The 57,671-nt window shown below is 69.5% G+C and carries 51 protein-coding genes and 1 pseudogene (1 of these 52 running past the window's edge); 34 read left to right on the top strand and 18 right to left on the bottom strand.

The features are described from left to right. From VNJ48_RS02905 to VNJ48_RS02950, 10 genes are all read left to right on the top strand, one after another. The coding region (locus VNJ48_RS02905; protein ID WP_325598930.1) for an ABC transporter permease subunit at positions 1-804 on the top strand (804 nt) is incomplete at its 5' end. 192 nt (positions 805-996) lie between these two features. After that, positions 997-1,407, top strand: coding sequence for a DoxX family protein (locus VNJ48_RS02910; protein WP_325598932.1), 411 nt, complete (start codon positions 997-999; stop codon positions 1,405-1,407). Positions 1,408-1,997: 590 nt separating this feature from the next. Beyond that, on the top strand, positions 1,998-3,860 hold the full coding sequence (locus VNJ48_RS02915; protein ID WP_325598934.1) for a tetratricopeptide repeat-containing sensor histidine kinase: 1,863 nt from the start codon (positions 1,998-2,000) through the stop codon (positions 3,858-3,860). Positions 3,861-3,902: 42 nt separating this feature from the next. Then, positions 3,903-4,385 carry a hypothetical protein gene (locus VNJ48_RS02920; RefSeq protein WP_325598936.1) on the top strand — a complete coding sequence of 161 codons (483 nt, stop codon included), beginning with the start codon at positions 3,903-3,905 and terminating at the stop codon, positions 4,383-4,385. 74 nt (positions 4,386-4,459) lie between these two features. Then, complete coding sequence (locus tag VNJ48_RS02925; RefSeq protein ID WP_325598938.1) at positions 4,460-5,392, top strand: hypothetical protein; 933 nt, start codon at positions 4,460-4,462, stop codon at positions 5,390-5,392. 71 nt (positions 5,393-5,463) lie between these two features. Beyond that, positions 5,464-6,129, top strand: a complete 666-nt coding sequence (locus VNJ48_RS02930) for a hypothetical protein (protein ID WP_325598940.1) — start codon at positions 5,464-5,466, stop codon at positions 6,127-6,129. Beyond that, positions 6,126-7,694, top strand: a complete 1,569-nt coding sequence (locus tag VNJ48_RS02935) for a DNA polymerase Y family protein (RefSeq protein WP_325598942.1) — start codon at positions 6,126-6,128, stop codon at positions 7,692-7,694. The genes VNJ48_RS02930 and VNJ48_RS02935 overlap by 4 nt, the downstream gene beginning before the upstream one ends. A gap of 27 nt (positions 7,695-7,721) precedes the next feature. Next, positions 7,722-11,135 (top strand): error-prone DNA polymerase, encoded by a 3,414-nt coding sequence (locus VNJ48_RS02940; RefSeq protein WP_325598944.1) that lies wholly within the window; start codon positions 7,722-7,724, stop codon positions 11,133-11,135. Positions 11,136-11,217: 82 nt separating this feature from the next. Beyond that, positions 11,218-13,329 (top strand): glycosyltransferase, encoded by a 2,112-nt coding sequence (locus tag VNJ48_RS02945; RefSeq protein ID WP_325598946.1) that lies wholly within the window; start codon positions 11,218-11,220, stop codon positions 13,327-13,329. Positions 13,330-13,342: 13 nt separating this feature from the next. Further along, a complete protein-coding gene (locus VNJ48_RS02950; RefSeq protein ID WP_325598948.1) occupies positions 13,343-14,629 on the top strand; it encodes a glycosyltransferase in 1,287 nt (428 codons plus the stop codon). Positions 14,630-14,672: 43 nt separating this feature from the next. On the opposite strand, the gene VNJ48_RS02955 is transcribed toward VNJ48_RS02950, so the two are convergent. Further along, positions 14,673-15,077 (bottom strand): MmcQ/YjbR family DNA-binding protein, encoded by a 405-nt coding sequence (locus VNJ48_RS02955; protein ID WP_325598950.1) that lies wholly within the window; start codon positions 15,075-15,077, stop codon positions 14,673-14,675. 60 nt (positions 15,078-15,137) lie between these two features. Beyond that, positions 15,138-15,302 carry a hypothetical protein gene (locus VNJ48_RS02960; protein WP_325598952.1) on the bottom strand — a complete coding sequence of 55 codons (165 nt, stop codon included), beginning with the start codon at positions 15,300-15,302 and terminating at the stop codon, positions 15,138-15,140. Between the two features lie 195 nt (positions 15,303-15,497). On the opposite strand from VNJ48_RS02960, the gene VNJ48_RS02965 reads away from it, so the two are divergent. Continuing rightward, complete coding sequence (locus VNJ48_RS02965) at positions 15,498-15,926, top strand: hypothetical protein (protein ID WP_325598954.1); 429 nt, start codon at positions 15,498-15,500, stop codon at positions 15,924-15,926. Between the two features lie 18 nt (positions 15,927-15,944). Continuing rightward, complete coding sequence (locus tag VNJ48_RS02970; RefSeq protein ID WP_325598956.1) at positions 15,945-16,658, top strand: DUF72 domain-containing protein; 714 nt, start codon at positions 15,945-15,947, stop codon at positions 16,656-16,658. A gap of 11 nt (positions 16,659-16,669) precedes the next feature. Here the strand turns inward: VNJ48_RS02970 and VNJ48_RS02975 are convergent, their stop codons facing one another. Beyond that, positions 16,670-17,221, bottom strand: coding sequence for a hypothetical protein (locus VNJ48_RS02975; RefSeq protein WP_325598958.1), 552 nt, complete (start codon positions 17,219-17,221; stop codon positions 16,670-16,672). Positions 17,222-17,347: 126 nt separating this feature from the next. Between VNJ48_RS02975 and VNJ48_RS22725 the strand changes: the two genes are divergently transcribed. After that, positions 17,348-19,921: a hybrid sensor histidine kinase/response regulator gene (locus VNJ48_RS22725; protein ID WP_325598960.1), complete on the top strand. Its 2,574-nt coding sequence runs from the start codon at positions 17,348-17,350 to the stop codon at positions 19,919-19,921. Here VNJ48_RS22725 and VNJ48_RS02985 read toward each other — a convergent pair. From VNJ48_RS02985 to VNJ48_RS03005, 5 genes are read right to left on the bottom strand one after another with little or no spacing between them, the layout of a single operon-like run. Further along, a complete protein-coding gene (locus VNJ48_RS02985; protein ID WP_325598962.1) occupies positions 19,869-20,702 on the bottom strand; it encodes a PaaX family transcriptional regulator C-terminal domain-containing protein in 834 nt (277 codons plus the stop codon). The two genes, VNJ48_RS22725 and VNJ48_RS02985, sit on opposite strands and share 53 nt — an antisense overlap. Continuing rightward, on the bottom strand, positions 20,699-23,074 hold the full coding sequence (locus VNJ48_RS02990) for a bifunctional salicylyl-CoA 5-hydroxylase/oxidoreductase (RefSeq protein ID WP_325598964.1): 2,376 nt from the start codon (positions 23,072-23,074) through the stop codon (positions 20,699-20,701). Before VNJ48_RS02990 ends, VNJ48_RS02985 begins: the two co-directional genes overlap by 4 nt. After that, positions 23,071-24,762, bottom strand: a complete 1,692-nt coding sequence (locus VNJ48_RS02995; RefSeq protein ID WP_325598966.1) for an AMP-binding protein — start codon at positions 24,760-24,762, stop codon at positions 23,071-23,073. The genes VNJ48_RS02990 and VNJ48_RS02995 overlap by 4 nt, the downstream gene beginning before the upstream one ends. Next, a complete protein-coding gene (locus VNJ48_RS03000) occupies positions 24,762-25,667 on the bottom strand; it encodes an acyl-CoA thioesterase (RefSeq protein ID WP_325598968.1) in 906 nt (301 codons plus the stop codon). The genes VNJ48_RS02995 and VNJ48_RS03000 overlap by 1 nt, the downstream gene beginning before the upstream one ends. Then, on the bottom strand, positions 25,664-26,149 hold the full coding sequence (locus VNJ48_RS03005; RefSeq protein WP_325598970.1) for a cupin domain-containing protein: 486 nt from the start codon (positions 26,147-26,149) through the stop codon (positions 25,664-25,666). Before VNJ48_RS03005 ends, VNJ48_RS03000 begins: the two co-directional genes overlap by 4 nt. A 100-nt stretch (positions 26,150-26,249) precedes the next feature. Here VNJ48_RS03005 and VNJ48_RS03010 point away from each other — a divergent pair, with 100 nt between their 5' ends. The 6 genes from VNJ48_RS03010 (at position 26,250) to VNJ48_RS03030 (ending at position 30,977) form a co-directional block, all read left to right on the top strand. Beyond that, complete coding sequence (locus VNJ48_RS03010; RefSeq protein WP_325598972.1) at positions 26,250-26,675, top strand: RidA family protein; 426 nt, start codon at positions 26,250-26,252, stop codon at positions 26,673-26,675. A 131-nt stretch (positions 26,676-26,806) separates the two neighbouring features. Further along, positions 26,807-28,207: a pyridoxal phosphate-dependent decarboxylase family protein gene (locus VNJ48_RS03015; RefSeq protein WP_325598974.1), complete on the top strand. Its 1,401-nt coding sequence runs from the start codon at positions 26,807-26,809 to the stop codon at positions 28,205-28,207. Positions 28,208-28,221: 14 nt separating this feature from the next. Beyond that, positions 28,222-28,956: a Stf0 family sulfotransferase gene (locus VNJ48_RS03020; protein ID WP_325598976.1), complete on the top strand. Its 735-nt coding sequence runs from the start codon at positions 28,222-28,224 to the stop codon at positions 28,954-28,956. Positions 28,957-29,103: 147 nt separating this feature from the next. Beyond that, complete coding sequence (locus VNJ48_RS22625; RefSeq protein ID WP_414689904.1) at positions 29,104-29,457, top strand: DUF6153 family protein; 354 nt, start codon at positions 29,104-29,106, stop codon at positions 29,455-29,457. Positions 29,458-29,546: 89 nt separating this feature from the next. Further along, positions 29,547-30,248, top strand: a complete 702-nt coding sequence (locus tag VNJ48_RS03025) for a hypothetical protein (protein ID WP_325598978.1) — start codon at positions 29,547-29,549, stop codon at positions 30,246-30,248. A gap of 75 nt (positions 30,249-30,323) precedes the next feature. Further along, positions 30,324-30,977 (top strand): class I SAM-dependent methyltransferase, encoded by a 654-nt coding sequence (locus tag VNJ48_RS03030; RefSeq protein WP_325598980.1) that lies wholly within the window; start codon positions 30,324-30,326, stop codon positions 30,975-30,977. On the opposite strand, the gene VNJ48_RS03035 is transcribed toward VNJ48_RS03030, so the two are convergent. Continuing rightward, positions 30,978-31,994 carry a MerR family transcriptional regulator gene (locus VNJ48_RS03035; RefSeq protein WP_325598982.1) on the bottom strand — a complete coding sequence of 339 codons (1,017 nt, stop codon included), beginning with the start codon at positions 31,992-31,994 and terminating at the stop codon, positions 30,978-30,980. Positions 31,995-32,141: 147 nt separating this feature from the next. On the opposite strand from VNJ48_RS03035, the gene VNJ48_RS03040 reads away from it, so the two are divergent. Together VNJ48_RS03040 and VNJ48_RS03045 are read left to right on the top strand one after the other, a co-directional pair. Further along, a complete protein-coding gene (locus VNJ48_RS03040; protein ID WP_325598984.1) occupies positions 32,142-32,273 on the top strand; it encodes a hypothetical protein in 132 nt (43 codons plus the stop codon). Positions 32,274-32,451: 178 nt separating this feature from the next. After that, positions 32,452-33,771 (top strand): calcium-binding protein, encoded by a 1,320-nt coding sequence (locus VNJ48_RS03045; RefSeq protein ID WP_325598987.1) that lies wholly within the window; start codon positions 32,452-32,454, stop codon positions 33,769-33,771. A 65-nt stretch (positions 33,772-33,836) separates the two neighbouring features. On the opposite strand, the gene VNJ48_RS03050 is transcribed toward VNJ48_RS03045, so the two are convergent. Next, positions 33,837-34,313, bottom strand: coding sequence for a DinB family protein (locus VNJ48_RS03050; protein ID WP_325598989.1), 477 nt, complete (start codon positions 34,311-34,313; stop codon positions 33,837-33,839). A 293-nt stretch (positions 34,314-34,606) separates the two neighbouring features. On the opposite strand from VNJ48_RS03050, the gene VNJ48_RS03055 reads away from it, so the two are divergent. Together VNJ48_RS03055 and VNJ48_RS03060 are read left to right on the top strand one after the other, a co-directional pair. Next, positions 34,607-35,542 carry a DMT family transporter gene (locus tag VNJ48_RS03055; RefSeq protein ID WP_325598991.1) on the top strand — a complete coding sequence of 312 codons (936 nt, stop codon included), beginning with the start codon at positions 34,607-34,609 and terminating at the stop codon, positions 35,540-35,542. A gap of 90 nt (positions 35,543-35,632) precedes the next feature. After that, positions 35,633-36,130 carry a hypothetical protein gene (locus tag VNJ48_RS03060; RefSeq protein WP_325598993.1) on the top strand — a complete coding sequence of 166 codons (498 nt, stop codon included), beginning with the start codon at positions 35,633-35,635 and terminating at the stop codon, positions 36,128-36,130. A gap of 178 nt (positions 36,131-36,308) precedes the next feature. Here VNJ48_RS03060 and VNJ48_RS03065 read toward each other — a convergent pair whose 3' ends face one another. Together VNJ48_RS03065 and VNJ48_RS03070 are read right to left on the bottom strand one after the other, a co-directional pair. After that, positions 36,309-36,905: a hypothetical protein gene (locus tag VNJ48_RS03065; protein ID WP_325598995.1), complete on the bottom strand. Its 597-nt coding sequence runs from the start codon at positions 36,903-36,905 to the stop codon at positions 36,309-36,311. A 131-nt stretch (positions 36,906-37,036) separates the two neighbouring features. Beyond that, positions 37,037-37,485, bottom strand: a pseudogene (locus VNJ48_RS03070) (VOC family protein). Positions 37,486-37,584: 99 nt separating this feature from the next. Here VNJ48_RS03070 and VNJ48_RS03075 point away from each other — a divergent pair. Together VNJ48_RS03075 and VNJ48_RS03080 are read left to right on the top strand one after the other, a co-directional pair. Further along, complete coding sequence (locus VNJ48_RS03075) at positions 37,585-38,454, top strand: GNAT family N-acetyltransferase (RefSeq protein ID WP_325598998.1); 870 nt, start codon at positions 37,585-37,587, stop codon at positions 38,452-38,454. Positions 38,455-38,539: 85 nt separating this feature from the next. Beyond that, positions 38,540-38,662 carry a VOC family protein gene (locus VNJ48_RS03080; RefSeq protein ID WP_325599000.1) on the top strand — a complete coding sequence of 41 codons (123 nt, stop codon included), beginning with the start codon at positions 38,540-38,542 and terminating at the stop codon, positions 38,660-38,662. Positions 38,663-38,673: 11 nt separating this feature from the next. On the opposite strand, the gene VNJ48_RS03085 is transcribed toward VNJ48_RS03080, so the two are convergent. Next, the gene (locus tag VNJ48_RS03085) at positions 38,674-39,072 is read right to left on the bottom strand and encodes a hypothetical protein (RefSeq protein ID WP_325599002.1); all 399 of its coding nucleotides are present in this window, start codon (positions 39,070-39,072) and stop codon (positions 38,674-38,676) included. A 64-nt stretch (positions 39,073-39,136) separates the two neighbouring features. Next, on the bottom strand, positions 39,137-40,885 hold the full coding sequence (locus VNJ48_RS03090) for a HAMP domain-containing sensor histidine kinase (protein WP_325599004.1): 1,749 nt from the start codon (positions 40,883-40,885) through the stop codon (positions 39,137-39,139). A 311-nt stretch (positions 40,886-41,196) separates the two neighbouring features. On the opposite strand from VNJ48_RS03090, the gene VNJ48_RS03095 reads away from it, so the two are divergent. The 6 genes from VNJ48_RS03095 (at position 41,197) to VNJ48_RS03120 (ending at position 48,840) form a co-directional block, all read left to right on the top strand. Next, on the top strand, positions 41,197-42,414 hold the full coding sequence (locus tag VNJ48_RS03095; RefSeq protein ID WP_325599006.1) for a glycoside hydrolase family 16 protein: 1,218 nt from the start codon (positions 41,197-41,199) through the stop codon (positions 42,412-42,414). Between the two features lie 54 nt (positions 42,415-42,468). After that, positions 42,469-42,879 (top strand): STAS domain-containing protein, encoded by a 411-nt coding sequence (locus VNJ48_RS03100; RefSeq protein WP_325599008.1) that lies wholly within the window; start codon positions 42,469-42,471, stop codon positions 42,877-42,879. A gap of 34 nt (positions 42,880-42,913) precedes the next feature. After that, positions 42,914-43,801, top strand: coding sequence for an alpha/beta hydrolase (locus VNJ48_RS03105; protein ID WP_325599010.1), 888 nt, complete (start codon positions 42,914-42,916; stop codon positions 43,799-43,801). Positions 43,802-43,931: 130 nt separating this feature from the next. Further along, positions 43,932-46,106, top strand: a complete 2,175-nt coding sequence (locus VNJ48_RS03110; RefSeq protein ID WP_325599012.1) for a GAF domain-containing SpoIIE family protein phosphatase — start codon at positions 43,932-43,934, stop codon at positions 46,104-46,106. 123 nt (positions 46,107-46,229) lie between these two features. Continuing rightward, the gene (locus VNJ48_RS03115) at positions 46,230-47,648 is read left to right on the top strand and encodes an amidase family protein (protein ID WP_325599014.1); all 1,419 of its coding nucleotides are present in this window, start codon (positions 46,230-46,232) and stop codon (positions 47,646-47,648) included. A 118-nt stretch (positions 47,649-47,766) separates the two neighbouring features. Continuing rightward, the gene (locus VNJ48_RS03120) at positions 47,767-48,840 is read left to right on the top strand and encodes an NAD-dependent epimerase/dehydratase family protein (RefSeq protein ID WP_325599016.1); all 1,074 of its coding nucleotides are present in this window, start codon (positions 47,767-47,769) and stop codon (positions 48,838-48,840) included. A gap of 33 nt (positions 48,841-48,873) precedes the next feature. Here VNJ48_RS03120 and VNJ48_RS03125 read toward each other — a convergent pair whose 3' ends face one another. The 3 genes from VNJ48_RS03125 to VNJ48_RS03135 all read right to left on the bottom strand — a co-directional run bounded on the left by VNJ48_RS03125 (position 48,874) and on the right by VNJ48_RS03135 (position 54,391). Beyond that, positions 48,874-51,933 (bottom strand): response regulator, encoded by a 3,060-nt coding sequence (locus VNJ48_RS03125; protein ID WP_325599018.1) that lies wholly within the window; start codon positions 51,931-51,933, stop codon positions 48,874-48,876. Positions 51,934-52,082: 149 nt separating this feature from the next. Then, a complete protein-coding gene (locus tag VNJ48_RS03130; RefSeq protein WP_325599020.1) occupies positions 52,083-52,268 on the bottom strand; it encodes a YbdD/YjiX family protein in 186 nt (61 codons plus the stop codon). Beyond that, positions 52,265-54,391 carry a carbon starvation CstA family protein gene (locus VNJ48_RS03135; RefSeq protein ID WP_414689905.1) on the bottom strand — a complete coding sequence of 709 codons (2,127 nt, stop codon included), beginning with the start codon at positions 54,389-54,391 and terminating at the stop codon, positions 52,265-52,267. Before VNJ48_RS03135 ends, VNJ48_RS03130 begins: the two co-directional genes overlap by 4 nt. Positions 54,392-54,719: 328 nt before the next feature. Here VNJ48_RS03135 and VNJ48_RS03140 point away from each other — a divergent pair, with 328 nt between their 5' ends. Together VNJ48_RS03140 and VNJ48_RS03145 are read left to right on the top strand one after the other, a co-directional pair. After that, entirely contained in the window at positions 54,720-55,436 is a 717-nt protein-coding gene (locus VNJ48_RS03140; RefSeq protein ID WP_325599024.1) for a HAMP domain-containing sensor histidine kinase, read from the top strand. 12 nt (positions 55,437-55,448) lie between these two features. Continuing rightward, positions 55,449-56,480, top strand: a complete 1,032-nt coding sequence (locus VNJ48_RS03145) for a 5'-3' exonuclease (RefSeq protein ID WP_325599026.1) — start codon at positions 55,449-55,451, stop codon at positions 56,478-56,480. A 9-nt stretch (positions 56,481-56,489) separates the two neighbouring features. Here VNJ48_RS03145 and VNJ48_RS03150 read toward each other — a convergent pair whose 3' ends face one another. After that, the gene (locus VNJ48_RS03150) at positions 56,490-57,419 is read right to left on the bottom strand and encodes a LysR family transcriptional regulator (RefSeq protein WP_325599028.1); all 930 of its coding nucleotides are present in this window, start codon (positions 57,417-57,419) and stop codon (positions 56,490-56,492) included. 91 nt (positions 57,420-57,510) lie between these two features. Here VNJ48_RS03150 and VNJ48_RS03155 point away from each other — a divergent pair, with 91 nt between their 5' ends. Continuing rightward, positions 57,511-57,671: the 5' end (the start) of an FAD-dependent oxidoreductase gene (locus VNJ48_RS03155; RefSeq protein WP_325599030.1), read on the top strand. It continues 1,168 nt past the right edge of the window; 161 of the gene's 1,329 nt are visible here — the first part of the coding sequence; its start codon is at positions 57,511-57,513; the stop codon falls past the right edge of the window.

Below are 57,671 nucleotides of genomic sequence, written 5' to 3' on the forward strand. Positions count from 1 at the left end.
ATCGTCCCGCCGGCCTCCACTACTCAGAACCCACAGGTCCGCCGGACCGCCCGTCCCATCCCGACCACCCGGCTCGTCAAGATCGAGCTCCGCAAGATGTTCAACACCCGCTCGGGCTTCTGGATGCTCATCAGCATCGGCATCCTCTCGCCCATCTCAGCCGGGTCGCTCCTCGTCTTCGGCCCCGACAGCGACGTCACGTACCAGAACTTCGTCAGGGCGAGCGGGTTCCCGATGTCCGTGATCCTGCCGATGATCGCGATCCTGGCCGTCACGGGTGAGTGGAGCCAGCGCACCGGCCTCACGACGTTCACGTTGGTGCCGAGCCGCGGCCGCGTCATCGGCGCCAAGGCGATGGCGACCCTCCTGGTGGGCCTGGGTGCCGTCTCCGTCGCCTTCGCCGTCGGCGCCCTCGGCAACGTGGTCGGCTCCGCACTCGCCGGCGTCGACCCCGTGTGGGACATCCCGTTGTCCATGGCGCCCCAGATCGTGCTCTACAACTTGGTGGGCATGGCCTTCGGCTTCACCCTCGGTGTCGTGCTGCGCAACTCCGCGGCCGCGATCGTGGGCTACTTCGTCGTCTCGCTGGTCGTGCCGGGCATCCTCGCCCTCCTCGCCCAGGTGCGCTCGTGGTTCGAGGACCTGCAGCCCTGGATCGACTGGAACTACACCCAGGTGGCGCTCCTCGAGGGCGACACGAACACCAGTGAGGAGTGGGCGATGCTCGCCTCCACCACCGCCATCTGGATCGTCCTCCCCCTCGCGATCGGACTGTTCTCCCTGCGCCGCTCCGAGGTCAAGTAGCCAAGGCGCGAAGGGGCGCCGACGTCGTCGTGCCCAACCCGGCCCAGCTCCCGCGGTCATGACGTCGCCTGACGACGAGAGCGCCACCGGTCACGACCACCCGTGCGGCACGCGAGGGAGTCCGGGCGTCGGCGCCAGAAGATCCATCCTTTGGCCGATGGATCGGGCGTCCAGGATCGCGACTCTGGATCCATGACTACTTCTTCCATCACCCGCCCGTCCGCGCCACCCGCTGTGAAGCCTGGTCGTTCCTACTGGATCGTCACGGGTCTGTTCTGCGCAGTGTTCGTCTTTTCCGCCCTGCTGACCTTCGTCGACCCTGTCGCGGCTCGCGCGGAGATCCGGCACCTCGAGTTCCCGGCCTACTGGGCCTTTCCCTTGGCTTTTCTCAAGCTGGCCGGCGTCGCTGTCATCCTTGCTGGCCGCTGGCGTCGACTGACGACGTACGCCTTCGCGGGCTTCCTCTTCGACATGATGTTGGCGTTCGGCGCACACGTCGCTCACTCCGAGATGAAGGCCTTCCAAGCTGCAGCAGGACTGCTACTTTGGGCTGGTGCCGTCTGGGTGGACTACTGCCGGTTCGACCGCGAAGAAACCGCCTGAGCCTGAGTCGATGAAGCGCGATCGGGTGCTGGGCCTGACCCTGACGGCCACCACGTTCGTGGTGTCCTTTGTGTTCACGTTCGGGCCGGGCGCCTACCGGATGTCTCTACAGCCGACGCTACTCATTTCGGTCGCTGCGGCCAGCGCAGTGTGGCTCAGCGGACGCCGTCCGCGGCTGGCCCTGGCACTGACACTGGCGCTGACGGTGTCCATACCGGCGCTGGACTCTGCTTTCCCGGCGCTGGACATCGTGATCGTCTTCGTGGCCTACCGGGTCACGCGAGGCACCCAGCTTCCGGTCACATGGTTGGCGGCCTCCACCTTTGCCGCGCTGACTGTGACGGACGGCTGGCAACGCATCGTGTTCGACCGCACGTTCGCCACTCCGTCGGTTCTCTACCCGGCACTGCTGACAGCGTCCACCCACGTGGGTCCTGTCGCGCTCGGAGCCGCCCCGAGACGGGACACTCCATGCCCGAACGGCACCGACGTGGCCGTCCGCCGAGCCCTTGGCGCCGCACATGCAGAGGTATCATTCCTCGACACCCGAAACCCCTCCGGACGCCGTGCCGAGGACTACCGTGGATGGCATGACAGAACGGGCGGTCCCCTCCCTCGGTGGGCGCCCCGACAGCGAAGCGTTCCCGGACGCGGAAGGACCCATCGCAGACCTGGCCCGCAAGCTCGACGTGCTGGAGCTGAGCACGACACAGTTCGCGGTCGATTGCGACGACCCAGCAGAGCTCGCTGCTGAGCTGGAGCGCCAGGCGGAGCAGCTCGGCGCAGAACACCTGAGGCGGAGGGCCATGCTGGTCCAAGCTGACGTGCAATGCCGGCAAGGACAGCCCATCTCCGCCGGGCGCCTGCTCCGCTCGGTCAACCGGTGGGCCATCGAGCACGAGGACCAGTACCTCCTCGCCCGCAGCCACCGGCTGCTGGGGACATTCTTCGGCTCGCTCGGCGACGACGTGGCGTTCCTCGAGAACGCCATGGCAGGCGTCGAGCTGCTCTCCCCCGAGGCAGGGCCTGACCTGCGGTGCGACCACCTGAGGAGCCTCGGCGTGGCGCAAGGCCGCGTCGGGGCCTTCGACGAAGGGCGCCGTTCCTTTGCCGAGGCCGAAGAGCTGGCTGACAGGCTGGGCAACCGCGAGCGCCAGGTGTTCATCGTGAACAACCTCGCCTATCTCGAGTACCAGGCAGGCGAGCACCAACGAGGCCTTGAAACCGTGGACCGACTTCTCCAGCTGGCCGAGACGCACTCCGTCGCGCTTGCGTCCAGATATCTCGACACCATCGCCCGCGTCTACCTCGAGGTGGGTCGCTTCTCCGAGGCGGAGGACGTCCTGCAGGAGCTGTTGGACCGCATCGAGGTGAACGACTTCGCCAATATGGACGGCAAAGCCGAAGGCTTTCTCACTCTGGCCGAGGTCAAACGCCGCGGTGGCTCGCTCGACGAGGCGCACGCTGCCTTGGAGCGCTGCCGCGAGTGGTGCGACCGCCTCTCGCTGTACGGGGTCATGGTCCGTGTCCGCAAGGAGCAGGCGGAGCTCTATGCCGCCGAAGGTCGCATGGCCGAGGCCTTCACCGAGTTCAAGCGGTTCTACCGAGAATCCCAGCAACTCACGTCCGAGGCTCGTATGGCCCACTCGCGCACGCTGCAGACCGTCTACGACCTCGAACAGATCCAGCGGACCAGCCAGCTCGTCGAAGAAGTCGCTGCGGCCAAGGGCGACTTCATCGCCATGGTCTCCCACGAGCTGCGCACGCCCTTGACCTCGATCATCGGCTACCTCGACCTGCTCGACGACGTCAAGGACCCCATCCCGGAGGAGGCACTGCGATACCTGTCCGCTGTGACCCGCAACGCCGATCGGCTGCTGGTCCTCGTCACGGAGCTGCTCGCCGCGAGCGAGGTGGCGAACTCGCCGATGCGACTGACCCTCGCGCCGACCGACCTTTCGGCACTGGTCAACCATTGCATCGACGACTTGGGCCAACGCGCCATCGAGGCTGGCCTCACGGTGGTCCGGGACCTTCCTCCCGACGTCGTGATCAACGCAGATGCGGGGCGTCTCACCCAGGTGGTCGACAACCTGCTCTCCAACGCGATCAAGTTCACCCCTGCCGGAGGTCAGATCTCCGTCCGGGTGCTCTGCCAGGACCAGGGCGTGGATCTCATCGTCCGTGACACCGGGATCGGCATCGATGCCGCATCCCTGCCCCACCTCACCACGAAGTTCTTCCGCACGCCTCAGGCCAGCGCTGCAGCCATCCCCGGCGTCGGCCTGGGCCTGATGATCACGAACAGCGTCGTCGAGGCCCACCACGGCACCTTGAGCGTCACCAGTCGAGAGCACGAAGGAACGTCCGTACGCGTCCACCTCCCGAAGGGCTCCCTGCCGGGCACCCCGACGGTCCAACCCCTCGGACTGAACGGGCGAGCAGCGTTGTAGCGCCATCAGTGACGTCACGCGCCCGGGGGTAGCCTCGATCGGGTGAGGACACTCGTGGTGACGACCGTGGCAGTCGTCGTGGTTGCGCTCACCGGCGGCTGCGCCGGCGATGGCGGCTCGTTCGGATCAGACGACCGTCAGGGCACAGCGAGCACCGATGACCCCACACCCTCGGACCCGGAGACCCCGACTACCCCGTCGCCACGGTCAGGGGACACCGCGGTCGTCGACAGTGAGGCATGTGACGAAGTGCGAGCCGGCATCGACGCCTTCAACCTCGGGGAGTTCGACGAGACCATCGAGCACTTCCAGGTGGCACTCCCGCTGGCCGAGGAACAGGACGACGGCTCTGTGCCGGCGGGCGAGCTCATCGAGGCAGTGCGCTACTACGCCGAGCTCGACGCGGATCTCTACCCCGACGCGGCCCGGAGCTCTCCGGAGTTTGCGAAGTACAAGGCGATCACCCTCGGCCAGTGCGTGGCCGGGGACGACGTCGCGTCGGAGACGCCCGGGGAAGAGATCTAGGGTCTGAACGACAAGGGGCTGGACCACTAGCCGATGCTGCGGAACCGTCATCGCGAGAGTGCCGTCAGACGCACATGAGAGCCTTGCCGATCCTGCTCCTCTTGGCGCTCCTCACCGCCTGTGGCCAGCCGTCCGTGACGGCTCAGGAGTCCCCCACCGCAACGCCCAGCGAGCCCTCGTCCACCTCCACCAGCGGCGAGGAGGGTGGTCCCGGCGGCATCGAGCCGCCCCCGCCCTTCCGTGTCTGGCACGACGGCCGCGAGCTCGTACTGCACCCTCACACGTACTGCTACGGAGGCGGTTGCGTCGACGGGGTCAACCTCGATCCTCCCGATGTCGGCTCACCCGAGGAGATCCAGGTCCACGTGCCGGTGCAGGAGTTCGCTCTCTCTGTGTACGCACAGGAGCTGACCCGCGAGCCGCGGCCGGACGACCCGTCCTTCAACGCCACGTGCGGAGGACGCAGCTTCGAGGTGCCGGTCGAGGACCTGGGTGACGGGTGGTACGCCCTTCGACCCGCAGGGCCCACCGCTCTCTACGACATCCAGCTGTTCGCCCAGGGCGGCGGGGACATGATCGCGAGCCTGCACTGGCGGACCCCGTTCGACGGGCCTGCGCCGGAACCCTCGGCGCGGCTCGCGTTGATCGCTGAACACGACGGTGAGCCCGACAGCTACGGACTCGAGCTGGCCATCGACGACCTGGCGCAGACGCCGGAGCGCGTCACTGCGGAGATCACGGTGACGGCCGGCAACGGAAGGTCCATGACGTTCGCGGCTGAGCAGACCAGGGACCCTTGCCGTAGCGCAGGTGATCTCTACTTCAGCCGGCCCGACGAGCCCGCGAAGGCCGCTGCCGCCCTGGGTGACTTCCCGTTCACCACCACCGTGACGCTGACGCTGGACGGACGCATCCATGAGGCCACGGCCGTCTATCCCGACGACGAGATCGAGGGCAACGAGCCGAGCGTTGCTCTCGAGTTCACTCCCCAGCTCCCCGGACTCTGAGGTCCCCGTTCAGCTCGGGCAAGTGAACTCGATCGCTTGACTCGTTCGAACACCTGTTCGATGATAGGGAGATGTCCTCCAGCCGTTCGATCGCCTCCCTTGACCCGGGGCGTTCGGTCATCGAGCAGCTGCGCGAGCGGGTGGCAGCGATGGAGCACCGGCCGGCTGTCCAGCCGGTTGCGACAATACCCGGCCTGGTCGACCTCGTGCCCCTGCACGCGGGTGCGACCTACGCCGTCGACACCGCCTCGCTCGCCATGGCCCTGGCCGCTGGAGCCTCGCGAGCCGGGGAGTGGGTCGGGTTTGCGGGATGCGCCGACTTCGGGGCAGAGGCGGCCGCCGAGCTGGGGATGGAGCTGTCGCGCACGGTGCTGGTGCCCGACCCCGGGGAGCACTGGCTGGAGGTGACGGCGGCACTGGTCGACGTGCTCCGGGTCGTGGTCCTGCGACCGCCCGCTTCCGTCGACGAGCGGACGGCAGCGGTCCTCGACTCGCGCCTGCGCACGCGCTCCTCGGTCCTCGTCGTCCACGGCGACTGGCCGCGGGTCGAGGCCAGGCTGAGCATCGAGGAGTCCCGTTGGACCGGTCCGACCGCGGGAGCAGGGCAGCTGCAGGAGCGGCGGGCACGCGTCGCCGTACGCCGCGGGACGCGTCCGCCGCGGAGCGCAGACCTCGCCTGGCCGGGGGTGCACCTCGTTGACCAACCAGTGCGCGAGATCCGCCAAGCGTCCGGATGAGGGTGATGGTGGTGTGGTGCGCCGACTGGTCGGTGGTCGCAGCACTGGACGAGGCCGAGACGTCGCCGCGCTCCCCCGCGGCCGTCCTCTCCGCCAACCTCGTCGAGGTGTGCAACGGCCCCGCGCGCTCCCAGGGCGTACGCCGCGGCCAGCGTCGCCGCGACGCCCAGGCTCGTTGCCCCGAGCTGGTCCTGCTGCCGGCCAACCCCGACCGCGACGCGCGTGCCTTCGAGCCCCTGCTGGCCATCGTGGAGGACCTGCGTCCCGGGGTCGCGGCACTACGTCCCGGCCTGCTCGCCGTTCGGGCTCCCGGCAGCTGGTACGGCACCGAGACCGAAGCTGCAGCGACGGTGTGCCAGGCCTTGGTCGACTCATGCGTGTGGGACGTCCGGGTGGGCATCGCCGACGACCTGTTCACCGCCGAGCAGGCCGCCCGCACCGCCGAGGTGCAGTCGTGGGAAGTGGTCCCGGTCGGCAGGTCCGCCGCCTTCCTACGTGGTCTGCCGGTGCACGTGCTCAACGGGGACGGGCCGCAGGGACGCGACCTGGTCAGCCTGCTGCAGCGGCTCGGGCTCGGGACGCTCGGCGACCTCGCCGATCTGCCTGGCGAGGCTGTCGAGCACCGGCTCGGGGCCTACGGCGCTGGGGTATGGCGACGCGCCAGAGGCCAGGACCCCGCCCTGTTCGTCGCCCGCACGCCGCCGCCCGAGCTCGACACGGCGGTCACCTTCGAGCCTCCGCTCGACTCGGTCGAGGCCATCACCTTCAGCGTGCGGACCACGGCCGAGCGCTTCGTCTCCCAGCTGGCGCACCACCAGCTCGTGGCCACCGGGGTGCGGGTCGAGGCCGAGTCCGACGGCATCGTCTGCTCCTCGCGCACCTGGCTGCACCCACGTCACTTCGGTGCTCGCGACCTGGTGGACCGGGTGCACTGGCAGCTGCAGTCCTCGACCGTCGGTGGGTCGCTGCGGGCCCGCAAGGACGTCGGGTCGGTCCGCGCCCCCATCGACCGGGTCCGGTTCCTGCCCGAGGTGGTCGAGCCCGCTGCTGCCCACGGCGAGGCCCTGTGGGGCGCCGCGTCCGACGAGCTGGTCGAGCGGGGCGTGGCCAGGGTGCAAGGAATGGTCGGCTTCGACGCCGTACGCCGACCAGTGCTCCAAGGCGGTCGCAGCCCGTCTGCCCGGCAGGCGTTGGTGCCGTGGGGCGAGCGGGCGGTCGATCTGCGCCCGACCGACCGACCGTGGCCCGGCAGGGTGCCGGGGCCGGCGCCGGTGCGGGTGTTTGCGACTCCGCCAGCCGCCGAGGTGCTCGACGAGACCGGCCGGCACGTCGGCGTCACCGATCGCGGCGTCGTCACCGGCGAGCCCTGGCGCTTCCGGCTCGGCAGCGGGATGTTGCCGTGGCAGCCCGTCACCGCGTGGGCCGGCCCCTGGCCCACGGACGAGGGCTGGTGGTCGAGCGGGACCGGGCCGACCGCTCGCTTCCAGGTCGTCGGCGCCGACGGCCGTGCCTGGCTCCTGGTGTGCGCTCCCGACGGCTGGTCCCTCGAGGCCGGCTATGACTGAGCCCGAGGCGACCCGGAGGGCCGGCACGTGAACTGGAACAACCCCGCCATGAAGTGGAGCGAGCTCGAGCGCCGGCTCAGCGGGCTGCCGGGGGCCGACGACGCACCGGTCTCGCGACGCAAGCGCGCCGCCACCTCCGCCCGACCGATCGAGCGGCCCGCCAGCGTCATTCCCTACGCCGAGCTCCACTGCCACAGCCACTTCAGCTTCCTCGACGGTGCCAGCTCGCCGGCCGCGTTGGTCGAGGAGGCCGTGCGGCTCGGCCTGCACGCCCTCGCCATCACCGACCACGACGGGTTCTACGGTGCGCCGATGCTGGCCGAGGCGGCTTCGGCGTACGACCTGCCCACCGTCTTCGGCGCCGAGCTCTCCCTCGGTCTCACCGGCCCGCAGAACGGCGTGCCCGATCCCGAGGGCACCCACCTGCTCGTCTTGGCACGTGGGGTGGAGGGCTACCACCGGCTCGCGGCCGCGATGACTGACGCGCACCTGAGCGGTGACGAGAAGGGTCGCCCGGTCTATGACCTCGACGAGCTGGGCGAGCGCGGGCGCGGTCACTGGGCGGTGCTCACGGGCTGCCGCAAGGGTGCGGTCCAGCAGGCCCTCGGGCACGGCGGCGAGGCAGCGGCGACCGAGGAGCTCGACCGACTGACGTCGCTGTTCGGGCTCGAGCACGTCCTCGTCGAGCTCTCACCCCGCCCCGGTGCCGACGCGACCAATGCCTCGCTCGCCCGCCTGGCGGCGGTCCACAGCCTCGACGTCGTCGCGGCCGGCAACGTCCACCACGCCACCCCGCAGCAACGACGGCTGGCCTCGGCCATGGCCGCCGTGCGAGCCCGACGCAGCCTGGCCGAGCTCGACGGCTGGCTCGACCTCTCGGGCTCGGCCCATCTGCGCAGCGGCGCCGAGACGTCCACCGCGCTGGCCGCACACCCCACCGCCGTCGCCCGGAGCGTCTCGCTCGCCGACGAGCTCGCCTTCGACCTGCGCAAGGCATCGCCTGCACTGCCCAAGCGGCAGATCCCCGAGGGGCACACCGCCGACTCGTGGCTGCGAGTGCTCGCCGAGCGCGGGTTCGCCGAGCGCTACGCCGGCGTCCCGCACGAGCGCGAGGCACGCGAGCGCCTCGAGCACGAGCTGCGGATCATCGCCGAGAAGGACTTCGCCGGCTACTTCGTCATCGTGCACGACATCGTCGCCTTTGCCCGCGAGCGAGGGATCCTCTGCCAGGGCCGTGGCTCCGCGGCGAGCTCAGCGGTCTGCTACGCCCTCGGGATCACGGCCGTCGACGCCGTCTTCTACCGCCTTCCCTTCGAGCGGTTCATCTCCGCGCACCGCGACGAGGAGCCCGACATCGACGTCGACTTCGACTCCGACCGGCGCGAAGAGGTCATCCAGTGGGTCTACGACACCTATGGACGACGCAACGCTGCCCAGGTGGCCAACGTCATCACCTACCGGCCGCGCATGGCCGTGCGCGACGCCGCGAAGGCCCTGGGCTACTCCCCCGGGCAGCAGGACGCGTGGTCCAAGCAGATCGACGGCTGGAAGTCCCCATCAGAAGTAGGGGCTGGCGCCGGTACATATGGGGGTGATCCCGCGGCCCACGACGTCCCGGCGTCGGTGGTGGCGCTCGCCGAGGAGCTGGCTGGCGCCCCCCGGCACCTCGGCATCCACTCCGGCGGGATGGTCCTCACCGAGCGACCCATCGGCGAGGTCTGTCCCATCGAGCGGGCGCGGATGGACCGACGGACGGTGCTGCAGTGGGACAAGGACGCCTGCGAGTCGATGGGCCTGGTCAAGTTCGACCTGCTGGGCCTGGGCATGCTCGGGGCGCTGGACCACATGATGCGGCTGGTCGCCGATCACCTGGGCGAGCAGTGGGACCTCGCGACCATGCCCAAGGAGGAGCCCGCGGTCTACGACATGTTGTGTCGCGCCGACTCGATCGGGGTGTTCCAGGTGGAGAGCCGGGCCCAGATCGGCACGTTGCCGCGGTTGCGTCCGCGCGAGTTCTACGACCTCGCCATCGAGATCGCACTGATCCGCCCCGGTCCCATCCAGGGCGGCGCCGTCCACCCCTTCATCAGGCGGGCCACCGGGCAGGAGCCCGTCACCTACGACCATCCCGAGCTGGTGCCGGTGCTCGAGCGAACCAAGGGGGTGCCGCTGTTCCAGGAGCAGCTGATGGCGATGGCAGTCACCCTCGGCGACTGCAGCCGTGACGACGCCGATCTGCTGCGCAGGGCCATGGGGTCCAAGCGCGGGGTCGAGCGCATCGAGTCGGTCAAGCAGAAGCTCTACAGCGGTATGTCGCGCCGCGGGATCACCGGCGACCTTGCCGACTCGATCTACGTCAAGATCCTGTCCTTCGCCAACTTCGGCTTCGCCGAGTCGCACGCCCTGTCCTTCGCGCTGCTGGTCTACGCCTCGTCCTGGTTCAAGCTGCACTACCCGGCTGCGTTCCTGGCCGGTCTGCTGCGCAACCAGCCGATGGGCTTCTACTCGCCCCAGTCGCTGGTCGGCGATGCCAGGCGCCACGGCGTCGACGTACGCCGTCCCGACGTCACTCGGTCCGCGGCACGCGCCGAGCTCGAGGCTGTGGTCCTCGGGCCGGTCGCCGCCACCGGACTGGACGGGTGCTGCCAGCCGCGTTTCGTCCGCACGGAGTGGGTGCCCGGCACCCCGGACCCAGTCCCGGCGCACCGGCGCGACGGCGCGCTCGCCGTACGCCTCGGGCTCGACTCGGTGCGCGGTATCGGCGTCGACGTCGCCACGCGGATCGTCGCCGCCCGTGACGAGGCCGCATTCACCGGCGTGACCGACCTGTCCCGGCGCGCGGGCCTGAGTCCGACGCAGCTCGAAGCGCTGGCCACGGCGGGCGCGTTCGACGCGTGGGGAATGGATCGCCGGGAGGCGCTCTGGGCGGCCGGCTTCGCCGAGGGCGCCGACCACCTGCCCGGCACCACTCCGGCGCCGGCTGCGCCGACCCTGCCCGGCATGAGCGAACCCGAGATCACTCTCGCCGACCTCTGGGCCACTGGCGTCTCCCCCGAGCGCCACCCGATCGAGCACCTGCGCGACGAGCTGCGTCGGGCCGGCGTCCGCTCGGTCGCCGACCTCGCCACCACCGAGTCCGGTCGCCGCGTCCACGTCGGCGGCCTGGTCACGCACCGGCAGCGGCCCGGGACCGCCATGGGCGTCACCTTCCTCAACCTCGAGGACGAGACGGGCATGCTCAACGTCGTGTGCTCGGTCGGGCTGATGCGGGCGCAGCGCCAAGCCGCACGCAACAAGGTCGCCGTGGTCATTCGCGGGCGCCTCGAGCGCAACGAGGGCGTCACCAACCTCATCGCTGACCGCGTGGAAGGCATCGACGTGATCGTGCCCGGCGCAGGCGCCGTGCTTCAGGCGCGGGCGTCGTCGCGCGACTTCCGGTAGGGCATCAACGATCCCGTGCGCGATGGTCTAGACCAGTCTGGATCTGGACATCCGATGCGGTCCCCCGCGCCGAAGACGCCACGTGGCTCTCAACCTTCGACAAACCTTGGACGAGGTCCAGCAGGCACCCTTCGTGGTGGACGTGTTGCGCAGCGGGGACCTCCTCGCCGCGGCCGCCAGCCGCGAAGGTGGACCGGAATCGGTGCGGCTCCTCACCGCGGTGATCCACGAGGACGACGAGCTGACCGCGGTGGCCGCCGTACACGCACTTGCCCCCGTTTTCGACGACGGGGCCGACGCCGTCCTGTCCGACCTGCTGTCGCACCCCCGAGCGTTCCTGCGCGAGCACGCGAGCTGGGCACTCAAGGCCCGGCTGCCCCGCCTCGACGCGATCGGCAGGCTCGTCGGAGTGCTCGTGAGCGGTGGGTTCTCCGGCGTCCTCGCCCAGCGCACGCTGGCCCACTGGGCCAACTCCGCGCCGGCGCAGGTTGCGCTCGCCCTCGAAGGCGCTCTCGCCGGGGCGGCTGATCCGGCCGTCCGCAGCAGGCTGGTCGAGACCCTCGGACTGGTGCCCGGTCCGATCGCGGGTCGCGCCGTGCTCCAGGTCGTCGTCGACCCCGCCGAGCACCCGACCGTACGAGCGACCGCTGTTGCCGCCCTCGGTGACCGCCCGGGCGACGCCGCCGCCGAGGCCGCGGTCCGTGACCTCAGCACGGCCGACGGCGAGCTGGGAACTGTCGCCCGGCTTGCTGCGATCGACCTGGGCATCGGCGCTGCGGAGCGTGGCGCGTCTGGGTCCGGACTGAGCGTCGCCCAGCTCTTCCTGCACGCCGACATCGACCGTGACCTCAGTCGGGCGGGCGCCGGCGACAACGGCGGCGTCGCCACCCTGCTGGTCCGGCTGGGTGACGCGCTCGCGACCGAGCCCGGAGTCGGCCGCGTGCTGACCATCTCCCGCGGCACAGCCCGCGCCGCCCTGGACGCCCTGAACCCGGGCGAGGGGCACCTGCTGACGCCGGTGCCGCTGCTGGCCGAGGCCGCCTCCGCCGCGCAGGCCTGGCCGTCGCGGGTCGCAGCGGAACGCGGGATCCGTCGGGTGCTGCGGACGCACCGCGTCGACGTGCTGCACCTGCGGATGGCGGAGGTGGGCAGCCTGGCCGCTGCTGAAGTGGCTCGCGAGCTGGGCATCCCGGTGGTCTTCACCCTCGCCCCCGACCCGCACGCAGTCATCCATGCCCTGGACATGACCGGCGCCCTGCACCGGGGCAACTTCGGCACCGAGGACGAACGCGAGCACTACTGGTTCCGTGCCCGTCTGGTGCAACGCCTGGCCGAGGACTCGGCTCACATCGTGCTCTTTCCCCGCCCCGAGGTGCAGCACGACATGCGCGAGCTGCTCGGCCTCGACGTTGCCGCGCAGCCCAGCCGGTTCACCGTGGTGCCGGAGGGCATCGACCTGAGGGTCAGTGCCGTGGCCGCCGCTGAGCTCGGGCGTCCCGGAGCGCCCGGCAAGGCGTTGGCCGAGCTCGACGCGCTCGTTGCCGCGCTGCCCGCGCACCGCCGACGGTTGCCGCTGGTGGTCAGCGTGGGTCGCCTGCACCGGGTGAAGGGAATGGCGACCCTGGTCGAGGCGTGGGCAGGCGATCGTGAGCTGGCTGGGCGGTGCAACCTGCTGATCGTCGGCGGCGACCTCGCCGATCCCTCCCCGGACGAGCGCGAGCAGCTCGACCGGATCGCCGGGGTGCTGACGCGGTTCCCCGCGGCCACCTCCGGCCTGCTGATGCCTGGTCACCGGCCCAACGACGTGGTCGCCGTCTGGCTGGCGGCCGCGCGGGCGGGCCGGGAGGGCGGCATCGGCCCGGACGGGGTATACGTGTGCAGCAGCCTCAAGGAGGAGTTCGGCCTGGCGCTGTTGGAGGCCCTGGCCTCAGGGCTGGTGGTGGTGGGCCCGGCAACCGGCGGACCGGCGACCTACATCGACGGCGGCGTCACCGGCGTGCTCGTCGACACCCGCCGGCCGGACGAAGTGGCCCGGGCGATGCGGGCCGCGTTCGACCTCGCCACCGCCCCGGGTCAGGCCGACCGGATCAACCGGGCGCTGGAGCGGGTGAGCGCCGACTTCACCGTGCAGGCCATGGCCGACCGGCTGGCCGCGATCTACGCCCGCGCCGTCCGGACGGCGAACCGCTCGTGACACGGTCCCTCACATGACCCTGTTGGTGATCAGTCCGGACTACGCGTCGCACCTGCTGCCGCTGGCGACCCTCGCGACGGCCTGGAGCGACGCGGGCGAGCCTGTCGTGGTGGCAACCGGCCCGGCGACCGCCGGCATCGTCGCCGGGTTCGGCTTCGACCGTGCCGATCTGGTGCTGGGCCGGGGTTCGAATCCCGGCGTCATCCGCGCAGAACAGCAGCCACCCGGCGAGGACGCCGCGCTGCGTGGCTTCTTCGCTGCCACGCGGCACGGCATGGTGGAGACGTTGCGCTACCAGGCTGAGGCACGGCGCACCGATCTGCTGTGGGAGCCGGTGGACCGGGCCCGGGCCGTGCTGGACGTCGTCGACCGGGTGAAGCCCGACCAGGTGATCGTCGACCATCTGGCGTTCAGCGCCCGCCTCGCGCTGGCCGTGGCGGGTATCCCGTATGCCGATGTCGTGCTCGGCCACCCGTCGGCGCTGCCGGTCGGCGACGAGGTGTACGGCTACCCGCCCGCCTGGCCGGCCGCCTTCACCGCCTCGGAGTCCGACCTCACCGCCCTGCACCGGTTGTGCTGCGACGTACGGGACGACTTCACTGCGGAGTGGAACGCCGCCCTGCGCGTGCTGTCACCGGGTGCCACGCCGTCGGCGGACGCGTTCGCCGAGCACGGTGACCTGCTGATGCTGAACTACCCGGCGGCCCTGCACGACCCGGCACGCACGGCGTTGCTGCCCCCGCACGAGTTCCTCGGCTCGGCCGTCCGGGCAGAGCCGGCAGCCGACGACGTCCGGGACTGGCTCGCGGCCGACGACCGGCCGGTGGTCTACGTCAGCTTCGGCAGCTTCCTATCCGCGCGCGGGGACGTGCTGGCGACAGTGCTGGACGCCCTGCGCCCGCTCGGCCTCCGGGTCGCGGTGGCGACGGGCTCCGCCGCCGGCCTGCCGGACGTTCCGCCCGACTGGCTGATGCGTCCCTACCTGCCGCAGGTCGCGTTGCTGCAGCGGACGGCGCTGATGGTCACCCACGGCGGCAACAACAGCGTGACGGAGGCGCTCACCGCCGGGGTGCCGATGGTGGTACTGCCGTTCTCAACCGACCAGTTCGCAGGAGCGGCGGCGATCGAGGCCGCCGGGCTGGGGGCTGCGCTCGACCCCAACGTGGTCACGTCCGCGGACCTCGGGAGGGCTGTGTGCGGCGTACTCGACGGCTCTGCCCCGCGCCTGGCCAGATCGATCGGCGAGGGACTACGCCGCGCACCGGGCCGCGACGTGGCCCGCGCAGCCCTGCACGGCTGACATCCTCGGACGCATCGCGTTGCCGTCGTGGTCGCCCGGGGCCTCAGCTTGCGGGCGCCCGGGCATCGAGCACCGCGACGCTGCGTGGTCCGGCCGTACGCCGATAGCTGGCGTCGATCAGCTCAGCGACCTCGTCCCAGTCGGTGTCCTCACGCAGGTCCAGTCCGATCCACCCGGAGGAGCCCAAGTAGGCCGGGACGTAGCAGCGGTCGTCTCCGATCAGTGCCTCGCGCTCCCCGAGATCGACCAGCACCAGCACCGACTGCTCGTGCTGCAGGTAGCTCCCGTCGACCTTCACCGATCCCCCGTAGTAGGCGAAGATCTTGGTGGTGAAGAAGGCTGGACGGCCATGCGAGATCTTCTCGGCCGCGTCAGGCAGAGCCAGCGCGAGTGCCCGCACCCGGCGCAGGACCGGGTCTGCCTCGTCGAACATGATGGGATGCGCCATCCGGACAGGCAAGCACACACGAGGGACAGCCGTCGACACCGCGGGACCGTGGGCCCGAGGTCAGGCGAGTGCTCCCAAGCCCGTGGGATCGGGCGCCAACACGCCGGAGGGCGGGACTTCACCGTCCTTCGGCTCCGCCAGCGGTGGGTCCTGCTCGGAGCCCTCCAGCGCAGCGAGCACGTCAATGGCGGGCAACTGCAGTTCGATGTCGCCCTCGTCGTTCATACCGCTCCCTCTCCCCGGCCTCGCCTGACAGAACTGCCACGCACAGGCCCTCCCAAGCCCTCGGTTCAGGCAACCACGGCCTCGCGAGATGTCGTCACACCCGAAGGGACCGACACCGGGGATGCGTCCGGTCGTGGCGCATCACGACGTGCGAGCCTGCGGACTTGTTCACCGACCAGCGCTAGGGTCGGCGGCGTGGATACCGAGCCGAGACTGATCGCGGGCCAAGAGACCCCGACGAATGCCGCATCCCGCATGCTCGAGCTGGCTGCGGTCACTGCCGAGACGCTCGTCAACGATGCGGAGGAAGAAGCCAGGTCGCTGGTGAGCGCAGCGCAGGCCGAGGCTGATGCGATCCTGCGGGCCAGTCGCACCGAGGCCGATCGGGTCGCTGGTGCGTCGGCCCGCGCCAAGAAGGAACAGGCCGCCGAGCTGGAGAGTGAGCGGGCCACGACACTGTCCGAGCTCAGCGACAAGAAGTCGGCCATCGAGGCGCAGATCGCCGAGCTGCGCGAGATGGAGAGCCTTCACCGCGAACAGCTGCGCCGGCAGCTCACCGACCAGCTGTCCAGGCTGGATTCGTCGCTGCCGGGACCGCCCGACAGCGGCACCAGCCGACGCTAGGGGTCGGGACGGCCGCGCGTGGATGTTCGCGTAGGTCTGTGCGGGTGGACCATCTCGCAGTCGACGTATGTCCGTCGTTTCCCGCTGGTCGAGGTGCAGCACACGTTCTACGAACCACCGGCCGACGCCGTGCTGGCCCGCTGGCGGGCGCAGGTGCCGTCCCACTTCGAGTTCACGATCAAGGCGTGGCAGGTCGTCACCCACGAGTCCAACAGCCCCACCTACCGGCGGCTGAAGCGACCACTGCCGGACAGCGCGCGTGGACAGCTGGGTGCATTCCGTACGACTCCCCCGGTCCTGGCGGGTTGGCAGCGCACGCTGGAGTGCGCCCGCGTGCTGCGCGCCACGGCGGTGCTGCTCCAGTGCCCGCAGAGCTTTCGCCCGACGACGGACAACGTGGGACGGCTGCGCGCCTTCGTCTCGCAGGTGGAGCGGCCCGCCGGGCGGCTGCTCTGGGAGCCTCGCGGTGAGTGGCCCACGCAGCTGCTCACCGAGCTCTGCTCCGAGCTGGACCTCGTCCACGTGGTCGATCCGATGCAGACCGAGACCGTGACGCCGGAGCAGACCTACTACCGGCTGCACGGCACCACGGGCTCGCGACACGTCCACACCGACGACGAGCTCCACCGGCTGCGGGACCTCGTCGATGGGCGTCCGTCGCCATACGTCATGTTCAACAACCTCCCCCGCACCGGCGACGCAGAGCGGTTCCTCGCCCTGCTCTCGCGCTAGCTGGCCAGGACCTACTGCGCGACCCAGTCGGTGAAGCTCCGGGGTTCCTGAAGCCAGTCGACGACGCCCATGGACGTGCCGTTGGGTCGCGTGCCTGACACACGGACGGCGACGCGGACCTGGTCGGGTGACCCGATGGCTTCGCGCGCGATCCGTATCCGGGCCTGGTCCTTGATGTAGCGCAACCGGAGCTCGTAGGAGCCCTCCACCGGCTGGCCCCAACGACGGTGGCCGAATCCCTCCGTGGCGAGCAGCTGGTAGTCCGAGCCGGAGAAGAAGGCGCCCACGAAGACGTACTCCGGCCCCGCGTCCAGCTCGTCGGTGTCGAAGTAGATGGCGGCGGAGGACCCGGTGCGGAACGAGGGCCGCAGGTCCGTGTGGGTCGTGGTGACCACGACGTTGTCCGTCCTGTGGTCGAGGACGACCGAACGCAGGTCCACGCCGTGGTCGAGGTCGTTCGGGTCCTGGACGCCGATCGCGTCAGCACTGGCGGCAGCCTGAAGGGACAAGGTGAGAGCAGCGGCAACCGACAGGGCGGCCGCGCTGAGGCGGGTGGTGTGCATCTCTTCTTCCAGTTTCTTGAGGGGTGTAGCGACTAGTGAAGACGCATTCACTGCGCCGTGGGTTGCATTTCGTGGCGGATGTCCATTCTCCTACCGCGACCAGCCGTAGCGGAATACGCTGCCGACGTGACCATCCAGGCGCCCCCCGGGCTGGAACAGGGATCCGCGAGGCTGGCGACCACCACGCGGGACCCACGCCAGCCCCCGTGGTTGTTCCCCGCGGCAGTGGTCGCCTCGATCCTGGTCACTACAACCGTTGCCATCGGCATCGACCTCAGTTCGGTGAACAGCGCCTCGATGAACGCAGGCAACGTCTGCCAGATGGCCGCAGCGATGGTCGCGGCAGCGGCCTGCGTTCGGGCGGCGACCCGCGGCGGGAATGAGCGTCTGGCTTGGGCACTCCTGGCGTTCTCGATGCTGGTGTGGTCGACGGCCGCGGCTGTGTGGCTCTGGTACGGCGTCAGCCGCGACCACGACTACCCGTTCCCCTCCATTGCCGACCTCGGCTTCCTGGCCTACGTCTTTCCCGCCGCCGCAGCGCTCATCGCCTTCCCGCGGGAGCCCCAGCTGGCGGTGAGCTGGTTCCGCGCGCTCATGGACGCATTGGTGATCGCCTCCTCGGTGCTGTTCGTGAGCTTGGCGACGGTGCTGGGGCCGCTGTCCGACTCCGCCGGCACCGGGCTCACCCGAGTCACGACCCTCGCCTACCCCATCGTCGACGTGCTGATCGTCTCGCTGGTCCTGGTCCTCGGGCTGCGACGCCCGGCGCAGGATCGCCTGCCGTGGCTCCTGCTGGGCGGCGGCCTGCTCGTCCTGTCGGTGACCGACAGCATCTTCGTCTCGCGGCTCAGCGCCGGCGAACCGACCATCGGCACGCCGCTCCAGGCGGGCTGGGTCGCCTGCTTCCTGCTCATAGCCCTTGCGACGATCAGCCCGATCCGGGCGGAACACGGCCGGGTGCAGCACTTCACCGTGGGCCGCGAGCTGCTTCCCTACGCGCCGGTGGTCGCCGCGGTCATCGTGGTCGCCGAACGCAGCGACCCGTTGGACCTGCGCGGGGAGCCGTTCCTGTTCTGGAACGGGATCGTGGTGCTGGGCGTGGTGATCATTCACCAGGTGATGATCGCCCTCGAGAAGACTACGTTGGCGAGCGGTCTGGAGACCATCGTCGCGACTAGGACCGCGGAGCTGGTGCGGGCCCGCAACGAGGCGATGGCTGGGTCAGAGGCCAAGTCGAACTTCCTGGCGACGATGAGCCACGAGATCCGTACACCGATGAACGGTGTGATCGGCTTGACCGGTCTGCTGATGAACACCGACCTTGACGAGACCCAGCGCCGGTATGCCGCCGGCGTCAGGGGGGCCGGCGAGGCGTTGCTGGTGATCATCGACGACATCTTGGACTTCTCCAAGCTCGAGGCAGGCAAGGTCGAGCTGGAGCAGGTCGACTTCGATCCGCGAGAGCTTGTCGAGGAGGTCGGGGTCCTGCTGGCTGAGGCCGCCGCCGCCAAGGGTCTGGAGCTGGTCGCCTACTGCGACCCCTCTCTGCCGTCAGGGCTGTGTGGGGACCCGGGCCGGCTCCGGCAGGTCCTGATCAACCTGACGTCGAACGCGATCAAGTTCACCGATACGGGCGAGGTGACGCTGCACGCGCAGCTCGCCGACCGGGACGAGGAGCGTTCGTCGTCCGAGGTCGAGCTCGTCTTCGAGGTCCGCGACACCGGCATCGGGATCAGCAATGACCAGCAGGTCAGACTGTTCCAGCCCTTCACCCAGGCCGACGCCACGACGACGCGCCGCTTCGGTGGGACGGGCCTGGGACTGGCGATCTGCAAGCGACTGGTCGAGGCGATGGATGGCCAGCTGACCCTCGCCAGTGAGCCCGGGCGCGGCAGCGCGTTCACCGTGACCGTCCCGCTCCCGGCTGCGACCGGACGGGCGGCCGCGGTGCCCGACCTGCTCGCCGGGATGCGGGTCCTGGTCGTGGACGACAACGACACCAACCGGACGGTGCTGACCACCCACCCGGACGCCTGGGGCCTACGACCCGACGCGACCTCCGATGGACCCAGCGGTCTGGATCTGGCCCGCGGCGCGGCCGCGGACGGCAACCCGTACCAGCTGGCGATCCTGGACCTGTGCATGCCCGGCATGGACGGTCTGGAGCTCGCGAGTGCCTTGACGGCCGACCCGCTCCTTGTTGATACGCGCACCATGATTCTCACCTCGGCCGGGGCGGTGGCCCCCGAGGAGGCCGCCCGCGCCGGCGTCCAGGAGTGGGCTCGCAAGCCTGTCCGCTTCTCCGAGCTGCTCAACGCGCTGTTGCGCATGGTCTCCACGGACCAGGATGCCTCCGTCCTGCAGGCACCGGCCGCCGCGCCCACCCCGGCGGGAGGCTCACGTGGAACGGCGCTTCGTGCACGCCCACGGCGGGCCCAGTGGTTTCCTCACCCTGAGCATCGGCATCGCCGGGTTCAGACCCCAGCGCGAGGTCACCAGCGCGAAGCTGCTCGCCGAAGCCGACCAGGCGCTCTACGAGGCCAAGGCCGCCGGTCGCAACACGGTCGTCTGCGCGGGACCAGGACTCAGCTCTCCTGTGCACGGCTGACACGCGGCTCCCTGACGCCACCGGGCAGTCGGCACGACGTCAGGGCCAGTAGGTGGCGGCGTGCGCGAGTGCCCGGTCCTCCAGCTGCGTGACCCGGCGCTCGAAGAGAGCGAGCGCCTCACCCCCGGTCCAGTTCGCCGGCAGCAGGTCGGGTGGCAGCGCCGGGTCCCGGAACGGGAGCTGACGCCAGTGGTCGACCATCGTCACGTACGTCGCAAAGGCGTCCGCCGGGATCACGGCGCCCGGCTCCGGAGCAGCGTCGGCGAAGCGCGCCAGGAAGGTGCGGTAGCGCGCATCCATGGCAGGGAGGTCCCAGCTCCGCGCGACGAGCGCGGGCAGGTCGGGGCCCGCCACGTAGCTGCCGGTGAAGACGGCGCAGAAGCTCATGAGGTCGAGCTCTGCGATGGCCTGCTCAGCGGCGGCCTGCATGCGCGCCGGCGCGATCCAGGTCGCGGTGGACACGTTGCCGAAGCCGAGCGCTGACAGGTGGGACCGGAGCCGGTCTCGACGGCCGCGCGCCGTCTCGGGGATCGAGAAGGTGATCACGCACCACCCGTCCGCCAGGTCGGCAGGCTGGCGGGCGTGCCAGATCACCTGGTCGCCCGCGGCCAGCGACGCGAGCGCCTCGGTGGAGAGCCCGTAGCCGCGTACGCCCGCTCGCGTCTCCGAGAGCAGCCACCCCCGCTTCTTCAGCCTCGACACCGCGGTCCGCACGCTCGGTGTGTCCAGCCCTAGCCCCGAGGTGAGCTCGACCGTCCCTGCGATCGGCATCCAGCTGCCCAAGTGCCGCACGACCGAGCCGAGGAAGGTGACCAGGACGGTGCGGGAGCGAAGCGCTGCGACCGGGCGTGCCACCTGTCCGGCGGTCGTCACCCGCCGACCGGTGCGCGAGCGGGACGCCACCGCACGTGCACGTCCTTCGCCTCCCCCTCGCGCAGCACCGACAGGCGGGGCGGGATCTTGTCGGTCCGCGACGTCGGCGGCCGGCGCCGGCCGGCCTTCCACGGCTCTGGCCACTCGGCGGCGTCCCCCTGGTAGTCCTGCTCGGCCGCCGCGTGCAGGGTCCAGTTCGGGTCGTAGAGGTGGGGCCGTCCCAGGGCGCAGAAGTCCGCCCGTCCGGCGAGGAGGATCGTGTTGACGTCGTCGTACGACGAGATGGCACCCACGGCGATGACCTGGACTCCGGCGGGGCCGGCCACACGGTGGCGGATCTTGTCCGCGAACGGCGTCTGGTAGGACCGGCCGAAGGACGGCTTCTCGTCCTTTGTGACCTGACCGGATGAGACGTCGATCGCGGCCGCGCCGTGCTCGATAAAGGCAGCCGCCAGCTGCACGGCGTCCTCGTCGGTGTTGCCGTCAGGCGCCCAGTCGGTGGCCGAGATGCGCACGGTCACCGGGATGGCTGCCGGGACCGCCTGGCGCACGGCGTCAAAGACCTCCAGCGGGAACCGCAGCCGGCCCTCCATCGATCCGCCGTAGGCGTCCGTGCGCTGGTTGGAGATCGGGGAGAGGAACGACGACAACAGGTAGCCGTGCGCCGCGTGCACCTCGACGAGGTCGAAGCCAGCCTCCACGGCACGCTCGGCGGACACGACGAAGTCACGCACGATCGACCGCAGGTCGTCAGCGGTGGCTTCGCGTGGCACGTGGCACCCTGGCCCGTACGGCAGCGCGGAGGGTCCGACCACCTCCCAGTTGCCCGTCTCGAGCGGCTCGTCCATGCCCTCCCACATCAGCTTCGTGGACCCCTTCCGGCCGGAGTGGCCGAGCTGCACGCCGATCTTCGCGGTGCTGTGGGAGTGCACGAAGTCGGTGATCCTGCGCCAGGCCCGGGTCTGGTCGTCGTTCCAGAGGCCGGGGCACCCCAGCGTGATGCGTGCCTCGGGGGAGACACACGTCATCTCGGTCATCACCAGTCCCGCGCCGCCCATCGCCTTGGATCCCAGGTGCGCGAGGTGGAAGTCGCCGACGAGACCGTCCGTGGCGACGTACATGTCCATCGGCGAGACGATGACGCGGTTCTTCAGCTCCAGCTCGCCGATCCTCCCCGGCTGGAACATCGCGGGGACCACCTGTGGCGCCCCCTGGTGGCGGGCGAACTCCTGCTCCATCTGCGCCGCGAAGACGGTGTCGCGGTCCTTGAGGTTGTCGAAGGTGATGCGGCGAGAGCGCGTGATCAGGTTGAAGACGAACTGTGCTGGGTCCTGGTCGGCGTACATCCCGATGTTCTCGAACCACTCCAGCGAGGCCTGTGCCGCCCGCTGGGTCGACTCCACGACCGGCTTCCGCTCCCCCTCGTAGGCCGCGAGGGCCTGCCCCACGGACGGGTGCTCGTGCAGGCACGCCGCCAGGGCCAGCGCGTCCTCCATCGCCAGCTTGGTGCCGGAGCCGATGGAGAAGTGCGCCGTGTGGGCGGCGTCGCCGATGAGCACCACGTTGCCGTCGTACCACCGCTCGTTGCGGACGGTCTGGAAGCTGAGCCACTTCGAGTTGTTGGTGAGGACCTGATGACCCTGCAGCTCGGTGGCGAAGATCTCGCTGACCCGCTCGACGGCGTAGGTGTCCGAGGCCCCGGGAGGGAACACCTGGTCCTCGGTGCGGTCCAGGCCGGCGCGACGCCACACGTCCTCGTGCATCTCGACGATGAAGGTGGACCCCGTGTCGGAGTAGGGGTAGCCGTGGATCTGCATGACGCCCCACTGCGTCGTCAAGACGTTGAACTGGAACGCCTCGAAGACGAGGTCCGTGCCGAACCAGATGTACTTGTTGGCCCTGCGGTCCAGGGTGGGTCGGAACGCCTCCTGGCGTCGGGTGCGGACCTGCGAGTTGAGGCCGTCGGAGGCCACGACCAGGTCGTACGCCGCACTGAGCTCGTCGACGTCCGGCGCGTCCGTGCGGTAGTGCACCGTGACGTCCAGCTCGAGCGCCCGCTGCTGCAGGGCGCGTAGGAGGTCCTTGCGGCTCATCGCGGCGAAGCCCTGCCCGCCGACGGTGAAGCTGTGACCGTCGAGCTCGACGTCGATGTCGGTCCAGCGGGCGAAGAGCCGCTCCATCTCGTCATGGACGACTCTGTCGGCGCCGCCGATGCTGCCGAGCGTCTCGTCGGAGAACACCACCCCGAAGCCGAACGTGTCGTCGGGTGCGTTGCGCTCCCAGACGGTGATCTCGTGGGAGGGGTCCAGCGACTTCATCAGGGCGGCCAGGTAGAGCCCGCCGGGGCCACCGCCCGCGATGGCGATCCTCACGAGCCCTCCCCCTCGACCTGTCGGCGCAATCTGCTCTCCTCGACTTTCCGGCGGAGCCGGCCCTCCTCGACTTTCCGGCGGAGCCGGAAGTGTTGGAGCTTCCCGCTGGTGTTGCGTGGGAGCGACGGCTCGAACCGCACGTCGCGGGGGTACTTGTAGGGCGCCAGGACTGCCTTGACGTGGTCCTGGATCTCGGTGGCCTTCGCGGCGTCACCGCTGACGCCCTCACGCAGGACCACGAAGGCGCACACCACCGAGCCCCGCTCGGGATCGGGCTTGCCGACGACCGCAGACTCCACGACGTCGGGATGGGTGTCGATGGCGGCCTCGACCTCGGGGGGCGCGATGTTGTAGCCCGAGGAGACGATCATGTTGTCGGTGCGTGCGCGGTAGTAGAAGTAGCCGTCGTCGTCGCGGCTGAAGGTGTCGCCGGTGACGTTCCACCCGTCGACGACGTAGGACGACTGACGCTCGTCGTCGAAGTAGCGGCACCCGACCGGCCCGATCACCGCGAGACGCCCCTCCTCCCCCGGCGGGAGCTCCTGGCCGTCTGGACCGAGGACCGTGGCGCGGTAGCCCGGGATCGGCCGGCCGGTCGCCCCGACCCTGATGTCGTCCCCGGCTGCCGAGATGAAGATGTGGAGCATCTCGGTGGCGCCGATGCCGTCGATGACCTGCAGTCCGATCTCCTCGTGCAGCTGGCGCCACGTCTCCTCCGGCAGGTGCTCGCCCGCGCTGACCCCGGTGCGCAGGCCGGCCAGCTGCTGCACCTTCCCCGCAGCCAGGATCTGCTTGTAGGCCGTGGGCGCGGTCGCGAGGACGGTGACGCCGTGCTCCTCCACGAGGTCGGCGAGCTGCGCCGGCGTGGACGCCTCGGTGAGGAGGGAGGCGGCCCCGGCCCGCAGGGGGAAGACCACCAGCATGCCGAGGCCGAAGGTGAACGCGAACGGTGCCGTGCACGCGACCACGTCGTCGGGCTGCAGCTGCAGGACGTGGGTGCCGAAGGTGTTGTCGATCGAGAGGATGTCGCGATGGAAGTGTGTGGTGATCTTGGGGACGCCGGTGCTTCCGCTGGTGGGACCGAACAGGGCGACGTCGTCGGCAGCGGTGTCCGCGGCCGCGAACTCACCGGACTTGCCTTCGGCCACCGTGCAGAGGTCGTCCGCCCCTCCTCCCCCGAAGGTCATCACCGACAGGTCGACACCAGCACTTCGGCGTACGTCCTCGACATCGGCAGCGAACCGGTGGTCCACCAGGGCGATCCTCGGACGCGTCTTCTCCACCACCGGCGCCAGCTCGCCGGCGCGCAGCGCGGAGAACATCGTGACGACGACACCACCGGCCTTCAGCACCGCCAGCCAGCACGCGACGGTCCACGGGTTGTTGGGCGATCGAAGCAGGACCCGGTTGCCGGGCACCAGACCGAGGTCCTCGACCAGCACCTGGGCAACCTGGTTGGTGCGGCGCTGCAGATCGGCGTACGTCCAGCTGTCGCCGTCGGGGGTGAGCAGCGCGACCCGGTCGGGGCCGTGCCTGGACACGGCCACGTCGATGAGCTCGACGGCGGCGTTGAGGCGCTCCGGGTAGTGCAGCTCGTCGGTGGTGAACTCGAGGGTCGGCCACTGGTCCGCCGGGGGCAGGTGGTCGCGCGCGAAGGTGTCGGTGTGCCCGGTCGGTGAGAGCTCCATCAGCGGCCTCCTGAGTCCCGGATCATTCCTTCTTGGACGACGCTCGCGACGTGGGTCCCATCGGTGGTGAAGAACGCGCCGGACGCGGCGCCACGCCCGGAGTCGGCCGCCATGGCTCGCTGCACGTAGAGCAGCCACTCGTCGACCGGAGCGGGCCGGTGGAACCACATGGCGTGGTCCAGGCTGGCGGTGACCAGCCCGTCGTCCGCCCAGGCCTTGCCGAGCACCCGCAGCACGGGCTCGAGGATGGTGTAGTCGCACACGTAGGCGAGGGCTGCCTGGTTGCGCTGCTCGTCCGTCAACCCGTCCACCGGCCGCAGCGCGTCGAACGGCCGGACCCAGATGGCCTGGTGAGGGACAGGCTCCCCCTCCACCTCGAGATACACCGGCCCGGGTGCGTGACGCATGTCGAAGCTGCGACCTGTCGACCAGTAGTCCTTCGACTCCTCGGTCATCGTCCCGCCACTCCGCCCGGCGAGGTAGTCGGCCGAGGTGGGCATCTCGTCGGGTGGCGGCACGGTCAGGGGGACGGTGTCGTGCCAGGCCCCGCCTGCCTCGCCGGCCGCAAAGCTGGCCATGCAGACGTAGACGGGCTTGCCATTCTGGTAGCCCCGGACCTGACGCGTGCTGTAGCCCCGTCCGTCCCGAAGGATCTCCACCTCGTAGCGGATCTCCGCGCCGATGTCCGCAGGCCGCATGAAGTAGGAGTGCATCGAGTGGAGGCTCTTGCCGTCGGTGACCGACCGCACGGCCGCGGCGACAGCCTGCGCCACGAGGTCGCCGCCGTAGGCCTTGGGCCAGGGACAGGACTGGGTCCGGGCGGTGAAGGCGAGGTCGAAGTGCTCGGGCTCCGCGACCGTGAGGGTCACGGCATCCGTGAAGGTGGCCGAGGTGGGAGTCGTCACGGGCGGTCCGACCAGTCGCGGAGGTCACCGTCGCTGACCTGCGGAAGGTTGACAACGATGTTCTCCGGCGCCCTCGTCGTCATCCAGGTCAGCGGGTTGTTGCGGTCGAGGTTGCACTCGACGTGGGGCATGAACGGAGGGACGAAGACCCAGTCGCCCTCCTGCATGTCGAGGTAGTCGGCGAACCTCTCCCCGAAGTAGATGCGGGCCCGACCGGAGAGCACGTATCCCCCGGTCTCCGCCTCGCCGTGGTGGTGGGGTGCCGATCGATATCCCGCGTCGTTGTGGACCTTCCCGAACCAGATCCGGGTGGCCGGCGTGTGCTGGATGCTGACGCCCGAGATGCGGGTGGCGCCCTCGGACTGCCCAGTGGTGTCCGGTTCGTGACCGGCACGGGTGACGAACGGGACGACCAGTCCGCTGTCGTTGGCATACGCGCTGGCGTCGCCCTCCAGGACGTACTTGCTCAGATCGGGTTCCATGGGGCTCCTTCGCGACCGTGTTACACGATTCTCACGGTCGTGGCGGACATGTCAATAGGTTGCTAGCGTGCAGCAACACCACCCGTTCTTTGGAGGCCCGATGGCGACCGATCTCCAGCCCCGTGCGATCAACCCCGAGAGCCTCCCCACCCCCCGGGGCTACTCCCACGGCACCCTCAGCGGCAACACGTTGTACCTCGGCGGCCAGACGGCCCTGGACAAGGACATGCAGATCGTCGAGGGCGGGATCGTGGCCCAGTTCCGTCAGGCGTTCGGCAACGTCCTTGCCACGCTCGCCGAGGCCGGCGGCCAGCCGTCGGACCTCGTCAGCATCACCATCTACCTGACCGACATTCCCGACTACCAGGCACACGGCCGCGAGATAGGCGAGGTATGGCGCGAGCTGGCCGGCACCTCCTACCCAGCGATGGCCGGGATCGGGACCACGGCCCTGTGGCAGCCCGAAGCGCTGATCGAGATCGTTGGCATCGCGGTGATCCCGGACGAGCGGCTCCGCGTCCGGTGATCCCTCGGCGGGAGCCGCCCTCACCAGCCCCTGCGAAGTTCATTTACGCAAATGAACTTCGCAGGTTGGTCCGCGCTGCTGCACGCCCAGGCAGGTCGCGGCGGGCTTGCCTCAAGGGGCAGACTGCCGGAATGCCACCGGCCCCCCTCGACCTCTCCCCCGACGACTTCTCCGCTCTGGCCGCCCGGGTGAGCGAGGAGGCCGTCCGCCACCTCCGCGGGCTGGACTCGGCCCCGATCCAACCCGCCACCACGGGAGCGGAGAGCCTCGCCCTGTTCGCCGGCCCGGCCCCTGAGCACGGGATGGGACCGGCCGCGTTGGACGCACTCGCAGAGGTGGCACAGCACAGCCGGACGGGCAACGGCCGCTTCTTCGGTTACGTGATGGGCTCGGGTGAGCCGGTGGCGGCCCTGGGCGACTTCTTCGCCTCGGTCATCAACCAGAACGCGACTGCGTGGCGATCCGGTCCGGCGACGACGATCATCGAGCGCACCGTGGTCGGGTGGATCGCCGAGGCGTTGGGCTGCGCGGGCTTCTCGGGCACCCTGACCAGTGGCGGATCGATGGCCAACCTGATGGGCCTGGCCGTGGCCCGTGAGGCGAAAGCGCCCGCGAACGACGACGGCGTCACGGGCGGCGTCGTCTACGCCTCCACCGCGGTGCACATGTCGATGGGAAAGGCGGTCGGGCTCCTCGGCCTCGGTCGGAACAACCTTCGCCTCCTGCCCACCGACGCCGATCGGCGCCTGGATCTCGATGCACTGCGCCGGGCCATCGCCGAGGACCGTGCTGCCGGGCGGGTGCCGATCGCGGTGGTCGCCAGTGCCGGCACGATCGTCACCGGGTCGGTCGACCCGATAGCGGAGATCGTCGCCATCGCCAGGTCCGAGGACCTGTGGGTCCATGTCGACGGGGCGTACGGCGCCCCCGCGGCCATGGTCCGGCCGGAGCTCTTCCAGGGACTCGCCGACGTGGACTCCGTGTCCGTCGACGCGCACAAGTGGCTCTACCAACCGCTGGGCTGCAGCATCATTCTCTATCGTGACGCCGCTGCCGCGCGGCGGGCCTTCTTCCTGAGCGACGACTACGCCGTGTCCCTGAGCGATGACCCGGTCGAGGGACAGATGTTCTTCGAGGAGACCATCGAGCTCTCGCGGCGGGTGAGGGCGCTGAAGCTGTGGCTCTCCCTGCGCTATCACGGCCTGCAGGCCTTCCGTGAGTCCATCGCCGGGAACATCGCGCAGGCTCAGCGGCTGGCCTCCCTGGTCGACGCGGAGCCGGACCTGGAACGACTCGCCGAGGTCCCGTTGTCGACGGTCTGCTTTCGCTGGACCGGGGGTGACCCGGACACCTTCGACGAGGCCAACGCCGCGATCCTCGAGCGGGTCAACGCCCGAGGACGGGTGTATCTCTCCAACGCCACCCTGGACGACCACTTCGTGCTCCGCGCCTGCATCACCAACCACCGCACCACGGATGCCGACGTCGACGCTGTCGTCGAAGAGGTGCTCGCCGCCGCCTCTCTCGGATGACTGTGCGAGCCCACGTGGACGGGTCCACTGGCTACATCCTGTGCGCGACACCGCGGACCGGATCGACGTTCCTCTGCAGTCTGCTCGCCAGCACAGGGGTGCTCGGCCGGCCGGAGTCCTACTTCCGGGAGCCGGACGAGGTCGCATGGGCGACCCGCTTCGGTCTGGAGACGGCGGGAAACCAGGTGCGGAGCTACGAGGCGTTCGTGGACTCCGTGCGCGACGCAGCCACCACGGAGAACGGCGTGCTCGGCGCGCGCATCATGTGGGGGTCGCTCGACAGGCTCGTCGGAGGCATCGGCAGAGCACGCCGTCAGTCGGACTCCACGACCCTGCAGGCCGCGCTCGGTCCCTTGGCCTTCGTCCATCTCGTGCGTGAGGACGTGGTCGGCCAAGCGGTCTCGTGGGCTCGCGCCGAGCAGAGCGGATATTGGCACCAGGGTGACGTGATCAGGCGACCGGTGGCGCCGGACGTGGCGCGGATGGTTGCCCTCGTCAAGACCATCCAGGACCACAACGCCTCCTGGCAGGCGTGGTTCGCCACCAACGACCTCCGGCCCTGTGTGCTCACCTACGAGGCGCTCACGAGCGATCCCGGCGCCGCGGTCGGGGCGATCGCCGACCTCGTCGGCGCCACCATTCCCCCGGCCTGGCGACCCGGGATCGTCCATCGCAAGCAGGCCGACGAGGTCAATGCGGAATGGGCCGAGCTGCTGAGGTCCGCCCTGGGGAACGAGGACGTCGGCTGAGGCGACCACGCTGGGCCGCGGAGTCCAGAGACAGCCGACGCCGAACCCTCGCGGATTGGAGTTTGCCTGTCGCCACCGTCTAGCGTCGCGCCGGTGTCCAGACCGATCGCCCGAAGCGGAGCGCCGCGAGCACTGTTCGCCGCAGTGGTGTGGACCTTCCTCATCGTCGGCCTCATGGCCATGCACGGCGTCGGATCGCACGGCACGACGGCCCATGCCTCTGCCCCGGCCGACGTGCTCGCGTCGCCAACGGGCCACGCGGAGCAGCCGGGTATCGACGACTCCGGGGGTGGCGGGGAAGAGCCTGGACACAGCGCGGCGGAGATCTGTTTGGCGATCCTGTGTGCGCTGATCTCAGCGCTCGCTGCCTTCGTTGCACTGACGCGCCCCAGGCACCCCGTGTTCACGGCTCTGCGGGCGACGTCTCTCCCTCAGACGCCGCCCTGGCTACGACCGCCTGACCCTCCCTGCTTGATCCACCTCTCGATTCTGCGCTGCTGAGCTGCGCCGGAAGGGTCGCACCCCACCACGGGGTCGGCCTTGTTCCTGCCTGCCCGCACATCCCGGACTCGAAAGGCCAATCACACCTCATGCCCACCATCACTGCCGAGACTTCCACAAAGCGCACCCTCACCCGTGAGAACCCCAGCAGCCTCAAGCGGAGCGAACCCTCGCTGTACGCCCGCTATGTCGGGGCGATGCTCTACTTCGTCGGCGCCGCCCTGATCGCCGGAGCGGTCGTGCACTACCCCATCGACCCGCCTGTCTACTCGGTGATCTGCATCGTGGGGGCCATGGTCTTCCTGCTGGGGACCGTGGTCAACGAGTTCGTGTTCGCACCGGTTCGGCCCACTCTGCGCCGTGCGATTGCCCTCGTGACGTTTTCGCTACTCCTCTCGTTCGGCGTCGGACTGCTCGGGGGTGGGATCCAACACTTCGAGCAGTTCCCCGAGCGGTCCGCGGCCATGACTCCGATCGGCCTGCTGATGTCGTACGCCGCATTCGTGGCCAAGGATGCGCAGGGCCGGTGGCGCGACCTCTTCAGCCTGTTCGGTGCAGCCGTTGCTCTCGTAGCCCTCGTGACGTGGTTCGGGATGTCCGCGCTCGCTGACTCGATGGACTCGAGCAGCCACGACCACGGCCAAGGCACCCAGAACGCCCCGGTCGACAACGCACCAGCCGACGATGCCGCAGGCGACAAGGTTCCAGGTGACGATGCTCCGGCAGAGCAGAACGACGCTCCGGCTGGCGAGGCGCCCGAGCACAGTGACAGCGACTCCCACGACCATTGACAGCCGACTCGATCGGCTGAGGTGACAGCCACGGCAACGGCAGCGGAGGCCGCCGGCGCCGTACCCTGCTCTCTCGTGACATCTCCCGACGACCGGACGCAGACCCGCGACGGCTACGACGCCGTCGCCCAGGACTACGCGACGCTCCTCCCTGACGTGAGCGCGGAGACGGCGTTGGACGTCGCCATGATCGACGACTTCGCCCAGCGATGTCTGGCAGAGCGTCTCGGCCCGGTCGCGGACCTGGGGTGTGGCACGGGGCGGATCAGCGGCCACCTCGCTGCCCGCGGGGTCGACGTCTTCGGCGTCGACCTCTCCACCGGCATGGTCGAGGTCGCTCGTCGCGACCACCCAGGGATCCGCTTCGACGTGGGTTCGATGGAAGCACTGTCCCTTGACGACGACACCCTGGGTGGGGCGCTCGCGTGGTACTCGCTGATCCACACCCGGCCCGAGCTGTTGGGCACGATCGCCCAGGAGTTTGCCCGGGTGATGCGGACGGGTGCCTGGCTCCTGACGGCCTTCCAGGCCGGCGAAGGGGAGCGCCGGGAGCGTGCCGGTGCTTACGGTCACCCGGTGGCGATGACGAACTACCGGCACGCTCCGCAGCACGTCGTCGACGTGCTCGACGCAAGCGGCTTCGACGTCCACACGCGGTTGCAGCGCGCTCCGGAGGGATCCGAGACCACCCCGCAGGCCGTCCTGCTCGCGCGTCGGCGACTTGACTGATCAGGACAGGTCGACCACCACGACCGTGTGGTTGTCCGGCTCCCCTGCCAGGGCGACGGCTGTCGCGACTGCGTCGGCGACGTCCTGCGGGCCAGCGGTCGAGGTGAGGAGCGGACCGAGGTCATCGACGAAGGAGTGGACCCCGTCCGTGGTCAGCACCAGGCGGTCTCCTGCGCGCAGGTCGACCACGCACTCGTCGGCCACGACTCCCGGCGTGAGGGCCCGGTTGAGCAGGTTGCGGTGCTGGTGCGATCGCGCCTCGTCGGCGGTCAGCTGGCCAGTCTCCAGTAGTGCCGCCACGACCGTGTGGTCGTGGGTGACCTGCCGGAACTCGCGGTCGCGCACCAACCAGACGCGAGCATCACCGATGTGCGTGATCCGAGCCGCGGAGCCTTCGATCCTCACGGCGGTCAGGGTGGTGCCGAAGGACGGCTGGTCCGGCAGCGCCGTACTGACCTCTGGCGCGATCTCGCGGATTGCCCCATCGAGGCCTCCTGTGGCGAAGGCCGCCAGTGCCGCGGCTGCCACGTCGTCCCGGTCGCCGAAACCGTCAGCGACGGCGACGAGCTCCGGGGTGGCGACCAGGGCGTCCTGCTGCCGCTCACGGCCACCCTGGCGGTGGCTGACGCCGAACTCCGTGCGGAGTGTGTCGGTCGATGTAGTCATGATGTGTGCCTCGTTCCTCAACTGATGGACGAGGGTGGTGACGATGCCACGGCGGGTCGCCGTGTCAGCCTCGACCTGACACCAGAAGGTCTCGACCTCACGCGCCGCAGCCGCGGGCGAGTGGTCGAGGACCTGCTGGATCCGTGCCAGCGGCATTCCCAGCAGCCGCAGCGTCGCCACCAGACGGGCGCGCTCCAGCTGCGAGGGGTCGTAGCGTCGGTAGCCCGAGGACGGGTCCACCTCCGCGGGAGGCAGCAGTCCCAGGTCGTCGTACAACCTCAAGGCCTTCGGCGTCAGACCCGCAGCGCGGGCGAAGTCGCCGATCGTCAAGAGGGTGCGGGGCTCGGTCATCGTCTCCATCCTCCCCGGTGTCGGTCACCGGTGGGATGACAGTGGTGGTTGCCGTTGGGGCAAGGTCAATCCGGGCTCGCGGCCGCCCAGCAGGGCTAGGGTCAGAAGATGACCTCAGGAGATGACCGCCCGGTAGGGACGAAGCCCGTGCAGGACTACCGCAGCCTGCCGCCGCGAGTTCGTCTGGAAGAAACCATCGAGAGCGTCGAGCCTGACTCCGTCCCAGATCCGCACGCGGGGCGCAATGTCGACCAGCATCAAGCCCTCCGGGAGGACTGAGCTCAGCCACCTGAGGCTCCGGCCCACCTCAGCTGGTGGAGGAAGCCTCCGGACGCCAGCGTCGGTCACGGCTTCAGCGGGCCTTGCTCGGCTGGAGATCGACGCCGTCCGGCGGTGATGGAACCCACGAGGCGCGCGCTTCGTCATACGAACGATGCCGACTTCCGGGGGGACCCACGTGAGAAACACCATCGGACAGTTCTGTCTGCTGCCAGTTCTTGCAGGACTCGTCGTGGCCTGTGCCGCCCCGGCGGACCAGACGGATCCGGTCGACTTGAGCTGCGAGGGAAGGGTCGCCACGATCGTGGCCGACCAGAAGCCTGCGACTGAGCCGCAGAGCGTCATCGGGACGCCCGGAGACGACGTCATCCTCGGCAGCGACGGGGACGACCTGATCGACGGTGGCACGGGCAATGACGTTATCTGTGGTCTCGGTGGCGCCGATGCACTCACTGGCGGCGAAGGAGACGACCGGTTGTTCGGCGGGACCGACGACGGCCAGAGGTTGGTCGGCAAGACCGACGACGGCCAGAGGTTGGTCGGCGGGACCGACGACGGCCAGAGGTACCTCGATGGGACTAGCTTCGTCGTCGGCGACACGCTGATCCCCGGCCCCGGCAATGACCACCTCGACGCAGGGTGGGACCCGCGGCAGACGTTGTACGGTGGCTGGCAGGAGCTCGACACCGTCGACTTTTCCAGCGCCACCGTCGGAATCGACGCAGACCTGGCTGCCGGCGTTGTCACCGGGCAGGGCTCCGACACGGTCGTCGCTCATCCGCACCAACGGATCATCGCGACTGCCTACACCGACCGGATCACTGGTAGCGCAAGCGCCGAGACGATCTACGCAGGCGGTGGCGCGGACGTCGTCGACCCGGGTGCGGGCAGCGACCTCATCTTTTTGGACAGCGGAGGACCTGAAGCTTCCGAGCGCGACCATGCGACCGACACGGCGATCGGTGGCGATGGCAACGACGTAGTCTTCAGTGACGGCGGCAACGACACGATCAGCACCGGAGCCGGAAACGACAAGGTCCACACGGGGTCGGCCGGCGAGGTGAGGATCGATACCGGCGCGGGTAACGACAACGTGTTCGCCCGCAGCAGTGGTGCGCGGCTCGACGGTGGCGCCGGCAGGGACAGGTTCACCTTCGACGGCAGGAGGCTCCGCGGCCAGGTGACGCTCAACGCCCGAGCCGGGACACTCGTCGATGAAGGGCACTTCGCGCTCAGGCTGTCCGGCTGGGAATCTTATTCGTTCGACACGTCGAAAAGTCCGTTGCGTTTCTACGGTAGCGGTCGCGATGAGAGGTTCGAGGCGTACTTCGCCACGCGGGTCATCGCCTTCGGGCGCGGTGGCGATGACGTGCTCTATGGCCGCGACGGCCCTGACCGTCTCCTCGGCGGGACGGGGACGGACCGGGCGAGCGCGTATGACGGGCGTGATCTGTGCGTCGGCATCGAGGCAGCTCGCGGCTGCGAGATCGTGCGCTGATCACTCAAGCGCCGCGGAGACAACCTCCCGCTGCACCAGCCGCAACTTGATCGTCATCGACGACGTCAGGTCTTGCGCCGGGCGACGAGTTGCTCAACCAGGATGTCGCCATGCCCCGCGTGCCGGGCGAGTTCCTGCACGAGGTGGGCAAAGATGAACCGGAGGCTCACAACGCCGGAGTGCCAGGCGTAGTTCTGATCCAGGTCGCGCCCGGCGGCAATCTCGCGCGAGCGCGCGCAGGCGTCGACGTACGCCGCCAGGACCGTCTCCACCGTGTCTTCCTCAACGAGTTGAAAGCTGTCGTCGACCTCGTCGGGCAGTCCCAGCTCCGCCCGCGACACCCCGGCCACGCGATGGTGGAACCAGACCCGCTCCACGAATGTGGCGTGCTTGACCAGCCCCAGGGGCGTCGTCAGCGAAGGCACCAGCCGGGCCCGCGCCTCGTCCTCCGACAGAGGTTCGAGCAGGCTGGCGATCTCGTCGCGTTGGCGGTCGACCATCCCCGCCAGCAGGGTTCTCTCATCGGCGAGCAGTAGGTCCATGCCAGGAGCCTAGAGGGCAACCCAGTCGCGCCCAGCAGGGCTTTGCGGTGAGTCGCCGCACCTGACCTCACCGCGTGACGATCGGCTCGCGGAGCGCATGACGTAAGCGGATAGCGGCGGGTGAGTCCATCTGCGAAACTCGCCTCGTGACTCCTCGCGTCCCTTTCCACGGCATCCTTCCGCCTCCGGTCGACTGACCGGAGCGCTTCGGTGACCGGCCTGCGTCAGCAGGGCCGGAAGACAGGCGTGCTCCGGACGATCCGTTCGCCGGTTCTCACCCAGGAGCACACTTCATGACACTCGCATCTGTCCCGACCGCGCGCTCTGCGCGGATCGGTTTGTTCCAGATCTCGCTGGCCGGCGTCCTGTGGGGCACCGGAGGCTTGGTCGTCCAGTTGATTCGCGACATCACCCCCATGTCGGTCATCACGCTCAGCGTCTACCGCATGCTCATCGCGGCCGCTGTTCTCGGTGTCGCTGTCGTGGCGGTGCGCAGGGGCGGTCAGCTTCGTGCCCTGATCGCGCAGCACCCAGCCCACACTGTCGCCGTGGGCTGTGGCACCGCCGCATACCAGGCCCTCTACTTCGGCTCGGTCATCACCGCCGGTGTCACCGTAGCGACGGTGATCGCGCTCGGGCTCGCCCCAGTTCTCCTCACGGTCAGCGATGCCGTCAACGAGCGAAAGTTGATCGCGTTGCCCAGACTCGTGGTGCTCGTCACTGCTCTCACCGGTCTGGTTCTGGTGAGCGGGTTCGCCGGCGTCACAGGGCCACAGCCCGAGCTCGGCATCGTCTTGGCCATCGCGTCGGGCACGATCTACGCGGTGACCACTGCCCTGGGGCGGCCGCTGGCACAGCGTGTGGATCCGTTGATTCTGACGACGGCTACGACGGCGACCGGTGCATTCGTCCTCTTGCCTGTTGGTGTACTCGCCGGATCGACTGGACCGATGTACACCGCCGACTTGGTTGCCGTTGCCGGTCTGGTCTACCTGGGCGTCTTCACGATGGCGGTGGCCTACGGGCTGCTCTACGCGGGTCTGCGTACGACATCGGGCAGCGTCGCAGTCGTCGCTAGCCTCCTGGAGCCGGTGACGGCCGCGGTGTTGGCGGCCCTGATCCTGGGTGAACGCCTCGGCCCCGCCGGGATCGCCGGGACGATCCTGATCCTGGCGGCCGTGGCAGGACTCGGCCGGACGGGCGCCGAAGACGATCCCGAGCACATCTGATCAGGTGGGGAGCACGGCCATGTCGCGCTGGCATCGCCAGGACAGGTCGTCGCAATAGTCCGTCGGCCTACGGGACGTATGATTTGCGGCATGCCGACCAGTTTCGTGCTGGGCCTGATCACTGTGGTGGCCCTCGTCATGTGCTCCCGGCTTCTGCTCCGAGGACTGCCCCTACGTAGCCTCGCCAAGCGGCTGTCCGCCGGCGAGGCCGCGGTGTGCGGTCTGGGGCTTGTTGGGCTGGCTTTCCACTGCGGCTCGATGTTCTTCACCGGGTTGGTGCTGGCGATCCCTGGTGCGCGGGGCCCGACGGAGGCTGTCAACGCGCTGGGCACCGCGAGCATGGTCTCGTACGTCGTGCCCGCCGTGCTCGTGATCGTTGGTCTGCGGCGGCTGCACTGGTCCGGCGTCGTGTCAGTCTGCGTTGCTCTCATCGCCGTTGGCGTCACGATGTACAACGGTGGACCACTCGACGTTCACCTGGCAACGATCTTTGCCGCCGTCGTCGTGCTCTCAGTGGTTGTCGTGGCGCTCCTGCTGTCTCCGGTCGACGAATCCGGGAGATGGGTGTCCGCCCAGCCGTCACGGTGAGCCTCAGAATCCGTCCCGAAGCGGATTCCCGCGCGCTTCGAGTCCCTTCGGCGTGCTCGCGCGCCCGTGGACCAGACCGCCGCGTCGAACCGGCTGCACGTCTTCATCGTTGAAGTCGCCGACCCGACGAACAGGCCGGGTGAAAATCCTGCTGCGGGAGTGGCGCCCCGGTGAAGCTTCAACAGCGTCGCATCCGGGCGTTCAGGTTTTGGTTGGCGAGCCAACCGCTGGCGAGCCCGATCAGCACCATGCCCGCGACTCCGGTAGGCGCGAAGATGTGGTCGACGTGCACGAGTACTGCCCCGGGCACCAAGAGCAGGCCGGGCAGCGCCGCACGTCGAGCCCGCTGTAGAGCGTCGACAGCTACGGCCATGGCACAAGCGATGAGCGCCCACGAGCCCACCTCGCCGAGGCGTGACCCGATCGTGAAGAGGTAGCGCACTTCGTCAGGACGGGCGACGCCCTCGCCCAGCCGCCACGTGACGTAGCCCGCGCTGATCCCGCTGATCACGTCGAGCGCTGTGTACGCCGCGGCGTACACGAACGCGCCTACGCGTATCACCCAGGCCACGGGGTCACCGCGTCCGCGCACCAGACAGGCCAGCACGACGCCCACGAGAGGGAACACGAAAAGGGCAACGACGTGAAGCATGGTCCAGCGAGGAGCCGTCGCATAGGACAGGGAATGCGGGTGGAACAATCCCGCTGCGGCGAGCACGAGACCAGGTCCTGCTGCTGCGGCCGCGCCATACATGGCTCGCCCGGACTCTGTCATGCCTCGAACGTAGCCGCATCGGCCATGGGGTGTGGTGCCCTGGAGCGGAGCGCGGAACGCGGCTCTCCTGACGCTTGGACCGCGGCGGTGTCCCTTCGAGCGTGGGTCGGCGCTACTTGCGTAGGGCTACTTCATCCGACCTCGTCGATCAATGAGAGACAAAACGGATGGCCTGCAGGATCGCTGAACACCAGGCAATGAGCCGCGTTCGGCTGATGGTCGAAACGCGTGGCCCCGATCGTTCGACGCGGGTCGCGGCTTTCTCGAGGTCGTCGACGAGGAAATCGATGTGGAGCAACGCGGAATCATCTGGCCAACGAGGTGGGACGTAGTCAGCGACCCCCATGAACTCCAGGCGCACCCCCTCACAGCGCATGGACGCCCATTCCATGTGGTGGACGAACGTGACCTCGCCGCCCGTGACATCGGCGTAGAAGGACGCCAGTCCCGCTGGATCAGGGCAGGCCAACGTCACTGAGCTGAAGCGGATTGCGTTGGACATGTGCTCACGCTGTCTGGCTCGCGCGCCTCGCCTTCCGCCATGCGGGATCCCCCACCAGCACACGCTCCGCGGGCCCATCCCGCGGCGGCCCGCTGTTTTCGCAAACACGCTTGCGTGGCCGGTGCACGCACCAAAACCGATGGTGAACCAAGACCGCCGCGTGATGAGGTACACGACATGTCTATCTCAGCGAAGGAAGTCAGAGTCACGGGGCGCGATGCCGTGACGCTGGCGACGTCCCTGCTTCAACGTGCTCGTCTGGCTGATCCTGTGGCCGGCATGTGGGACGCCGCCGACGTGCAGTGGTGGTGGCGAAAACCGCAGCAGTCCGACGAGGTCGATCAGCTCTTCTGGCTCGATGACGACGGGCCTGTCGCCGGTGTCCTCTTGACCGGCGCGGCGGACGACTCGTGGCAGTGCGACCCCATCGTTGTCCCCGGCGCCTCGGGTTACGAGCCCGCCGACGTGTGGGATCGAGCGCTGGCACATGCTGCGGAGCACGCGTCGGCAGGTTTCGACGTTCCTGTCAGTGACAACGACGTCTTTGTCGAGATTGCTCGGCGATCCGACCTCACACCTGGCCACCGCGACAGCACGGGTTGGATGGACGCCGCCGATCGGCCGGCCGTCTCGGTGCCCGCAGAGGGATTCACTGTCGTAGATCGCACGCAGCGCCTCGACGCCCCCCATCACATGCGGCACCGGAGCGGACACATGGTGAAGGAACGCCTCGAGCAGTGCTCGCTCTACGACCCGGCCCTCGACCTCATGGTCGAGTCCGCTGACGGGCAGGTCGCCGGCTACTCGTTGTACTGGTTCGACCCAAAGACCAAAGTAGGACTCGTTGAGCCCGTCAGGGTGGAGGACGACTTCCAACGTCGCGGTCTGGCGAGCACCATGCTGACCGCTGGGATCGATCGCCTGGCCGCGAGAGGTGCCGAGCGAGTCAAGATCTCCTACGAGAGCGAAGCAGCCGCCGGGGCGTATCACGGTGTCGGCTTCCGACCCACATCCACCGCCACGTGGTACCAACAGTCGGCCGGGTGAGTGGGACGGGCGAGCCCCCGGACCGTGCCGGAGCTCGATTCGTCGCCACCGACCACTCGGGGACTTCACACCCCCGAGGAGCGACATGACAAGCAGGTTCACCGAACTGAGCATCGACTGCCACGACCCGGAACGGCTCGCCGCCTTCTGGAGCGAGGTCTTCGGTTTCACGGTTCTCGACCGCGGCGAGGACAGCCGCAACCGATGACGGCGGTTGAGTCAGGCAACGCTGACCAGCCATTCCTCAACCGCCGACATGCGCTGAACTGCAGGGTGGAAGTAGAAGACGCTCTCGTGGTGGATCGGGCCGAGGACGACGAGGTGCTCGAGCTCACCTCGACGGGCGCGCGTCAAGGCAACCCCGAGCTCGACGAACATCCCTCGTCCGTCGTGCTCCGACATGACCACCAGCACTGCGTCGGCATTGAGCACCGCCTCCAGATCGTCAGTGGCGATCTTGGCGGCGAGGTCGGGGGCTGAGGAATAACCCTCCCTGAGCACAGCGTCCGAACCTCGGGTCCAGTCCAGGGTGAGTTCGTGCCCCGCGGCCACCACTGCGACTTGGACTGCTCGGACCCTCTCGACATCGGCGAGAGGTCCGGCCACGTAGATCTTCACGGGCGCCACGATTCCACGTGATCACGAACGGCCGGGCAGAAGAGGCTCCCGAGGGGCACGCGCCTCAATGATGGGCGTCGTCCCGATGCGGTCGCGCCCGGGGCAGGGCGACGCGAAACGTGGTGCCGTGTCCCAGCTGGGTCTCGACCTCGGTCCGTCCCCCGTGCCGGCTCACGATCCGCGAGACGATGGCGAGACCGAGGCCGGTGCCCGGTCGTTGCAGCGCCTCGGGGTTGGTCGAGCGGAAGAACTCTGTGAAGAGGTGCTCCTGGTCCTGCTCGGAGATGCCGAGCCCGTTGTCAGCGCAGGTGAAGACGACCTCGTCGCCCTGCTCCTCCAGGCACAGGTTCACGGTTCCCCCGGCACGGGAGTACTTCACCGCATTGCTGACCAGGTTGGCGATCACCTGACGAAGCTCCTCGGGCTCTCCCGTCACCCTGGATGCATCGTCGCGGACCGATGTCTGCAGCGTCACGCCCTGGCGTTCTGCCCGGAGCGACTCGTCCTCGATCACCTGGGTGAGGACGGAGCCGAGGTCCACCGGCAGTCCCACGACGGGACTGTCCAGGTCGCTGATCCGGCCCAGGAGCAGCAGGTTGTCGACGAGCAAGGTCAACCGCGACGTGCCGCGGCCCAACGCATGGAGAGACGTGGCGGCGGCCGTCGGCAACCCCGGGACCGCCTCGAGCATCTCCACGTGGCCGACGATCACTCCCAGGGGATTCTTGAGCTCGTGGGAGACCGTTGCGATGAGCTGTTGGCGGTATTCGTCGAGCCGTTGCAACTGGTCGATGAGCTGCTGCTCACGCTCGTGCGCGCGGGTGCTGAGTAGGGCGCGACCCAGGTCGTGGCCGACCCCCAGCGCTGCTTGGCTCTCGCCCTCGGTCCAGCGGTCCTCCTGGCCGTCGCGAACGACCACCAGCACACCCGTCGGCTCGTGCCCGGCCCCCACTGGCACCAGGAGCAGCTCCCTGGCGTCGTGCGCGAGCAGGTGATCGGTCAGGTCCTGCAGATGTTCCTGCTCCAGTGCGTCATCGCCCCACACGCGTCCGGGCTCGGCGATGATCACCGTCCGGGACTGCCACGCCCGACGGGTCGCCGCCTCGACGGCGGGTCGGAGCAACACGGGGAGCCGGGCGGCGGTGGCGCGCGTCTCGCTCGGTTCGGCGGGCGCCTCGAAGAGCAGCACCGCCACCGACCGGGCGCGGAATCCGGCCACCAGCTCCGGGTGGACCTGCGCCAACAGCTCCTCACCCCCCAGCCGCTCGGAAGCCGCTCGCACCATGGCGCGCGCCGTCTCGTCCAGACGTGCTCGGCGCGTGAGCTCATCGCGATCGACGGTGGCCAGGACGGCCTGGAGGACGAGCTCGAGATGAGCCGAGATGTCGAGCAGCTGCTCGGGTCGGGGACGGTGGCCCGAGAGTGGCTCGTCGAGGTGGAGCAGGGCGCGGGTGCGACCGGATGCGTCCGTCAGCGGCGCCACCAGCATGTCCAACGGGCGCCAACGATCGGGGTCCGGCAGGTCGAGAGCCGGGGGGATGTACCCGTAGCTGGCGATCGCTTCCCGGAGGTGGGCGTCCATCTCCTCCTCGGCGAGAAAGACGAACTCGCCGTACCGCCCGCCTTGATTCAGGACCTGCCGCACGTCGTGGATGTGCGAGTGGCTGTCCCCCGGGACCGAAGCGGCATGAGGTGCACCCGTGAAGGCCACCAGCTCGAGGAGGCCGTCCCCGCGCAGCACCTCGATCGCACACACGCGGAACCCGGCCCGCCGCGCCGCATCGTCGGCGATCCGGCGCAGCTCTGCGCGCACTCCCGGGCCACCCCAGCTGCTACCGCGGGCGCGATCGGGTGCCGGCACTGCGCCGTGATCGCCGTTCATTCGTTCCCGTTCGTCCCAAGGGGTCCGAGTCCCTGTTCGTTGCTGTTGCGAGTGACCCGAGGCTGAACAGCGGGGCCCGTGACCAGCATCACACTGAAGGGCATGATACGGCCACGTTCGGGCGGTGCTGGGTGCATCACGTCAAGTCAGTGGCTGCTGATTGCCCCGTCCATCAGCCGCCGACAACCAAGGCAACGATTGCTGCGTCGTACCGGGAAAGGCCACGCAAAGAAAGTCGAGAGATGTTCGAACGTCGCGTACGTGCAGGCACGGCGGTTGCGCTGCTGCTGCCCGCCTCCCTGCTGCTGGCACCCGCGCCCGGCGCGGCCGCCGATGCCACCCGAGCGGCGGCCGAGAACAGCGCCCTCCGCGACGTCGAGGTTCAGCGGGTACGCCTGGAGGCGCTCCCGCAGATCGTCCATCAGGGCGGGCAGGTCGCGAGCCCCGACGAGGCGTTGGCAGCCCTGACCGCTGTCGTCGTGCCGGCCTCGCCCGGCCGTCAGATCGTCCTGCAGGTCCAGCGCGGACCCTCCTGGGAGTGGGTCGACACGATCCGGCAGAAGACCGAGACACGCGTCCAGTTCGCTGCCCCGGCCACGACCGACGGGCAACCGCTGACGTATCGCGTCACGGCGGTGCACCATCGGGGGCTCGGCTCGGTGACCAGCGACCCGGTCAGCACCGCGCCCTGGCTCGCCCCCACCTGGACCGACGAGTTCGACGGCATCGAGCTCTCCCCCCAGTGGCACCACCGCGGGACCAACTTCGAGCCGCAGAGCCTCCGCAGCTGCTCCCAGGGCGACCCGTCCGCGGTCCAGGTCGCCGGGGGCGCGGTGCGTCTGAGCGTCCTGCGAGACCCCACCAGGACCGACACGTGCAAGGCCTACGTCCGAGGGGACTACATCGGCAAGTTCGCCTACCGGCTCAACGGCCACATCGGCACCGAGGGCGCCTTCTCCTTCACGTACGGCTTCGCCGCGGCTCGCGTCAGGTTCCATCGCCAGCGCGGACAGCACGGCAGCTTCTGGATGCAGCCGGTCGGCGGCATGTTCCCCGGCGGCAGCGGTCACGAGATCGACGTCATCGAGTACTTCGGCGACCGCCATCCCCTCGGCGGGCTGGCGACGTTCATCCATCGCTACGAGGGCAGCCGCATGGTCAAGACCGGCGAGCGGGTCGCGAACGGCCGTTCCTTCCTGAAGAACAGGCGCGACGGCTGGTCGAAGAACTACCACGTCTTCTCGGTGCAGTGGACGCCGCAACGGCTCATCTTCCGCATCGACGGCAAGGAGAGCCACCGCATCAATGGTGGCATCTCGAACGCTCCGCAGTACCCGATCCTGAGCCTGCTGTCCTCGGACTACGAGTTCGTCGAGATGACCGACAGGCAGCTTCCCCAGCACATGTACGTCGACTGGGTGCGCGTGTGGGAGACCGGGGACCAGCTCGCCGATCAGTGAGGACTGAGCATCCCTGACGGGCGGGAAGGCGAGAATGCTGACACATTGGACCTTGTGAGCTACCTCCACAGCCGACTCGGCGGCCAAGAGGAGCCCGACCGCGCCCGGGACGTCCAGCCGCGGACTGCAGCGCGGACGACCCAGGAGGAACCAGCAGACGGCAGGTTCCGCAAGATCCGGTGCCGGTCCGAGGTCACCGGCCTCCACGCCGTCAATCTCGTTGCCGACATCTCCGACGCAGCGGCGCTCGCGCCGATCGTCATCGTGGACCTGTCGCTGACAGCACGCATCGACGCGGTCGCTCTGGGCGCGTTGGTCTCGGGGGCACGGACCTGCCGCGACGCTGGCAGCGAGCTGCGCATCGTCGGAGCGAACGGCATGGTCGCCCAGGCGCTGCGGTTCACGGGCCTCTCACGCGCCCTGTCCACGCACGCGACGGTCGAGGACGCGCTCCGCGGGAGGTGAGGGTCATCACGACCGGGCCGCGTAGCGTCGCGGCATGAGCGAACGCTTGGAGGTCCCCACCGTCGACGGCCGCACCATCGAGGTGCTCGTGGGCGGTGACCCCGGTCGCACCTGCCTGCTGTTCCACGGCGGGTCGCCCTCCGCCGTCGCCGAGTCGCAGTGGTTCGACGACACCGTCGCGGCTGCGGGGCTACGGATGGTCACCTACTCGCGGCCCGGGTACGGCGCCTCCACCCCTCGCGCCGAGGCCGGTGCGTACGCCGACGACGTGGCCGACTCGGTTGCGGTGCTCGACCACCTCGGGATCGACCAGTTCGTCACCGCGGGCTGGTCGGGCGGTGGACCGCGAGCGCTCGCGTGCGCGGCGCTGCTGCCCGAACGGTGCCGAGCCGCGGCGACGATCGCCGGCGTGGCGCCGTACGACGCCCCAGGGTTGGACTGGTTCGGTGGCATGGCCCCGGAGAACCACGCCGAGTATCGCGCCGCCGAGCAGGGCCGCGACGTCTACGGCGCCTATCTCCAGCAGCACGCCCTCCCGATCCTGCAGGCGACGGCCGAGGAGGTCGCGGACGCCATGGGCGGTCTGGTGACGCCGGTGGACCTCGCTGCCCTGGACGCTGACTTCTGCGACTGGATGAGCCGCACCTTCAACCACGCCGGCGCCCAGGGCGTGGTCGGCATGCGCGACGACGGGCTCGCGGCCGTGGCGCCGTGGGGCTTCGACCTGACGCGCATCCGGGTGCCGGTCGCGGTGTGGCAGGGCCGCCAGGACGCGATGGTGCCCTACGAGCACGGGGTCTGGCTCGCGGAGCATGCCAACGGCGCCGAGAGACATCTGTTCGAGGACGAGGGCCACCTGTCGCTGATCACCCAGCTCGACCGGATCCTTGCCGATCTCAAGCGCCTCGGCGGGGTGGGCTGAGCACCTCCTCCTCCGGGCGGATTGTGGAAAACGCCAGCGGACCGTCCGTCGCGCCACTATCGTCGCGGTGACGGTCTCTGTCTTCCGCGCGCGTTCTCGGCCGTCCGCGCGCCCGAGGAGCCTGAGCCAGGTGACCGTACTGAGCGCGCGACTGCTGTCGGGGCGACTGTGGTGGGTCCCGGGCGTGCTGCTGCTTGCGGTCATGGTGGCTGTCGACATCGCGTTCGGTCGCCAGATCAACGGCGCCTATGCAGCTGCTGCGGTCCTGGTCGCGATCAGTGCCGACGTACGCCGCACTGCGGGTGTCGTGGCTCTCGTCCTCGCGGCGTCGGTCGCCTCCGGCGTGTGGAACGACAACCTGGGCGAACGCGAGTGGCTCATCAGGTTCGCCACCTGCATCCTGATCTGCGGGTTGGCGCTCGCTGCCGCCCGCGCCAGCCAGCGTCAGCGCGAACGCCTCGAGCGGACGACCCTGCTGGCGCAGCGCGTGCTTGACGCCCTCGCGGTGGAGCTCACCGGAGCACGCACGATCAAGGACGTGGTCGAGGGCTTCCTGGGTCACGCCGTGGCGACGATGGGCGCGACGTCAGCCATGGTCCTGACGCTCGACGCGGACGACGTCCTGCGGACCGTCACCTGGCACGGTCGCGCCGGCGACGGAGCCGACCAGTACCAGGAGATCCCCCTGTCCAGCGAGCTTCCGGGGGCGTGGGCGGCGCGCACCCGCACCGACGTCCACTACCGGTCGTTGGCCGAGATCGTGGCGGCGTTCCCAGACCTCGCGAAGTACTACACCGAGGACCGCTGCCTCCACCTCCTCCCGCTGCACCGCGACGGTGTGACGCACGGCCTGTTGGCCATCACCTTCCCGCCCGATCTCTTCACCCCGTCCGAAGACGGCTTCCTGCACTCGCTCGCTGGCGCGCTGACCAGCGCTGGTCTGCGCGCCAGCGAGCTCCAGAAGCAGGATGCTGCGACCCAACGAACCGCCCTGCTCGCGGAAGCGTCGATGACGTTGTCGCGCAGCCTCGACATGGAGGAGACGGTCGCCGAAGTCGGTCGGATCCTCGTGCCTCGCTTCGCCGACTGGTGCTCGCTGCACCTGGTGCGCGACGGCCAGCTCGAGATGGCCGCCGTCCAGCACCGCGACCCTGAGACCACCGCTTGGGCGCGGTCCATGCAGCATGCCTTCCCGACCCGGATGGACTCTCCCACCGGGGCCGCCAAGGTCGTCCGGACCGGCGAGAGCGAGATCTACCCGTTCATCCCTGCCGACCTCCTCGAGGCGGCCGCCGTCAACGACGAGCACCTTGACATCCTGCGGCGCCTCGGACTGAACAGCGCGATCGTCGCCCCGCTCATCGGGCGCCAAGGTGTCGTGGGGGTGTTGACGCTGATCCACGCCGAGTCTGGTCGCCGCTACACCGAGGACGACCTGGCCTTCCTTGAGGAAGTGGCCGCCCGGGTCGCGCTGGCCCTCGACACGGCCGCCACGTTCGAGGAGCAGTCGGAGCGGCTGGCCGGCGTGACGCTGGTGGCCGAAGCGGCCCAGCGGGCGATCCTGGCGCTGCCCCCTGCGCGGATCGGTCCCATCGCCCTCTCGGCGCGCTACCTGTCGGCCGCTGAGGAGGCGCACGTGGGCGGCGATCTCTACGAGGTCGTACGCGGTCCGTCGTCGGTGCGGCTGCTGGTCGGCGACGTGCGAGGGAAGGGCCTGTCCGCGGTCCGCACCGCCACGGTGGTGCTCGGCGAGTTCCGAGCCGCTGCCGCCGGGAAGGGCGACGTCGCCCAGGTGGCACGCGAGATCGACCGGCGCATCGTGCCGTACCTCCCCGACCCCGAAGACTTCGTCACCGGTGTGCTCGTCGACATCGAGCACGACGGCCGCTTCAGCGTCGTCTCGTGCGGTCACCCTGCGCCGGTCGTGCTGACAGAAAGCGGTGGCGTGGAGGAGGTCGCGCTGGAGCACTCACCGCCGCTGGGTCTCGGCGTGGACCCCGTCGCGGCGTACGGCAAGCTCAGCCCGGGTGACCGGATGTTGTTGTTCACCGACGGCCTGATCGAGGCGCGCCTGCCGGACGGCGGCTTCATCGACCCGGCGCCGTTCTTTCCGCGGGTGGGCAGTGCCGAGTTCGAGTCCGCGCTCGACGGTCTGCTCGCCTCTCTCAACAACGCCGCCGGCCCGTCGCTCGGCGACGACCTGGCACTGCTCCTGGCCGCCTACGACCCGCACACCGACCACGTCCCGACCGACGACTCGGTCGAGCTGGTCGCCCAAGCGGTGGCGTTCACGGGCCTCCGGTAGCAACCGACCAGACGCACGAGGTGAAGACAGAGGTCATCGCCCCCGTGCTGACGAGCCACTTCCTGAGATGACTGCGCAGAAGTCCGTGAGCCGGGTCTTGGGTGCCGCGGGCACACTCGCGCCATGACGTCATCGCCCCGCGGAAGTGCCCGAACGCAGGTCGAGGAGCTCCTCGATCGCATCAGGGACCTGGATTCCCTGACCAACGCCGTCTGCGCCGTGCACCCGCACGCACTCGCGCAGGCGGACCGCCTCGACGAGGAGGCAGCCGCGGGCCGCGTTCGGAGCGCTCTCCATGGCCGCGCCGTGCTGGTCAAGGACAACATCGACACCTACGACCTGCCGACCACCGCCGGGTCGCTGGCGCTGGCCGACGCACCGCCACCGGAGACGGACGCCTTGCTGGTGCAACGTCTGCGTGCCGCCGGAATGGTCGTGCTGGGCAAGACGAACCTCTCTGAGTGGGCCAACATCCGGGACGAGGCGTCCACCTCGGGATGGAGCGCGTACGGCGGCCTGACACGCAACCCCTACGGCTTGAACCGCTCCGCGGGGGGTTCCAGCTCGGGCAGCGGCTCAGCCGTCGCGGCCGGGCTTGCGCCGTACGCCGTCGGCACCGAGACCGACGGATCGATCAGCTGCCCGGCCGCCTTCAACGGATGCGTCGGGATCAAGCCGACCGTCGGCACGGTGCCCACCGCGGGCGTCGTGCCGGTCTCGCGCTCGCAGGACTCCCCCGGACCGATGGCCAGGACCGTCGCCGACGCGGCAGCGCTGCTGACCGTGATGGCAGCCAACGGCATCGACTACGCGGAGCACGCCGTCCCTGGCCGGCTCGCCGGCAAGCGCATCGGGGTGCCGCGAGCGACGTACTGGGGCTACTCACCGCACGCAGACGCCGCCGCAGAGCGCGCGCTCGGGCTGCTGGCCGCCGAGGGCGCGACGATCGTGGACAACACGGACCTCCCGGCGCTGGCCGACGAGGTGTGGGCAGACGAGATGGTCGTGCTGCTCGCGGAGTTCCGTGCCGGCGTAGCCGACTACCTCGCCACCCGCAGCGGCGCCGTCCCACGCACGCTGGCCGAGATCGTCGACTTCAACCGCGAGCACGCGTCGACGGAGCTTGCGCACTTCGGCCAGGGCCTGTTCGAGGACGCGCTGGCCGGACCGACACTCAGCAGTCCCGAACACCGGGCGGCCCGCCAGCGGGGAGTCGACGTCACGCGGGAGGGCGGCATCGACCGCGTGCTGCGCGAGCACGCGCTGGACGCGTTGGTCACGCCGTCCTATCCCCCGGCCCACCCCATCGACCTCGTCAACAAGGAGTCGTTGTCGGGTGCGTGCACCGGACCGACCGCCATCGCCGGCTACCCCCTGGTCACGGTCCCGACCGAGCTGGCCGCCGGCCTGCCGGTGGCCGTCTCGTTCTGGGGGACGGCCGCGAGCGAGACCCACCTCATCGAGATCGCGCACGGCTACGAAGCGGCGCGGGACCGGTCCAGCGGACCCCTCGCTGCGCCGACGTTCCCGGGGTTCCTCTGACCCGGGGCCCGTTCCGGCGAGTCGAGCGATGAAGCCGTGCTGGATGTCATTCACGCAATGGGGTACCCACCCCCACGACTAGATCCGCCGCGCCCGGCGGCCAACCTCAGGAGACGTCATGCGCATCGTCATCACCGGCGCGAGCGGCAACATCGGTTCCGCCCTGCTGCGACAGCTGACCGAGAAGGGTGACCACGAGCTGATCGGCGTCGTTCGTCGCCGGCCCGACGCCGTTGCCCCGTTCGCTGACGCGCAGTGGTCGCTGGTCGACCTGACGCGAGCCGAGGACGAAGCCGCCCTGAGGGCCGCGTGTGTCGGAGCCGACGCCGTCGTGCACCTGGCGTGGGGCTTCCAGCCCTCCCATCGTGAGGACTACCTGGCCGAGCTCGGCATCGGTGGGACCCGGCGCGTCATCGAGGCAGTGACCGCTGCCGGCGTCCCGCACCTCGTGCACATGTCCTCCGTGGGGGCCTATTCGCCCAAGCGGGATGACGCTCCGGTGGACGAGACCTGGCCGACCCAGGGGGTGCCGAGCTCCATGTACAGCCGGCACAAGGTGGCTGCCGAGCGCCTGCTCGATCGTCTCGAGAGCGATGGACGCCACAAGGGGTTGGTCGTCACCCGGATGCGACCCGGCATCGTCGGACAGCGCAACGCCGGGAGCGCGCTGCTTCGCTACGGCCTCCCCGGCGCCCTGCCGGCAGCCATGCTGCGACACGTGCCGGTGCTTCCGCTGGACCGCGGGCTGTCCGTTCCGATGGTGCACGCGGACGACGTGGCCGACGCCGTCGTCCGGATCCTGGAGTCCCGGGCCCCGGGCGCCTTCAACCTGGCGGCAGAGCCCGCTGTCACGGCCGCCGACATCGCCGCCGTGCTAGGAGCGCGCCTCGTGCACGTCCCGTCAGGCGCGGTCCGGGCAGCCGTCTCACTGAGCTGGCGCGCGCGGGTCCAGCAGGTCGACGCGGGCTGGGTGGACCTGGGGTACGCCGTGCCGCTGCTGGACACCTCGCGGGCGAGGTCCGAGCTGGGCTGGGCGCCGACCAGCGACGCGCTCTCGGTGCTGGCCGAGACCGTGACCGGCATGCGGGACGGCGCCGCAGACCACTCGCCCGTCCTCCGACCGCGCTCCGTGGCGGGAGCCCTGGGCCGGTTCGTCCGCCGCGGCCCGGTCGCAAGCCGCCAACAGCCCTGATCGTCGTCGGGCACGCCCGCCGACAGCCACGAGTCAGGACGCGATGCTGCGCTGGTAGCTCCTGAGGGCATCGCCGACCTGGGCAGCCTCAGCGCTCAACGACTGGAGCAGGGCCGGCACCCGACTGTCCTCCGGGTCGGCCGCGGCCGCCTGGAGCTCAGCCGCGAGGCGGGTGAGTCGGTGCGCGCCGAAGTTCGCGGCCGTGCCCTTGAGCGTGTGGGCGCGAGTCACCAGGCCCGGGCCGTCGTCGGCACGGTGGACCTGCTGCATCTGCTCTGCCTGGATGACCGCGTTGACGGCGAAGCGGCCGATGATCTTGGTGAAGAACTCGTCGTCGTCCAGGTCGGCGCGCAGGTCTCCCAGGACGGCGGCGTCGATCGACGTCTCGGGAGGTGACGACTCCGCTGGGGACGTCTCCTCGGGCTCGCCGGCCGCAACAGACTCGGCGGCAACCGCGGACCCGACCGTCTCAGCGTCCTCGCCGGCCTCGCCGGCCTCCGCAGCCGCGGCGGCAACCGGACTCCCGGAGAGCGCTGCGAGGAGCTGGACGGCGCGGAGGGGTTTGCTGAGGTAGTCGTCCATGCCTGCGGACAGGCAGCGGTCTCGGTCATCGGCCATCGCGTTGGCCGTCAAGGCAACGATGTGCGGTTGCCTCTCCGCGGGCAGCTGCGCCCGGATCTGCCGGGTCGCCTCCAGGCCATCCATCACCGGCATCTGCACGTCCATCAGGACCACGTCGTAGCGTTGGCGCCGGACGGCCTCCAGAGCTTCCAGACCGTTCGCGGCGACATCCGCGCGGCATCCCAGCTTGGCCAACATCCCCAGGGCCACCTTCTGGTTCACGACGTTGTCCTCGACGACGATGACCTTCAGCCTGGCGACCTCGCTCCGCACCGGACCGGCCGCGGCCGGCTCGGACGGAGCGGGTGCGCTTCGCACAGCCTCCAGCAGCGCGGCAGCCAGCGCCCCCGGCTTGACCGGCTTGGTGATGCGAGCGACGTGGCCCAGATCGGGGTTTGGACTGTGTCGGTCGCTCAACGACGACATCAGCACGAACGGCAGGTCCTGGTCCTTCGAGGCGTTGCGCAGCAACCGGGCCAGGGCGAGGCCGTCCATGTCAGGCATCTGCAGGTCGACGACCGCCAGGTCGAAGCGTCGACCACGACGGACCCAGTCCAACGCGGTGCGGGGATCGGCCGTGTCCGCGGGCACCAGTCCCCAACCGCTGAGCAGGTCGCGCAGGATGGCACGGTTGGTGTCGTTGTCATCGACGACGACGACCCGGGTGCCGGCCAGGTCGGCCAGACCGGCCATCGTCCGGCCCCGACTGCTGGGGATGCGCTGTTCAGGAGCCGAGCGAAGACGGACGCCGAAGTAGAAGGTCGACCCCTCCCCCACCCGGCTCTCGGCCCACACGCGGCCACCCATGGCCTCGGCGAGCTCCCGGCTGATGGTCAGGCCGAGGCCCGTGCCCCCCACCGGCCGCGTGGGGGACGCATCGGCCTGCGTGAACGAGTCGAAGATGGTGTCCATGTGATCGGCCCGGATGCCCATTCCGGTGTCCTTCACCTGGAAGCAGAGCTCGCCGGAGCCCTCGTCGATGGACACGCGGAGCACGACCTCGCCCACCGTCGTGAACTTCACCGCGTTCGTCAGGAGGTTGACCAGGATCTGGCGGACCCGGGTGAGATCGCCCAGGACGACCTCCGGGCAGTCCTCGGCGGCGACGTACATGAGCTCGAGGCCCTGGGACGCGGCCTGGGGAGCCACGAGGTCGACGGCGGACTCGACGCACTCGACCAGCGCGAATGGACTGGTCTCGAGCTCGATCTTGCCGGCGTCGATCTTGGAGAAGTCGAGGATGTCGGTGACCAACGCAAGGAGGCTCTCCCCTGCACCTCGGACGATCTCGAGCTGCTCGACCTGCTCGGGGGTGAGGTCGGAGTCCAGCACGATGCCGGACATCCCGATGATGGCGTTGAGCGGTGTCCGGATCTCATGGCTCATGGTGGCGAGGAACGCCGAGCGCGCGTCACCGGCATCACGCAGGTCGTCGTTGGCCCGCAGGAGCTCAGCTCCCTTGTCCTCGAGCTCGGCTGCCAACCGCCGTTGCTCGCGCAGGTCGCCGGCCAGCAGTGCCAGGCGCCAGATGACGAGCGCGAACCCACCCGCCGCCATCAGCAGCAGGACGTTGGACCTGGTGTCGCTCAGCGCAGCCATCACGAGCGGCACCACAGCAGCCAGGTAGAGCAGCACCAGCCGCGCACGGCGTACGCCGCCGCTGCGACCCGACGGCGCGTCGGTCGACGCGGCGTCGTCGTCCTGTTGCCCGAGGAGCGAGGACGCCGAGGGATGGGTGACCATGGCTGCGAGACAGCTGTACGCGATCATCCAGGTCACGAACAGCGGAGTTCCGTACTCGAACGTCCCGGCCGCGCTCTGGATGCCGTAGACGACGTCGCCGGTCAGCTGGGCTGCCAGCCACCCGAGCAAGAGGATCCCAGCGAGGCCGGACTGCGACAGACGATCGAGGACCAGGCGGGCACCCAGCCCGCACAGCACGAGGTTGAACGCCGGATAGAGCAGAGCGACCACCGTGGCAGGGATCGAGGCCTCGGCGTTGAGGCTCGGCACCACGATACCGACCCACAGCACCGCACACAGGGCCGTGGTGAGGATCAGGGCATCGATCACCGCCACCCGCGCCTCGACCTCCCGGCCGATCGGGCCGAGGCGTAGGACAAGCACGAGCAGGAACGCGAACACGGCGTAGTCGAGGAGGAAGCCGACGTCGAGCACGGACGGGAAGGGCAGCGGCAGCTCAAGGCCGAACACAATGGGACCGAGGTACCACACGGCCAGCAGGACCACGTAGAAGAGCACCGCGCCGAACAGGATGAGCAGTGGGCGCTTCCCGGCGCCCTTGGCGCGCCGGTAGCGGGCTCCGGTCACCCAGACCGCGATCACCATGGGGACGAACCAGGCGATGAGCTGGACCGCGCTGTGCCGCGGCGAGAGCAGGTAGACCACCACTGCCACCGCACCCACGGCGAGGCAGGCCGAGGACAGCCTCTGACCGCCCAGTCGCTCCATGCTCAACTTCCTGGTCTCCGCCCCCGGCACCGACATTGAGCGTATCCAAAGGCAGAGGATGCCGCAGTCAAAGCACCGACACCTTCTCATCGGGTCTGGGTGAAGCCAGTCGGACGCCCATCGAGCTCCGTTCGCGGCTCGGTCGTGCCTCAGCAGCAGCGCGCGCTGGATGAGTGCTCGCGCTCGTGGTCGCGTTGGCGCTCGAACTCACGCCGGGACATGGGCAGGTCGCCGCACGCCGAGCACTCGCCGACGTACTCGTCCCACTTGGCCTCTCCAGTGAGCTGACGGACGTACCAGCGCAGGGTCCGCGCGGCGCGCAGGACGGCAGTCATCGCGAACCGACCTCCACGCCGTCCCGGGTGCTCTCCCACTCCCTGACGGCCTCCTTCTCCTCCGCGGTGGCGATGAAGTCGGATGGTGCGACGATGTGCGACTCCTGCCATGGCACCTCCGTGGTGGGCAGTCCCCCGGCTCGCACAGCCTTGAACCAGATGAGGAATGCGTTGATCACCACCACGAGCACGAGAAGGGCGAAGAGTGACTGCAGGGTGCCGTTGACGGTGGAGTTGAAGACCACCTGCTCCATCTGCTCCACGCTCGTCGCCGGCGCGAGCAGCTCACCGTTGTCGAGGGCGTCGGCGTAGGTGGACCGCTGGGTGAAGTAGCCGATCTTCGGGTTGTCGGAGAAGATCTTCTGATAGCTGGCTGTCATGGTGGTGACGAGGTCCCAGGCGAGTCCCACCCCTGGCACCCACGCCCACTTCGCCTTGCCGTGCTTGATCAGCAGGGTCACGCAGAGCGTCAGCGCGATCGCGGCGAGGAGCTGGTTGGCGATCCCGAAGAGCGGGAAGAGCTGGTTGATGCCGCCCAACGGGTCGGTCACCCCGACATACAACATGTAGCCCCAGAGGCCGACGACGATGGCGCTGGCCGACCACGACGCCGGCTTCCAGGACAGGTCGGCGTACTTCGGCCAGAAGTTTCCGATGGTGTCCTGCAGCATGAAGCGTCCGACCCGGGTGCCGGCGTCGACGGCGGTCAGGATGAAGAGTGCCTCGAACATGATCGCGAAGTGGTACCAGAAGGCGGCCAGTCCGCCGCCGAACGCTTGGGTGAAGATCTGGGACATCCCGTATGCCAACGTCGGCGCGCCACCGGTGCGGGAGATGAGCGTCTCCTCCTCGACCGCTGCCGCCGCTGCGGTCAGCTGGTCGGGGGTGATGGTGAAGCCCAGACCTGCGATGAACTCCGCTGCAGCGCCTGCTTCGCCTCCCGTGGCGCCGGCGGGGCTGTTGAACGCGAAGTAGAGGCCGGGGTCGATCACCGAGGCGGCGATGAGGGCGCTGATGGCGACGAACGACTCCATCAGCATGCCGCCGTAGCCGATCATCCGGACCTGGCTCTCCTTGGCCAGCATCTTGGGAGTGGTGCCCGAGGCGATGAGGGCGTGGAACCCGGAGAGCGCGCCGCACGCGATGGTGATGAAGACGAAGGGGAAGAGCTTCCCGGCGAACACCGGCCCCGTGCCCTCGAGCGCGAACTGCGAGACCGCGTCGTTCTGCAGTGAGGGGTTGGCGAGCACCAGTCCGACGGCAAGCAGCAGGATCACGCCGATCTTCATGAAGGTCGACAAGTAGTCGCGTGGGGTGAGCAGCATCCAGACCGGCAGGATCGAGGCGACGAAGCCGTAGACGATCAGGCCGATCGTCAGCTGCTCCTTCGACAGGGTCAAGGTCTCAGCCAGGCCCATCTGTTCGACATACCCCCCGCCGATGATCGCGAGCAGCAGCAGCCCGACGCCGATGGCGGTGACCTCGGAGACACGCCCCGGGCGCAGGTGTCGTAGGTAGAAGCCCATGAACAACGCGATGGGAATGGTCAAGGTGATCGAGAAGACCCCCCAGGGCGACTCAGCCAAGGCGTTGACGACCACCAGCGCAAGCACGGCGAGGATGATGATCATGATCGCGAACACTGCGATCAGGGCGGCGATGCCGCCGACCACCCCGATCTCCTCGCGCACCATCTGGCCCAGGCTCTTGCCGTCGCGGCGCATCGAGAAGAAGAGCACCACCATGTCCTGCACTGCGCCCGCGAAGATGACGCCGACGATGATCCAGACCGTGCCGGGCAGATAACCCATCTGGGCCGCCAGCACCGGACCGATCAGCGGACCCGCCCCGGCGATCGCGGCGAAGTGGTGCCCGAAGAGGACGGGGCGGTGGGTGACGTCGAAGTCGCGGCCGTTGTCGAACCGCTCCGCCGGTGTGGCCCGGGTGTCGTCGACGCCCAGCACCCGGTAGGCGATGAACCGGGCGTAGAAGCGGTAGGCGATGGCGTAGGAGGACAGGGCCGCGAAGAGGATCCACAAGGCCGAGACCTCCTCGCCGCGCGAGAGGGCCAGCACCGTCCAGCAGACGGCACCGACCAGCGCGACCGCTCCCCACCCGGCCATGGACTTCGGCGACAACCGCGAAGGGGTTCCCGATGGCCCCGACGGTGGTGGGGTGTGCGTCAGCTGCGTCGCCATCGTGCGTCCTCCTGCATCCGCGGCAGCGCCCCCCGATGGGCCGCCAACCTTTCCTGATCTCTACTCCCCAGAAGGGCTCACCACAAGAGGGTCGGCCTGGTGGCCGCGCACGCCGAGGCTTCAGGACGGCGGACGTGAAGACTGCCCGTGACTGGGACTGACGGTCTCCCGCGGGAGCCGGGCGGCGCGTGAGCAGCTGACGCACTCCCTCCTGCTCGCGTCGCTGAGCGCCCAGGTCGACAGCGGTGACCAGGTGAGCGAGACCAAGAGCGACTTCGTGGTGACGGTGAGTCATGAGCTCCGCACGCCACTGACCAGCATCACCGCCTACGCCGAGCTGCTCCAGGGCGACCCTGAGCTCAGCCCCCGCCAGGCCGGCTTCGTGGATGCGATCGCCCGCAATGCTGTTCGCCTGCGCTCGCTGACCGACGACCTGCTCGTCCTCTCCGGCTTCGCCGCGATGGAGCAGCAGATGCAGATGCAGGCCGTCGACCTCCGCGAGGTCGTGGCCCAGGCCCGGGAGGTCATCCTCACACTGGGCACCGGCCGCGACATCAACGTCGATTTCGTCCTGCCCGAGCAGGCACTGTTCGTGACCGGAGACGCCGCGCACCTCGAGCGCGTGGTCCTCAACCTGGTGGGCAACGCGATCAAGTTCAGCGAGCAGGGCGGCAAGGTGGTGTGCCAGCTCTGCGAGAGCAAGACCGAGGTCGTCCTCGAGGTGTGCGACAAGGGAATCGGCATCCCGCTGGACGAGCAGCACGGGTTGTTCACGAAGTTCTTCCGGGGATCGTCCGCGCGGGAGCACGCCGTCGAGGGCACCGGTCTCGGGTTGCACATCGTCGCCTCCATCGTGAAGACCCACGGCGGGAGCATCTCAGTGGACTCCGACACCGGTCGCGGGACCACCCTGACGATCCGCCTGCCCCGCCGCAGCGATGGCTCGGACAGCGGGGAACACCCGGGGTGAAGAGGGCCTAGCATGGCCGCGATCACCATGCCCCCGTCCAGACCCGACCCAGCCGACCGCAGGCTACTGCTCGTCGTCGACGCTCCGTCGTTGCTGCACCGCAACCACCACGCGCGTGCGCAGACCCGGCTGGTGGACCGCTCGGGACGCCCCGCGTGGGCCTTGCACGGCATGGTGCGCCAGATCATCGAATCAGTGGAGGGATTCCGACCCGACGCGCTCGTCTGTGGTCTGGACGACCGGACGGCATCGGTCCGCCGAGACCTCTACCCCGACTACAAGGCGGGCCGGGCGGAGAAGGATCCTGACCTCGTCGACCAGCTCGATCGGGCAGGCGCCCTGCTCGACGCACTCGGGCTGGCCGCCCTCACACCGGCGGGCCTCGAGGCCGACGACATCAACGCCTCGGCCGCCCGCTGGGCACGTGAGCACGACTGGAACTGCGTCATCATCACGTCCGACCGCGACGCCTTCGCGCACATCAGCGACCACACCAGGGTGCTGCGGCTCATCGACGGTGGACTCCACGGATCGCCCCTGCTCACTCCCGCGCGGTTGCACGCCATGTATGGCGTCTCCGCCGACCAGTACCTCGCATATGCCGCCCTCCGCGGTGACGCGAGCGACAACCTGCCGGGCGTCGAGGGGATCGGCGCGAAGACGGCGGCGATCCTTCTCGACGTGGCCGGCTCCATGGATGCGGTGTGGGCCGATCTCGACCACGACGGCGGACGGTCGGTCGTTGCCGCACTCGATGGCTGGGCGACCGAGACCGGCGTCCGCCGATTGGGTGCCACCGCCGTACGCCGGCTGATGGCGCCCGGCGCTCGGGCGCGCTACGACTTCAACGTCACGATGATGTCGGGCCGCGACGACCTCGACCTCGGACTGACACCCGACGTCCCGGGGTCCGTGGGCCTCTTCCCGCTCGACGTCGACCGCGTGCGACGGGTGGTCGGCTTCCTGGACGTCGCCGCCACCACCGACCTCGCGGCCCGGGTGCTCAGCGGTGCTGCGGCCTCCCCGACCGCCCAGACCGGCTGATCTCGGTCTTCACCGTTCGCGGTGGCTCCGTGCCGCCCGGGCGACGAGCTCGCGCGCCGGGCCCGCGGGCGGCTGGGAGCCGTCTCGCCAGACAGCGTTCAACCTGCGTGTCAGGTCCAGCCCCGTCACGGTGACCGCCACCAACCGACCGTTCACCAAGTCGTCGCGGACGGCGTGAGCGCCCAGCACCGCCGGACCGGCTCCCGCCGCCACCGCGGATCGCACGGCCGCGGTGCTCGACAGCTCCAGGGCGGGAGCGGCCACGGGCAGCCCTGCCAGTGCTCGCTCCAGGACGGTTCGGGTGCCGGAGCCGCTCTCGCGCACGACGAGCGGCGTGGCGGCCAACGTGCTGGCTGCCACGCGGCGCCGAGAGCGGTGCGCCCACTCATGGTCGCGAGCCACCACCACCACGAGCTCGTCGCGTCCGACCAGACGGTGGTGGAGACCGGCGGGCGCGTCCGGTCCCTCGACGAAACCCAGCTCGACCTCTCCGGCGGTGACCAGGGCCACCACGCGCTCACTGTTCGTCGCCGTCATCGTGAACTCGGTGGGCACGTGCCCCGCCTGCACCTGCTCGGCCCGCACGGCGACCAGCCAACCCGGGAGCAGGTGTTCGGCGATCGTCAGGCTGGCGGCGATCCGCAGGTGTCCGCGGCGGTCGGACCGGAGCGCCGCGATCCCCGCGTCGAGCTGGGCGGCCTCCTCGAGCACCCGACCCGCCCATTGGACGACCAGGTCGCCGGTCGGCGTCAGGGCCGAGCCGCGACGTGTGCGCACGAGCAGCGGCACCCCGACCAGCGACTCCATCGTGCGGATGCGGGACGACGCCGCCTGCTGGGTGATGTGCAAGGTCTCGGCCGCGGCGCTCAGGCTGCCGGTGCGGCCCACCTCCACGAGGAGCTCGAGGGCACGGAGCTCCGGCACATGGGGTCCCAACACGGGAGCAAGACTGCCAGACACAAGGCTGTTTTGTGACATCACAACCACAACTTCGTTCTGTGACCGAGGAAGGATCGACAGACTTCCCTCCATGACTCTTCGCGTGGCCATCGTGGGTGCTGGACCGGCCGGGATCTACGCCGCCGACCTGCTGACCAAGTCCGAGGCCGCGGTCTCGGTCGACATCTTCGAGCGGCTGCCTGCACCCTTCGGGCTGGTCCGCTACGGCGTTGCCCCCGACCATCCGCGGAT

Origin of the sequence: Nocardioides sp. (assembly GCF_035576065.1) — a bacterium.
In the GTDB taxonomy this organism is placed as follows: Bacteria; Actinomycetota; Actinomycetes; order Propionibacteriales; family Nocardioidaceae; genus Nocardioides.

What these genes read in the sequence shown, in the direction of transcription:
- VNJ48_RS02960 (WP_325598952.1), bottom strand. Translation starts at nt 15,302, where the DNA reads ATGAACGACGAGGGCGACATCGAACTGCAGTTGCCCGCCATTGACGTG.
- VNJ48_RS03095 (WP_325599006.1), top strand. Translation starts at nt 41,197, where the DNA reads ATGTTCGAACGTCGCGTACGTGCAGGCACGGCGGTTGCGCTGCTGCTG.
- VNJ48_RS03015 (WP_325598974.1), top strand. Translation starts at nt 26,807, where the DNA reads ATGCCACCGGCCCCCCTCGACCTCTCCCCCGACGACTTCTCCGCTCTG.
- VNJ48_RS02995 (WP_325598966.1), bottom strand. Translation starts at nt 24,762, where the DNA reads ATGGAGCTCTCACCGACCGGGCACACCGACACCTTCGCGCGCGACCAC.
- VNJ48_RS02915 (WP_325598934.1), top strand. Translation starts at nt 1,998, where the DNA reads ATGACAGAACGGGCGGTCCCCTCCCTCGGTGGGCGCCCCGACAGCGAA.
- VNJ48_RS03050 (WP_325598989.1), bottom strand. Translation starts at nt 34,313, where the DNA reads ATGGACCTACTGCTCGCCGATGAGAGAACCCTGCTGGCGGGGATGGTC.
- VNJ48_RS03005 (WP_325598970.1), bottom strand. Translation starts at nt 26,149, where the DNA reads ATGGAACCCGATCTGAGCAAGTACGTCCTGGAGGGCGACGCCAGCGCG.
- VNJ48_RS03035 (WP_325598982.1), bottom strand. Translation starts at nt 31,994, where the DNA reads ATGACCGAGCCCCGCACCCTCTTGACGATCGGCGACTTCGCCCGCGCT.
- VNJ48_RS02925 (WP_325598938.1), top strand. Translation starts at nt 4,460, where the DNA reads ATGAGAGCCTTGCCGATCCTGCTCCTCTTGGCGCTCCTCACCGCCTGT.
- VNJ48_RS03115 (WP_325599014.1), top strand. Translation starts at nt 46,230, where the DNA reads ATGACGTCATCGCCCCGCGGAAGTGCCCGAACGCAGGTCGAGGAGCTC.
- VNJ48_RS02935 (WP_325598942.1), top strand. Translation starts at nt 6,126, where the DNA reads ATGAGGGTGATGGTGGTGTGGTGCGCCGACTGGTCGGTGGTCGCAGCA.
- VNJ48_RS03025 (WP_325598978.1), top strand. Translation starts at nt 29,547, where the DNA reads ATGCCCACCATCACTGCCGAGACTTCCACAAAGCGCACCCTCACCCGT.
- VNJ48_RS03105 (WP_325599010.1), top strand. Translation starts at nt 42,914, where the DNA reads ATGAGCGAACGCTTGGAGGTCCCCACCGTCGACGGCCGCACCATCGAG.
- VNJ48_RS02950 (WP_325598948.1), top strand. Translation starts at nt 13,343, where the DNA reads ATGACCCTGTTGGTGATCAGTCCGGACTACGCGTCGCACCTGCTGCCG.
- VNJ48_RS03075 (WP_325598998.1), top strand. Translation starts at nt 37,585, where the DNA reads ATGTCTATCTCAGCGAAGGAAGTCAGAGTCACGGGGCGCGATGCCGTG.
- VNJ48_RS03125 (WP_325599018.1), bottom strand. Translation starts at nt 51,933, where the DNA reads ATGGAGCGACTGGGCGGTCAGAGGCTGTCCTCGGCCTGCCTCGCCGTG.
- VNJ48_RS02975 (WP_325598958.1), bottom strand. Translation starts at nt 17,221, where the DNA reads ATGCACACCACCCGCCTCAGCGCGGCCGCCCTGTCGGTTGCCGCTGCT.
- VNJ48_RS03010 (WP_325598972.1), top strand. Translation starts at nt 26,250, where the DNA reads ATGGCGACCGATCTCCAGCCCCGTGCGATCAACCCCGAGAGCCTCCCC.
- VNJ48_RS02910 (WP_325598932.1), top strand. Translation starts at nt 997, where the DNA reads ATGACTACTTCTTCCATCACCCGCCCGTCCGCGCCACCCGCTGTGAAG.
- VNJ48_RS03135 (WP_414689905.1), bottom strand. Translation starts at nt 54,391, where the DNA reads ATGGCCGGGTGGGGAGCGGTCGCGCTGGTCGGTGCCGTCTGCTGGACG.
- VNJ48_RS03065 (WP_325598995.1), bottom strand. Translation starts at nt 36,905, where the DNA reads ATGACAGAGTCCGGGCGAGCCATGTATGGCGCGGCCGCAGCAGCAGGA.
- VNJ48_RS03055 (WP_325598991.1), top strand. Translation starts at nt 34,607, where the DNA reads ATGACACTCGCATCTGTCCCGACCGCGCGCTCTGCGCGGATCGGTTTG.
- VNJ48_RS02930 (WP_325598940.1), top strand. Translation starts at nt 5,464, where the DNA reads ATGTCCTCCAGCCGTTCGATCGCCTCCCTTGACCCGGGGCGTTCGGTC.
- VNJ48_RS03080 (WP_325599000.1), top strand. Translation starts at nt 38,540, where the DNA reads ATGACAAGCAGGTTCACCGAACTGAGCATCGACTGCCACGACCCGGAA.
- VNJ48_RS02955 (WP_325598950.1), bottom strand. Translation starts at nt 15,077, where the DNA reads ATGGCGCATCCCATCATGTTCGACGAGGCAGACCCGGTCCTGCGCCGG.
- VNJ48_RS03120 (WP_325599016.1), top strand. Translation starts at nt 47,767, where the DNA reads ATGCGCATCGTCATCACCGGCGCGAGCGGCAACATCGGTTCCGCCCTG.
- VNJ48_RS03060 (WP_325598993.1), top strand. Translation starts at nt 35,633, where the DNA reads ATGCCGACCAGTTTCGTGCTGGGCCTGATCACTGTGGTGGCCCTCGTC.
- VNJ48_RS03130 (WP_325599020.1), bottom strand. Translation starts at nt 52,268, where the DNA reads ATGACTGCCGTCCTGCGCGCCGCGCGGACCCTGCGCTGGTACGTCCGT.
- VNJ48_RS03145 (WP_325599026.1), top strand. Translation starts at nt 55,449, where the DNA reads ATGGCCGCGATCACCATGCCCCCGTCCAGACCCGACCCAGCCGACCGC.